The 57,671-nt window shown below is 42.4% G+C and carries 54 protein-coding genes and 5 tRNA genes (1 of these 59 running past the window's edge); 50 read left to right on the top strand and 9 right to left on the bottom strand.

Translation table 11 applies throughout. The annotated features are described in order from the left end of the window. From EJP82_RS10430 to EJP82_RS10405, 6 genes are all read left to right on the top strand, one after another. Positions 1-204 carry the 3' portion of a GbsR/MarR family transcriptional regulator gene (locus EJP82_RS10430; RefSeq protein WP_127191996.1) on the top strand. 345 nt of this gene lie to the left of the window's left edge, so the window shows 204 of its 549 coding nt (coding positions 346-549); the start codon falls outside the window, past its left edge; its stop codon occupies positions 202-204. 295 nt (positions 205-499) lie between these two features. Further along, positions 500-2,302 (top strand): cache domain-containing sensor histidine kinase, encoded by a 1,803-nt coding sequence (locus tag EJP82_RS10425; protein ID WP_127191995.1) that lies wholly within the window; start codon positions 500-502, stop codon positions 2,300-2,302. 54 nt (positions 2,303-2,356) lie between these two features. Next, positions 2,357-4,015, top strand: a complete 1,659-nt coding sequence (locus tag EJP82_RS10420) for a response regulator transcription factor (protein ID WP_127191994.1) — start codon at positions 2,357-2,359, stop codon at positions 4,013-4,015. 114 nt (positions 4,016-4,129) lie between these two features. Then, a complete protein-coding gene (locus tag EJP82_RS10415; RefSeq protein ID WP_127191993.1) occupies positions 4,130-5,440 on the top strand; it encodes an ABC transporter substrate-binding protein in 1,311 nt (436 codons plus the stop codon). Between the two features lie 76 nt (positions 5,441-5,516). Next, positions 5,517-6,392 (top strand): carbohydrate ABC transporter permease, encoded by an 876-nt coding sequence (locus EJP82_RS10410; RefSeq protein ID WP_127191992.1) that lies wholly within the window; start codon positions 5,517-5,519, stop codon positions 6,390-6,392. A 2-nt stretch (positions 6,393-6,394) separates the two neighbouring features. Next, positions 6,395-7,258 (top strand): carbohydrate ABC transporter permease, encoded by an 864-nt coding sequence (locus EJP82_RS10405; RefSeq protein WP_127191991.1) that lies wholly within the window; start codon positions 6,395-6,397, stop codon positions 7,256-7,258. A 61-nt stretch (positions 7,259-7,319) separates the two neighbouring features. Here the strand turns inward: EJP82_RS10405 and EJP82_RS10400 are convergent, their stop codons facing one another. Next, positions 7,320-9,569 carry a poly(ethylene terephthalate) hydrolase family protein gene (locus EJP82_RS10400; RefSeq protein ID WP_127191990.1) on the bottom strand — a complete coding sequence of 750 codons (2,250 nt, stop codon included), beginning with the start codon at positions 9,567-9,569 and terminating at the stop codon, positions 7,320-7,322. 68 nt (positions 9,570-9,637) lie between these two features. Further along, positions 9,638-10,984: an amino acid permease gene (locus EJP82_RS10395; RefSeq protein WP_127191989.1), complete on the bottom strand. Its 1,347-nt coding sequence runs from the start codon at positions 10,982-10,984 to the stop codon at positions 9,638-9,640. A 236-nt stretch (positions 10,985-11,220) separates the two neighbouring features. Here EJP82_RS10395 and EJP82_RS10390 point away from each other — a divergent pair, with 236 nt between their 5' ends. The 13 genes from EJP82_RS10390 (at position 11,221) to EJP82_RS10330 (ending at position 23,954) form a co-directional block, all read left to right on the top strand. Beyond that, complete coding sequence (locus EJP82_RS10390; protein WP_127191988.1) at positions 11,221-12,234, top strand: hypothetical protein; 1,014 nt, start codon at positions 11,221-11,223, stop codon at positions 12,232-12,234. A 43-nt stretch (positions 12,235-12,277) separates the two neighbouring features. Then, positions 12,278-13,501 (top strand): MDR family MFS transporter, encoded by a 1,224-nt coding sequence (locus EJP82_RS10385; protein ID WP_127191987.1) that lies wholly within the window; start codon positions 12,278-12,280, stop codon positions 13,499-13,501. Positions 13,502-13,773: 272 nt separating this feature from the next. Then, entirely contained in the window at positions 13,774-14,040 is a 267-nt protein-coding gene (locus tag EJP82_RS10380) for a CD3324 family protein (protein ID WP_127191986.1), read from the top strand. 153 nt (positions 14,041-14,193) lie between these two features. Further along, entirely contained in the window at positions 14,194-15,069 is an 876-nt protein-coding gene (locus tag EJP82_RS10375; protein WP_127191985.1) for a TrmH family RNA methyltransferase, read from the top strand. Beyond that, positions 15,053-15,958 (top strand): GNAT family N-acetyltransferase, encoded by a 906-nt coding sequence (locus tag EJP82_RS28355; RefSeq protein ID WP_246054038.1) that lies wholly within the window; start codon positions 15,053-15,055, stop codon positions 15,956-15,958. Before EJP82_RS10375 ends, EJP82_RS28355 begins: the two co-directional genes overlap by 17 nt. A gap of 83 nt (positions 15,959-16,041) precedes the next feature. Beyond that, on the top strand, positions 16,042-16,308 hold the full coding sequence (locus EJP82_RS10365) for a hypothetical protein (protein WP_127191983.1): 267 nt from the start codon (positions 16,042-16,044) through the stop codon (positions 16,306-16,308). Positions 16,309-16,411: 103 nt separating this feature from the next. Beyond that, a complete protein-coding gene (locus EJP82_RS10360) occupies positions 16,412-17,443 on the top strand; it encodes a serine hydrolase domain-containing protein (protein WP_127191982.1) in 1,032 nt (343 codons plus the stop codon). Between the two features lie 223 nt (positions 17,444-17,666). Continuing rightward, the gene (locus EJP82_RS10355; protein WP_246054037.1) at positions 17,667-18,773 is read left to right on the top strand and encodes a DUF4367 domain-containing protein; all 1,107 of its coding nucleotides are present in this window, start codon (positions 17,667-17,669) and stop codon (positions 18,771-18,773) included. Between the two features lie 178 nt (positions 18,774-18,951). After that, positions 18,952-20,136: an alanine racemase gene (alr, locus tag EJP82_RS10350; RefSeq protein WP_127191980.1), complete on the top strand. Its 1,185-nt coding sequence runs from the start codon at positions 18,952-18,954 to the stop codon at positions 20,134-20,136. Between the two features lie 245 nt (positions 20,137-20,381). Further along, on the top strand, positions 20,382-20,663 hold the full coding sequence (locus EJP82_RS10345) for a CopG family ribbon-helix-helix protein (protein WP_127191979.1): 282 nt from the start codon (positions 20,382-20,384) through the stop codon (positions 20,661-20,663). A gap of 3 nt (positions 20,664-20,666) precedes the next feature. Beyond that, positions 20,667-21,017 (top strand): type II toxin-antitoxin system PemK/MazF family toxin, encoded by a 351-nt coding sequence (locus tag EJP82_RS10340; RefSeq protein ID WP_127191978.1) that lies wholly within the window; start codon positions 20,667-20,669, stop codon positions 21,015-21,017. Between the two features lie 228 nt (positions 21,018-21,245). Continuing rightward, a complete protein-coding gene (locus tag EJP82_RS10335; protein ID WP_127191977.1) occupies positions 21,246-21,602 on the top strand; it encodes a DUF4190 domain-containing protein in 357 nt (118 codons plus the stop codon). Between the two features lie 153 nt (positions 21,603-21,755). Then, the gene (locus tag EJP82_RS10330) at positions 21,756-23,954 is read left to right on the top strand and encodes a Tex family protein (RefSeq protein ID WP_425464335.1); all 2,199 of its coding nucleotides are present in this window, start codon (positions 21,756-21,758) and stop codon (positions 23,952-23,954) included. A gap of 86 nt (positions 23,955-24,040) precedes the next feature. Here the strand turns inward: EJP82_RS10330 and cmpA are convergent, their stop codons facing one another. Next, positions 24,041-24,184: a cortex morphogenetic protein CmpA gene (gene cmpA, locus EJP82_RS10325; protein WP_127191975.1), complete on the bottom strand. Its 144-nt coding sequence runs from the start codon at positions 24,182-24,184 to the stop codon at positions 24,041-24,043. Between the two features lie 119 nt (positions 24,185-24,303). Next, a complete protein-coding gene (locus EJP82_RS10320) occupies positions 24,304-24,657 on the bottom strand; it encodes a hydrolase/acyltransferase (protein ID WP_127191974.1) in 354 nt (117 codons plus the stop codon). A 128-nt stretch (positions 24,658-24,785) separates the two neighbouring features. Here EJP82_RS10320 and EJP82_RS10315 point away from each other — a divergent pair, with 128 nt between their 5' ends. The 11 genes from EJP82_RS10315 to EJP82_RS10265 all read left to right on the top strand — a co-directional run bounded on the left by EJP82_RS10315 (position 24,786) and on the right by EJP82_RS10265 (position 33,492). Next, positions 24,786-25,247, top strand: coding sequence for a SprT family protein (locus EJP82_RS10315; protein ID WP_127191973.1), 462 nt, complete (start codon positions 24,786-24,788; stop codon positions 25,245-25,247). Positions 25,248-25,327: 80 nt separating this feature from the next. Next, positions 25,328-25,564 carry a hypothetical protein gene (locus EJP82_RS10310; RefSeq protein ID WP_127191972.1) on the top strand — a complete coding sequence of 79 codons (237 nt, stop codon included), beginning with the start codon at positions 25,328-25,330 and terminating at the stop codon, positions 25,562-25,564. Between the two features lie 52 nt (positions 25,565-25,616). Continuing rightward, positions 25,617-25,692, top strand: a tRNA-Asn gene (locus EJP82_RS10305). Positions 25,693-25,698: 6 nt separating this feature from the next. Then, positions 25,699-25,787: transfer RNA gene (locus EJP82_RS10300), tRNA-Ser, on the top strand. 157 nt (positions 25,788-25,944) lie between these two features. Next, a tRNA-Glu gene (locus tag EJP82_RS10295) sits at positions 25,945-26,019 on the top strand. A gap of 31 nt (positions 26,020-26,050) precedes the next feature. Next, positions 26,051-26,133 (top strand) — tRNA-Leu (locus EJP82_RS10290). 310 nt (positions 26,134-26,443) lie between these two features. Then, positions 26,444-27,382, top strand: a complete 939-nt coding sequence (locus EJP82_RS10285) for an ABC transporter permease (protein WP_246054049.1) — start codon at positions 26,444-26,446, stop codon at positions 27,380-27,382. A 33-nt stretch (positions 27,383-27,415) separates the two neighbouring features. Beyond that, positions 27,416-28,303 carry a carbohydrate ABC transporter permease gene (locus tag EJP82_RS10280; RefSeq protein ID WP_127192139.1) on the top strand — a complete coding sequence of 296 codons (888 nt, stop codon included), beginning with the start codon at positions 27,416-27,418 and terminating at the stop codon, positions 28,301-28,303. Between the two features lie 77 nt (positions 28,304-28,380). Next, positions 28,381-30,096: an extracellular solute-binding protein gene (locus EJP82_RS10275; protein WP_127191970.1), complete on the top strand. Its 1,716-nt coding sequence runs from the start codon at positions 28,381-28,383 to the stop codon at positions 30,094-30,096. Positions 30,097-30,172: 76 nt separating this feature from the next. Further along, positions 30,173-31,744 carry a response regulator transcription factor gene (locus EJP82_RS10270; RefSeq protein WP_127191969.1) on the top strand — a complete coding sequence of 524 codons (1,572 nt, stop codon included), beginning with the start codon at positions 30,173-30,175 and terminating at the stop codon, positions 31,742-31,744. 5 nt (positions 31,745-31,749) lie between these two features. After that, positions 31,750-33,492 carry a sensor histidine kinase gene (locus EJP82_RS10265; protein ID WP_127191968.1) on the top strand — a complete coding sequence of 581 codons (1,743 nt, stop codon included), beginning with the start codon at positions 31,750-31,752 and terminating at the stop codon, positions 33,490-33,492. A 139-nt stretch (positions 33,493-33,631) separates the two neighbouring features. Here EJP82_RS10265 and EJP82_RS10260 read toward each other — a convergent pair whose 3' ends face one another. Further along, entirely contained in the window at positions 33,632-34,312 is a 681-nt protein-coding gene (locus EJP82_RS10260) for a PAS domain-containing protein (protein WP_127192138.1), read from the bottom strand. Between the two features lie 247 nt (positions 34,313-34,559). Here EJP82_RS10260 and EJP82_RS10255 point away from each other — a divergent pair, with 247 nt between their 5' ends. From EJP82_RS10255 to EJP82_RS28350, 6 genes are all read left to right on the top strand, one after another. After that, positions 34,560-34,862, top strand: a complete 303-nt coding sequence (locus tag EJP82_RS10255; protein ID WP_425464333.1) for a helix-turn-helix domain-containing protein — start codon at positions 34,560-34,562, stop codon at positions 34,860-34,862. Between the two features lie 62 nt (positions 34,863-34,924). Further along, positions 34,925-35,007, top strand: a tRNA-Leu gene (locus tag EJP82_RS10250). 191 nt (positions 35,008-35,198) lie between these two features. After that, complete coding sequence (locus tag EJP82_RS10245; protein WP_127191966.1) at positions 35,199-36,917, top strand: alkaline phosphatase; 1,719 nt, start codon at positions 35,199-35,201, stop codon at positions 36,915-36,917. A gap of 91 nt (positions 36,918-37,008) precedes the next feature. Then, positions 37,009-37,716, top strand: coding sequence for an ABC transporter ATP-binding protein (locus tag EJP82_RS10240; protein ID WP_127191965.1), 708 nt, complete (start codon positions 37,009-37,011; stop codon positions 37,714-37,716). Further along, positions 37,688-38,911, top strand: coding sequence for an ABC transporter permease (locus tag EJP82_RS10235; protein ID WP_127191964.1), 1,224 nt, complete (start codon positions 37,688-37,690; stop codon positions 38,909-38,911). The genes EJP82_RS10240 and EJP82_RS10235 overlap by 29 nt, the downstream gene beginning before the upstream one ends. Positions 38,912-38,924: 13 nt before the next feature. Beyond that, positions 38,925-39,785: a hypothetical protein gene (locus EJP82_RS28350; RefSeq protein ID WP_246054036.1), complete on the top strand. Its 861-nt coding sequence runs from the start codon at positions 38,925-38,927 to the stop codon at positions 39,783-39,785. A 66-nt stretch (positions 39,786-39,851) separates the two neighbouring features. Here EJP82_RS28350 and EJP82_RS10225 read toward each other — a convergent pair whose 3' ends face one another. Then, entirely contained in the window at positions 39,852-41,201 is a 1,350-nt protein-coding gene (locus tag EJP82_RS10225) for an Nramp family divalent metal transporter (RefSeq protein WP_127191963.1), read from the bottom strand. Positions 41,202-41,427: 226 nt separating this feature from the next. Between EJP82_RS10225 and EJP82_RS10220 the strand changes: the two genes are divergently transcribed. The 12 genes from EJP82_RS10220 to EJP82_RS10165 all read left to right on the top strand — a co-directional run bounded on the left by EJP82_RS10220 (position 41,428) and on the right by EJP82_RS10165 (position 52,987). Then, positions 41,428-41,706 carry a hypothetical protein gene (locus tag EJP82_RS10220; RefSeq protein WP_127191962.1) on the top strand — a complete coding sequence of 93 codons (279 nt, stop codon included), beginning with the start codon at positions 41,428-41,430 and terminating at the stop codon, positions 41,704-41,706. Positions 41,707-41,818: 112 nt separating this feature from the next. Next, positions 41,819-42,241 (top strand): thiol-disulfide oxidoreductase DCC family protein, encoded by a 423-nt coding sequence (locus tag EJP82_RS10215; RefSeq protein ID WP_127191961.1) that lies wholly within the window; start codon positions 41,819-41,821, stop codon positions 42,239-42,241. A 162-nt stretch (positions 42,242-42,403) separates the two neighbouring features. Continuing rightward, positions 42,404-43,558, top strand: a complete 1,155-nt coding sequence (locus tag EJP82_RS10210; protein WP_127191960.1) for an AAA family ATPase — start codon at positions 42,404-42,406, stop codon at positions 43,556-43,558. Further along, entirely contained in the window at positions 43,548-44,774 is a 1,227-nt protein-coding gene (locus EJP82_RS10205; protein WP_127191959.1) for a TadA family conjugal transfer-associated ATPase, read from the top strand. The genes EJP82_RS10210 and EJP82_RS10205 overlap by 11 nt, the downstream gene beginning before the upstream one ends. A 10-nt stretch (positions 44,775-44,784) precedes the next feature. After that, on the top strand, positions 44,785-45,585 hold the full coding sequence (locus tag EJP82_RS10200; RefSeq protein ID WP_127191958.1) for a type II secretion system F family protein: 801 nt from the start codon (positions 44,785-44,787) through the stop codon (positions 45,583-45,585). A gap of 15 nt (positions 45,586-45,600) precedes the next feature. Continuing rightward, positions 45,601-46,476, top strand: coding sequence for a type II secretion system F family protein (locus tag EJP82_RS10195; protein WP_127191957.1), 876 nt, complete (start codon positions 45,601-45,603; stop codon positions 46,474-46,476). Positions 46,477-46,531: 55 nt separating this feature from the next. After that, positions 46,532-46,726 (top strand): Flp1 family type IVb pilin, encoded by a 195-nt coding sequence (locus tag EJP82_RS10190; protein ID WP_127191956.1) that lies wholly within the window; start codon positions 46,532-46,534, stop codon positions 46,724-46,726. After that, positions 46,727-47,380, top strand: coding sequence for a pilus assembly protein (locus EJP82_RS10185; protein WP_127191955.1), 654 nt, complete (start codon positions 46,727-46,729; stop codon positions 47,378-47,380). 45 nt (positions 47,381-47,425) lie between these two features. Continuing rightward, a complete protein-coding gene (locus EJP82_RS10180) occupies positions 47,426-49,651 on the top strand; it encodes a Tad domain-containing protein (protein ID WP_127191954.1) in 2,226 nt (741 codons plus the stop codon). Then, entirely contained in the window at positions 49,620-50,594 is a 975-nt protein-coding gene (locus EJP82_RS10175; protein WP_127191953.1) for a pilus assembly protein, read from the top strand. The genes EJP82_RS10180 and EJP82_RS10175 overlap by 32 nt, the downstream gene beginning before the upstream one ends. Positions 50,595-50,702: 108 nt before the next feature. Continuing rightward, positions 50,703-51,209: an A24 family peptidase gene (locus EJP82_RS10170; protein WP_246054035.1), complete on the top strand. Its 507-nt coding sequence runs from the start codon at positions 50,703-50,705 to the stop codon at positions 51,207-51,209. 17 nt (positions 51,210-51,226) lie between these two features. Next, entirely contained in the window at positions 51,227-52,987 is a 1,761-nt protein-coding gene (locus tag EJP82_RS10165; protein WP_246054034.1) for a DUF6382 and FHA domain-containing protein, read from the top strand. A 43-nt stretch (positions 52,988-53,030) separates the two neighbouring features. On the opposite strand, the gene EJP82_RS10160 is transcribed toward EJP82_RS10165, so the two are convergent. Both EJP82_RS10160 and EJP82_RS10155 read right to left on the bottom strand, forming a co-directional pair. After that, positions 53,031-53,948, bottom strand: coding sequence for a TIGR01777 family oxidoreductase (locus tag EJP82_RS10160; RefSeq protein WP_425464332.1), 918 nt, complete (start codon positions 53,946-53,948; stop codon positions 53,031-53,033). Positions 53,949-54,047: 99 nt separating this feature from the next. Next, a complete protein-coding gene (locus EJP82_RS10155; protein ID WP_127191951.1) occupies positions 54,048-54,515 on the bottom strand; it encodes a DUF2621 domain-containing protein in 468 nt (155 codons plus the stop codon). A gap of 885 nt (positions 54,516-55,400) precedes the next feature. Between EJP82_RS10155 and EJP82_RS10150 the strand changes: the two genes are divergently transcribed. Together EJP82_RS10150 and purU are read left to right on the top strand one after the other, a co-directional pair. Then, on the top strand, positions 55,401-56,513 hold the full coding sequence (locus EJP82_RS10150) for a deoxyribonuclease IV (RefSeq protein ID WP_127191950.1): 1,113 nt from the start codon (positions 55,401-55,403) through the stop codon (positions 56,511-56,513). Positions 56,514-56,562: 49 nt separating this feature from the next. Further along, positions 56,563-57,462 carry a formyltetrahydrofolate deformylase gene (gene purU, locus EJP82_RS10145; RefSeq protein WP_127191949.1) on the top strand — a complete coding sequence of 300 codons (900 nt, stop codon included), beginning with the start codon at positions 56,563-56,565 and terminating at the stop codon, positions 57,460-57,462. 90 nt (positions 57,463-57,552) lie between these two features. Here purU and EJP82_RS10140 read toward each other — a convergent pair. Beyond that, positions 57,553-57,671: IS3 family transposase (locus EJP82_RS10140; RefSeq protein ID WP_148125749.1), on the bottom strand; the 119-nt coding region annotated here is incomplete at its 5' end.

Genomic DNA, 57,671 nt, shown 5'->3' with positions numbered 1-57,671 from the left:
GTTGAAAGTAATATTCTTGTGTTCCGCCGATCCATCGAGGAGTTGAACAATCAACTTCAATCTCAACCAGAGGGTCCTATACATGAGATTCTTTTGGAGGATCAGCGGAAGATGAGTGAAGCTGTTCGATATTATGAATGGTTGGACAAGCTGATTGATGCAATGGAAAGTGGCGAAATTTACAAGATGATTCCTAAATCTTAATAACCCTTCTAAATTAAAAAATGGCAAGTCTCCGGTTTATAGGAGGCTTGCCATTTGACGTTTTCGGCCCATTGTTGCTTTATGCTCGAAGTAGCGTAGAGACCACAGCGATTGTAGGAACGGTCCGTTCGCGGAGCGTCCTCCTGGGATACGCCATTCTAGTGCAAGATTGAATAAGAAAATAACAAATATACGTCAATACAAGCGCTTTCAAATATAATAGACTAGAATAAGATAGGAATTTCTATCTTCGATACACCTCCTAACAATACATACGGGCAAAGGCGGGCATATCATGGCACTTTTCAAGCAGTTTGCTCCAAGGCGGAGATGGAGAATCGCTCAGATTTTAAATATATCTTTTTTCTTAATGATTTCATTGCCACTGTTTCTTGTTACTTTGTATTCTGTGAGGTCATTTAATTCGATATTGGTGAAAAACACGACATCTCAAGCCTTACAGACGTTGGAACAGGTGTCCTACACCTTCCAATCTGAAGCTCAGATGATTATGAATACGCTCTCAACGATGGGCAACGATGATGAATTAATTGCCACGGCTTCAGCAGTAAGTAGCGCTGAGAATTCACAGGAACACTTACAAATGAGTAAGAAGCTTGATACGCAGGTAGGGAGTTATTTTCATTATACGGGTGACGTGGCTAGCGTTCTGTTTTTCTTTAAAGATCAGAAGATGTATGAATATAAGCGAAGTTTAGGACAGAACGCTTCATTTTATCATAATCAAGAATGGTATAAGTCGGTGTCTGCCTCCAAGAACAGGGTGGAACTAATGGGGATCGAGCACAGTACACCTTCTGTACCAGAAGATGGGATGTACATTACTGCGGCAATATCTCCAAAATATAGTCCGATATTCTATGATGTGGATATGATTTATCTTGTATTTCGGGCGAGCAAATTTATCCAGTTATTGGAGACGAAAAATTCCGGCGCAGGGGATATTTATGTAGTTGGAGAGGGAGGCGATTTAATTGCTTCCACGAATAATGATGCTTTGAGGGAAGGAATGGAGGGGGTACAGTACTCTTTTCTAGATGCTGCTAAGCAAGGAACTCATGGTAGTTATGTTCATCAAGTAGATGGAAAGGAGTCTTATATTGTATATACAGAAGGTGATCTTGGATGGAAGTTTATCCAAGTTGTTCCGTATGAAGGGATCATGGCACAGGTTACAAGTGTATTTCATCGTACGATACTGGTTTCTGCGATTGGACTCATTATTTTCCTGCTGATGTCTTATTTCTTTGTACGAAGTATAGTGAAGCCTATTGTTGCTTTGTTCCGGCAGATGGCGCAAGTGAAATCGGGCAATCTTAGCGTCAGTATCACACCTTCGGGCCCCCTTGAAATTTTTGTGCTTGGCAATGCATTTAATGAAATGATGTCGAATATGGAAGGGTTATTACATGAGGTAAAAGAAAAGGAGCGACAGAAACGAATCGCAGAAATAACGGCGCTACAGTCGCAAATCAATCCTCATTTTTTGCTCAATACTTTAAATACAATCAAGCTGATGGCATCGATCTCCAAGGTTAGTAATATACAGCGAATGACAGAGGCATTAACCAAACTGTTGTCTTCAGCTTTTAACCAAGGGGGTATGTATTCAACGATTGGTGAGGAAATGGTGCTTCTAGATTATTATGTACAGATCATGAAGATTCGTTATGGGGATTTATTCGATATGGAATGTGTCATCGACCCCGCTCTGGAGCAGGCATTAATCCCTAAATTAATGTTGCAGCCTATTGTGGAAAATGCAATTATACATGGCATGCACGAGAAAGAGAGTCGAGGCAAAATTGTTATTACCGGGGGAATTGTAGATAAAGAAGCATGCTTATTTACGATCCATGATGATGGAGTTGGAATGTCATTAGAGGCACTTTCTGAGCTCCGTGAAGGACATGAAACGAATCGAGAAAGATTCAACGGAATTGGTTTAAGAAATGTTCAAGACCGTATTTCGCTTAATTATGGGTCTAATTACGGGATGGTTATTGAAAGCAATCAGGAGCAGGGCACTACAGTAACACTTCGTATTCCATTGATGTACCATACAGATTCGAAATAAGCCGAGATTAAGGGTTTGAGATTATTCAGCTTTAAGAGGAGAGGAGGGCGATTTATGTTAAAAGTACTGATCGTGGACGATGAGCCGATTGTGAGAATTGCACTTCGTGAGATCATCTTGTGGGATAGCTATGGGTGTGAAATTGCCGGGGAAGCGTCGAATGGTCGAGAAGCGCTGCGAATGATCCGGAGCAGCAATATTGATTTGGTATTGGTAGATATGCAGATGCCTATCATGACCGGAATTGAATTCATCAAAGAGCTACGCGACTTACCAGAAGGCGCTAAGACAGGAGTCATCGTGCTCAGTGCTTACCGTAATTATGAATATGTGCGTGAATCCTTTTTGTATGGTGTCTATGACTATATTATTAAGGATGATTTGGAGGAAGAGAAAGTAGGAAAAGTTATAGATAAGGCAGTAAACTTGCTACGTGAAAGAATGAATGAAAGTGAACGTAAAGAGAGTGAAGCCCGCTCCGTGCTACAACAATTAAAGGATCAATGGTTCATGGGGATTTTAAGACCACAATTAGGTGACTTGAGGAATGTACAGCTATCATCTCATGGGGAACATGGATTGGAATCTTGGTCAAAGGGGTTATCAGGATATCGCCATATTATCGGGTCGCTGTTAATTGATCGAAGTTATAAGGATACGTTGGAGGATCAAGGGCAGAAGCAACGATTTGTGATGCATACGGTAAGACAAGTCATTGAAGGATATGGCTATGAAATTGTGATGAGTAGGATAGGGCCATTGGAATATGCCTTACTTGTCTTAATTCCCCGGCATGTTAGCGGGCTAGCTGAAAGGGAATTGCTGCATGAGATCATAACCAAGGCGATGAGTCACTTGGAGCTATATGTGAATGTGCGTGGAGGCATCGGGATCGCTGAACCCTGTGATGATAAGGGGTTATGGAGAACACGATATGAGCAAGCGGTATATTTAGCACAATATCGTTTTTTCAGCGGAAGTGGAATGGTATATTTCCCGGAGGATGCTGTGTTACCTAGTCAGGAGGGGCGTTATCAGCAAGCTGCGGATTCTAGGAGCATGTCGGAGTTTATTCAAGCGCTTGCTCGTGATGATGATCATTGGCGCAAAGAACTGAGTGTCCTGCTGGGTCAATTCTCCCTTAGCCGTAGAGCAACAATTGATCAGATGCTGGATCCGTACCGTTCGCTGCTTCAGGAGATGAATACCATGCTTTACAGCAAGGGAATCGCTTGGTCTAGTGTCAAGGGTGTGGAATTATCAGCATCACAGTTGCTAAGCAAGATCGATTCACTTCAAGAAGTGAACCAGCAAATGATAGAGATCGCTGAAAGGGCAGCTGCAACGGTTTTCTCTGCAAAATATGCTCTAGATACAGTAGAACGACCGGTGGAGAAGGTAAGAAGATGGATCCAGGTTCATTATCATGAGCCGATTTCCTTAACATTAGCAAGTGAGGAAGCGGGAATTAGTGAGACTTATCTCAGTAAACTATTTTCCAAAGAGATGGGTGAAACCTTTGTTGAGTATGTTACTCGTATCCGAATTGAGAAGGCGATCGGGATGATGCATAGTGGGATGAAGTTGTATGAGATCGGGGAAAAGGTGGGTTATCCCAATCAGGGACATTTCACCAAAGTGTTCAAGAAGGTGACGGGCATTGCCCCAGCAGAATACCGGGAACAGTTACAACAAGAAATTGAAGAGGGATGAGAAGATTGTGAACCTGTGCAAAAAGAGAGAAGAAAACAACAAAAATGTACATATGAAAGCGTATTCAGTGACCTTACAATTAATTTATAACAAGCACATAGAGGAGGTCATTGTATGAGAAAAGGAAAACTTGGAATTTGGATTGCTGTGACAGCGTTACTGATATCTGTTCTAAGCGGTTGTGCATCTGGAGGAAGTAATAAGGTGGATAATACGTCAGGAAGTGAGAGCAAACCAGATAGTTCAGCTAAGGCTGTAACACTCAAAATGGTGATGTGGGATTCAAATAATGACTTTATCACATTTTTAAATGACAAGGTTAAGGAATACAGCAAAGTGAAATCAAACGTGACGATTGAGCTAGAGTCCTTCAAAAGCGATTCTGATTACTTGCAGGCAGTGAAGGTACGTGCAGGTGGTAATGCATTACCAGACATCATCGAGTTAAAGCCAAACTGGCTGAGTGATTTCAAAGAACAACTAATGCCACTTGATGGACTGGGTTTTGTAAGCAGTAATAAATACGCAGATAAATACAAAGTAGATGGGAAAGTCTTAGCTGTTCCTTCCGTCTCATTCCCAGAACTTGTGTATTATCATCCTAGCGTGTTCAAAGAGTTGAACCTTGAAGTACCAACAACTTGGCCGCAGTTCCTGGATGTGCTGAACAAAATCAAGGAGAATGGCACTTATATACCATATGCCATGGGCGGTAAAGATGCATGGCCAGATTATCCGTTTAACGAATTCTTGCCACATATTCTTTCAGATGATGAGAATTATTTAAGCGCAATGGCTGAAGAAGATGCACCTTTTGCACAAGGTACAGCTTTCTATGAAGGGTTCAGTCAGATCGCACAGTTGTATGACGCTAAAGTAATGGGTCCGGATCCACTTGGCGTGGGCTGGGATCAGGCGACAGACCTGTTTGTATCCAAACAGGCAGCTGTAGTAGCATCAGGTCTTTGGTTCGTACCGACTTATGCCTCGAAGACAGGAAGTACCGATGATTTGGCGGCGTTCCCAATGCCTTATCGTCAGAACGAAGATACTCCATTGAAACTTATGACATTTACAGATCATTTCTATGGCATTAGTGCATCCACTAAATATGCTGATGAAGCAAAGGCGTTCATGGAATGGTTCTATTCACCTGAAGTATATCAGGATTATATCGACCACGCGCAGCTTGGTTCTGCTTATGAGGGAATTGAAGCTAACGTACCGTTCCTACAAGATTTTTATAATAACAATAAGAATGAACCGTTCCTCTACATCCCAGGTAACGCAGCTTATACAGATTTGGCGAATGCCATTCAATTGGATGTAAAGGCGCTAGGTCAAGAGATGATGGCTGGTAAGACAGTGGATGAGATTAGCAAGGATTTGGATGGAAAATGGTCTAAGGCTCGAAGCGCTAAATAGTACAACATAGAAATAGGGTTGATAGGTCGTCCGGATCAGGGCGACCTAGACAGACCCATTCGGAGGAGGTTCGTGGATGAGATATACTGTCCAGAAGCGGCTTGTTATTTTCTCATTTCTTTGTATTCCTGTGGGATTACTTGTTTTATTTCTACTCTATCCAACAGTTAAGCTATTTCAATTTAGCTTCACGAATTGGAACGGTATTTCTGAAAGCTTTGAATATACAGGGTTAAAGAATTATATTACAGCCTTTCAAACACCAGAGGTATGGACTGCATTAGGCAATAACTTTCTATATTTCATTCTTCATGTCATCTTTATTCCGCTTGAAATAATGGTGGCTGTATTCCTTAACAATAAAATCAAAGGCAGTAACTTTTTTCGGTCGATCGTGTTTATGCCGTATATTCTCAATGGCGTAGCGGTAGCTTACATTTTCAGCTATTTATACAATCCGATTAATGGTCCGTTAAATGCACTGCTAGGAGATATGAATCTTGAATTTCTAATTCGCAACTGGCTCAGTGATTCGAGCGTGGTCAACTATTCTTTGGTCGCCGTGTCACTTTGGAGATTTAGTGGATTTCACGTTATTTTGTTCTTGGCGGGTCTACAATCTGTCCCTGCTGATTTGTATGAAGCAGCGACCATTGATGGAGCTAGTGGGTTTCAAAAATTCCGTTATATTACTGCGCCAGGTATTAGCCGGGTTATAGAGATTGTGCTCTTCCTCAACGTCCGAGGGGCACTACAAGTCTTTGATATTCCATTCCTCATGACACAAGGTGGACCGGGTACGGCAAGTACAACTTTTACGGTGTATACCATTCAGACTGCATTTAAATATAACAATTACGGTTTGGCTTCAACTTTAGCTGTTATCCTGATGACAATCATCATTGTATTCAGTATGCTACAGAGCAGATTGTTTAAGGGGAGGGAGGAATAACAATGAAAGTCAACTTACCGAACTCCCTAGTAAGCTATCGAACACGTCAGCGTTTGAATTCATTCCTGCTCTATCTATTGTTTGTCATAATTGGTCTGATTGTAATGTTCCCGGTACTAATAAACATCTTTACAGCGTTTAAGACGGGCCCGGAGCTAATGAAGAATTCTCCCCTGGCACTTCCGGATTCGTGGCAATTCACGAATATTAAGACGGCGTTCAACATGGGGAACATGCTCGTCGGGTTTAAAAACACAGCGATTCTTGTCGTGGTCAGCGTCTTACTTAACACCGTATTAGGCTCTATGACGGCTTATACGCTGAACCGGTTTCAATTTGGAGCTAAGAAAATCATTATGGCGATGTTCACGGTTGCGATGGTGATTCCGTTCTATACAACTGAGGTATCCAGATTTCAGATTATTAAATCGCTTGGGCTGTACGATAGCATGTCTGCTCCTCTATTAATCTATGCTGGAACGGATTTGCTGCAAATTTTCATTTACCTGCAGTTTATAGAGAAAATTTCGAATCAGCTTGATGAAAGTGCAATGATTGATGGAGCCTCTTACTTTAAAATATTCTTCCGCATTATCTTCCCACTGCTGATTCCAGCTTCGGCAACTTTAGCTATTATTAAGGCAGTAGATATTATGAATGATATGTATATTCCATATTTATATATGCCGTCCAAAGAACTACATACCCTCTCGACAGCATTAATGACCTTTGTGGGTCAGAGGGCCTCGGATTATGGATTATTATCGGCAGCTATTCTGATCGTATTGCTCCCGACGATTATCATCTATCTTTTGCTCCAAAAGTTTATTTTCTCCGGGATCACCGAAGGAGCTATTAAAGGGTAAGAGACAATTTATCATTAGCAAAAAGGGGAGCCCCCGGGCTCCCCCGGGCTTCCCTTTTTGCTTAATATACTCCGATATCATCTAGCATAATTTTCCCGCGTCCCTCACCCATATGGAAAGTTAATCTTTGGATGCTAGTAGGGTCCAGCTCGGGATCGACCGCAGTATACTCACTTAACGGTAACTGGAACGTTTGAAATACCGTCTCTGTTGGGTGTTTGTACTTACCGTCAGAAAGACGCTGATCTAACCAAGGATGCAGGGTGAAGTTCGTCTCAGGTAATGAAGGTACAGCCATGAAGGAGGACAAAGGAAGACGTACAGAGACACCACTTGTATCCTGAATCTCTACTTCGATCTCGAACGACCTCATTAGCGATTCCTCGGATGTTTCCTCTACTGTTAGTTCGAAGCTACGGTTGCTGAGCGAGAAGGCGAGTATTGAAGCTTCTCCTGATCGTGGAGCTTTAGCCCCCTGTTCCCAACTTAGACTATACGAAGGCTCTGTTGATTCCTTACTCTCCCAACTCAGGACGATTCCACGAGTACCTTTGTTAGAGTTATGTCGGTTCTTATATTCTTCTTCCAGCCATATCAAATCTGTACCTGTTGCCTTACCGGCACCGGGTAGACTTACTCGGTTCATATCCTCATCAAACGAGGCCCAAGAGGTAAACTCCCCGCTCTCGAAGCGGTTATAGTATGAGGTTTCTGGAAGCCACCTAAGACCATTTCGGTAATCACGGAATAGAGGAATATATTGCTGCTCCCCATGGAGGGTGGCCTCTAAGAAAGCGCAAATATATACCTTGGAGATCGACCGCTGTTCGGGAGCGCTCAACATATCTTTTTTACTTAACAAAATCCCCAGAGGGTAAGCGATATCCCGATCACCCCATCCACTGTTGAATTGGCTATGGTTAGCATTTGAAATGTATAGGGTTGATTTGAAATTCGTAGACCCAGATGAGAAGGTGGTTCGGGCATATTGCCGTTCTCCGTCAAAATCGCTGACATCACCGTCTTGTGCTCCCTGAAGGGTTAAGTAACTAATATCGTGTAATTTGGCTTGTTTTTCATCAACTTTTTTATCTGTAGGTGCTATAGCTGCGACCGCTTGAATCTGAAACTTTCTGAAATCGCCTAAGGTATCATCAGTGCTAAACCATTGATCGGCATCAGCAGCCATAGCTACGGCCTGCCCACCTCGAGAGTGTCCTATAAGTGCAACTTGTTCATAATCAATCTTTTCATAGAATGGATTATCTGGTGAACTAGCAAATTGATCAATTTGCTCTAAATGTTTGAGTAGAACCCAGGCCCTTACCTTCATATCATTGTTCGGTATACCAGTCCAAATGGAGTAATTCAGGAAATTCTCGTCAACTGATACAGTAATGAACCCTCGGCTTGCGAGTAATTTTCCCAGATAGGCGTAACCGTCATCCGAATAATCCTCCATTAAATGATTACCATGAACAATCAAGACAATTGGAAAAGGACCTGAACCTTGAGGCATCCATACACGGCCGTTAAGGGGCAGTGATTTTTCATCATACCCCCAGAATAGTGTTCTTAACTTGGACCACTTTGTTATATATTGTGATGCGTCCACGGACTCAGATAGAAGATCGACATGATGGCCAAATTCTGTCTGACGTGGATCTTCTCCACTACCATAAGTAAAGTAATCAACGGAATAAGATCCCGGTTCAGCTGGACTTACCGTATTAATGGGCGTTACAGAGGAGGTCAACTGATGTTCACTTTGAGATGCTGATTGATCCTGCAGCCATAAGGCCGTACTGAGGCATAGAACAGCGAGCAGCGCGACTAGACCTAACTTAATTCGTGAGCTGATACCACGGCTGGAGAGCAACCCGATGACAAGTCCTGTGAGAATGCCGCCGAGTGTCACTATAACCGAGACAATAGCTGCAATAACAAGTTCAACATCATCTAAATAAAAGATAAAGAATACCGCAATGAGATCGAACAATACCGTACCGATAAAAAGTCGGGGAATCCGTAATCCTATCAACGCTAGTAGAATGGCTACTATATTTCCCAGAACAAAGAAAGAGAAGGTTCCCGCAGTGGTAAATAACAGTATATCGAAGAAGGTACCCGATCCTGTAGGGACACCAAGTGCGAGTAGGACAAATGCGAAAAGGCCAGCCCCCCAGGGGCCGGCGATCGCTATCCGCCAAAAGGCGGTATCATATTGGTATGTGTGTTTGATGCGATTTACTAGTCTAGAAATAAGAGGGGGCTTCTGTAAGACATATTCTGTTTGCACTTGAAGTTGCATAGCTTCCCCCACCTTGGATTTTCTCAATATATTGTATCATGCCAAGTGCAATGGGGGAATGAGTAGAATTATGGAATGCGGCTTGATTTGAACCGGAATATTGACCATACGGCGAGCAGGATCATGACACCAATACATACACCAATACTAATCCGATTCGCTGCATCAAATAAGAAAGTCACGGCAATTATGGATAGACACAGGGTCGTGATGATGGTGAGGTAAGGATATCCCCATACCTTGAAAGTTGGCTGTACAGGATAAGATTTGCGGAGCTTTAACTGAGCTAGGCATATCGCAATCCAAACGATCACAACTACGAATCCAGGCACTGCCATCAATAGAGTAAAGACTCTTTCTTGGGCAAAGTAGGCGATCATTGAACCAAGAAATAGAATAACAGCACAAAGCTTTAGACTATTCACAGGAACACCTTTAGCGGAAATGCGAGCGAGCGATTGAGGTGCTTCTCCGTCCTTGGCTAGAGAATGAAGCATCCGTGTAGCACCGTAAATTCCTGAGTTCGCCGCAGATAACACGGCTGTAATCAGGATGAAATTCATTAGATGGGCCGCGCCTTGCATTCCGGTCGAAGTCAGGACCTGAACAAAGGGACTGGTATGCTCATCTAGTTGATTCCATGGAATAAGCCCACAGATGATCAGAATAGGCAGGGAATAGAAGAGAATGACCCGCAGAATGAAACCCTTCACCACTTTAGGAAGTACCTTTTCTGCATCCTGTGCTTCCGTCAAGGTTAGTCCGATGAGTTCTGAGCCCCCATAAGAGAACATGACGATCAGTAGCGCTGAGAAGATAGAGGTCCAACCATTCGGGACAAATCCACCGTACTCTGTAAAATTATGCAGGAAAGGGGCTTCTGCTCCTGGTAACAACCCAAATAGGAGGCTTCCGCCGAGTACAATGAACACAACGATCATAGCGATTTTGATCCCGGCCAACCAAAATTCAAACTCACCGTAACCACTGACGCTCATTGAGTTCACACCAATTATGAAGGCTGCGCTTGCGAGACTGAGAATCCACAAGGGAACATCTGGTATCCAGAATTGCAGAAAACTTCCGGCAGCAATAACTTCAATTACGCAAACGGCTAACCACATGAAACAGTACAACCAACCAACTATAAATGAAACCCGCTCTCCAAGAGCTTTGCGGATGAATTCTTTCATATTCATGTTGGGATAGACGGTAGCCATTTCAGCGATGGCTCCCATAACGACAAGGAGTAGGAGTCCTGCGAATACATAGGAGAAAATAACTCCAGGTCCAGCAATGCTTACAGTTTCCGCGCTACCTTTAAAGATACCCGTGCCGATGACCCCGCCCATCGCCATAAAACTGATATGCCTCGGTAGTAATTTTTTTTGTAAAGGGGATTGATTAGATTTCACAGTAGAATGCCTCCTGATGAGATGAAATTCGTGATTTAAGATAAACACTGCTCTATATTACAATAAATTTAATCTCTAAGATATGAATGCATAATGAAAGTGTCCAGGAATGTGACTATTGTTTGAATAGTCGAAGATTCGATTCCGTCTGACAATTTTTTCATTTTGTGATAATGTGTGAATACTATAGTTTGAAGCACGAGGGCGAGAGTTAAAGAGAGAAGGGGGATGGGGCATTGAATTATTTGTTTTGGGGCATTCCATTCATGTTTGATTTCAAACTTTATGGAAAAGACTTCATACCGGATATCTTGGGAATTATCATAATCTGCACAGGGCTGTATTCACTTAAGCAGAGAAATTCTTTCTTCCATACAGGATTTTATACATCACTCATTATGCTAGGTTGGGTGTTGTTCAAGTACATATTTAATATCTCGGTTTTTCAAAAAGATATGGTTTCGAGTTCTTCCATACAAAACGATCCGTTTGATTTTAACACCATCGTACCTTTTATTGATCTAGTGACGATCGCCTTCCAGGTAATCCTTGTATATGTGGTTGGACGTGGAATTATTGGGATGGTGAGTGACAAGAAGCCAGAACTAGTTAAGAAGGTCAGAATGCTGGGGTTCGGATATTTCTTGTTCGCACTGATTTCTGTGTGCTACCGGGTGTTCAATCTACTGCAGAATCGTTATGTAGGTTGGATGGAGCTGGCTTTATTTGTTTTCTCTATGATCAGTGTGGTTACAATGATGGTTTATATTAGTAGAGTTCATAGACTATCCTCAAACCTAGATATTTCTACGGATCTGGCATCCCATCAGGATTCCAATGAAGTTGAAGTTGAAGTTGATAATGAATCTAATTCCACTGAGTCTCGTACGAAAGAGGTACCTCCAACAAAAGCACCGGCGATCATCAGTTTGATCTGTGGTGTAATTGCTAATCTTCCCTTAGGGATTTATTTACTGTTATTTATGTTTGCACGTACGTTGAGTAATCCAGATGACCCTAGCGCTGGAGCGGGGGTCGGTTATCTAATGGCCTTTGCGTTTATATTTCTATCCATTGTTTCCGTTCTGTTTGGTATTATAGGTGGTTTAATTGTGTTAGCCTCATCCAAAGTGCATCGATCTTTAAATAAAGCCGGACTATTAAGCTCCGTCATTGGAGGGCTACAACCTATCATCATACTCATGATGGTTAGTCCTGCAGGAGCGATGTTTATTTGGCCAGGTCCGTGATAATTCATTTAGTACGAGTTTACTTTAGCAAAGAAGGCGACATATGAAAACAAACTTAAAACAAATTCATCCTTTATCTTGGACTATTATTATAGGCACGATTTTTGGCCGGATGGCAACAACCATGAGTATTCCGTTTCTCTCTATCTATTTAATCAAATCGATGGGGGCCTCTCCGTCGCAAACTGGTTTTGTTGTAGCGGTTAGTTCTCTAATCGGGGTATTTGCTAGTTTCTATGGAGGATATATTTCCGACGTCATTGGACGTAAAAAGGTCATGCTAATCTCCATTTTTGGTTGGAGTCTTGTATTTGTTGGTTTTGCTCTGGCGGACCGGATATGGATCTTTTTTTTAATGAACGCATTAAATGGATTATGTCGTTCTATGTTCGAACCAACTTCACGGGCATTGCTTGCCGACATTACACCGAAGGAGAGCAAACTTCTGGTATTTAATCTCCGATATGCAGCAATCAATCTGGGAGCTGTGGTGGGCCCTTTATTGGGACTGCAAATGGGAGTAGCAAATTCTAATGGAGTTTTCTACATTGCCGGTCTGGTCTATTTCTGTTACGGGCTAGTGTTGATCGTACAATTCCTGAATAATAAGGAAATTGGGACGGCGACTAAACATCTAGGTAACCGACTGACGTTAATGGGTGCTCTAAGAGTGACAGGTAAGGATCGGATCTTTATATCAGTCTTGCTTGGTATGATATTTTGCGTACTTGGGTATGGACATTTCGGTTCTACAGTGGGGCAATTTATGGAGATAAATCCAAGGATCCAGGACGGAGTCAAATGGTTTAGTTATATGTTGACTCTAAATGCGCTTGTTGTATTAATTGTACAATTTCCTGTTGTGAAATTCGCAAGTCGTTTTTCACCAATTATTCCGTTGATTGTGGGGAGTGCATTTGTATCATGCAGCTTGCTGATATTTGGTCTTTTTGAATCGGTGGTAGCATTCATGCTTAGCGTTATATTGTTTACGATCGGAGAGGTTCTGATGTTTACGATGACAGATGTGCTTGTCGACAAAATTGCTAAGCCTGAACTACGTGGTACATACTTCGGTATGTTTGGGTTCAACAACTTGGGTAATGTCATCGCCCCCTTGCTAGGTGGATTTCTGCTAGATGCAATAGGTGTACAATCTCCACTTCTTATCTTTTCCATCATAGCTGTAAGTTCAGCTTGTGGTATTCCTTTCTTGCTATCAGCACATCGGCACCTGTCTGCAGCAGAAGCACACAGAATCGTTTGAATTTTAGTCGTAGAGGAACTATTGACTTCTTATCACTGTGAGGGGATAATACCCTCAAAATGAAATTACTGGATTACATAAAGGAGGGATACTATGTATTGGGTTATCGATTTCGTATTGGGTTCGCTCCATGCAAAGTCTGCAAGATCAACGCGGCGATTCTTTGCATGGAGCTAAATAATAATCGCCTTCTTTCATCCTAAGGGGTGAGAAGTGGTTACGCAGGCTTTGCTACCTTAAAATGCCAAATGATTTTAAGGAGCGAAGAGCGAATGAAATATATACAAGCAAATGTAATTTTTCCGGAAAATTTATTGAAAGAAATACAGAAATATGTGCAGGGGGAAATGATTTATATTCCCAAACCTGAAGGGATTCGCAAAAGATGGGGTGAAAACTCCGGAAATCGTGAACAATTGGATCATCGTAACACTAAGATTTGTGATCAATTTCTCGAAGGGGCTACGATAGATCAACTGGTTGACACCTTCAGTCTGTCCTATGACAGCATCAAGAAAATAGTGTATAGCAAAAAATAACTGATATTCATTCAAACCCGTGGGAGAAACCAACTCTTACGGGTTTTTAATTTGTGTAAAGAACGATTAGGAATTGTTTTTGATATATTTTGGAGGAGCTCATTTCTTTATAATTTAAATATAAAGCCAAGGTAGAAATGGGATCCGAATACAATGAATACTCTTAAACTAAATCAATTGCTGGAAAAGTATCAGTGGAAAATAAAAAGGTTAGGTCCACAAAATGAGAAGGTAGTTGAGATCAGATCTATCTTACATAATACCCTTAACTCAGTTGAGAGACGCTTTGTAACTGAAGGGATGTGGGCACATCACAAGCTACGGATGACCGATATCCATATCGAATACTGCTTGTTTTGCCCTGAAATGATGTATAGCAATGAAGCAATAGAGCTTGTGGAAGCGTTTATGAACAGTACCGATGATATTTATGTAGTATCTCCAAAAACATTTCAAAGACTTAGTGATCGTGATGACCCAGATGGATTCATATCAGTCGGTATATTACCTGTCTATCACAAAGAGGACCTTGGAATACGGGATGATGCCGTAATTGTGATATTGGATGGGCTGGAAAGCCCAGGAAATATCGGGACGATCTTGCGCTCTTGTGACGGAGCTGGGGTTGATGCGGTAATCATCTGTAACCCTAAAGCGCGCGTTAACAACCCCAAACTGATCAAAGCCAGTATGGGAGCTGTATTTACAGTGCCTATTGTGTACTTTGAACATCCTTCAGAATGTATTACATGGTTGAAAAATCACCGTTTCCACATTTATTTGGCTGATTCGGAGGCTAGGTCATTCTATGGTAACCGTGTCTATGGAGGAAATACGGCCTTGGTTCTAGGAAGCGAACGATATGGGATATCGCAGGAATGGTATAACCATCCCGTACAAACTTTAACGATTCCGATGTCAGGTTCCTGTGATTCATTAAACGTAGGTGTTGCCGCTTCAATTCTTACCTATGAAATATGTTTGAGGAAAAAGGCACTGGGAGGTGATGAATATGAAAACAAACTTTAGGCCCTATATGACGAATGATTTTTTGAAAGTGCGTGATTTTTTAATTCAAACATATTCCAAATTAGGGCGACCAAATAGTTGGGGAATAGACCGCTGGGAGTTTCTTGAATTTTTCCAGGAAGCAAGAAACAGTCATCTCAAACGGCGCTGGCAGGACCGCATTGGCTTATGGGAATACAGTAACGGTGATTTGGCAGCAGTAGCATGTGATGATGGAGATGTTTACTTTTTACTAGATACATTTGAACCGAGTGATGAATTGATAGATGAATTGTTTCAGTATGCAGAGGAGTATCTGTTGACCTATGAAAATGGAGTAAGTACCAATCATCTTGCAATTACTGAGGGCATGGCAGGGATGGAAAGAGTGGCAAAGAACAGAGGATACATTAGCATGGAATGGGACGATATCATGATATCTATTTACCTTGAGAGGGATTTTAAAATGGGAATTCCTGAGGGATTCAAGCTTAAGGCTGGATCGGAAGTAGGTGATCTAAGTAAGGCACAGGGACATATTATGGCTTTTGATTATGAAGGATCACCTCATGCTGAGCTAACTAGGAAGTACTACGGTAATATTAAGAACGCTCCCGACTACAGGCCAGAGCTTGATTTATTCATATTGAATAAGGCTGATGAAGTAGTTTCATTTTGCGGAATCTGGCTGGATGAAGTCAACAAAGTTGCAATTCTGGAACCTGTGGGAACACACAAAGATTACAGGCGAAGAGGGTTAGGAAAGGCTGTAATTTATGAGGGCTTCAATCGTCTTAAAGGGATGGGAGTTGGTAAGGTGTACGTGGGTGCAGATCAACCATTTTATCGTAGCATCGGTTTTGAACCTGATTTCAAAATACATCCATGGAAAAAGGTTAAGAACACATAGTACGACACATTATTCCTTTACTGCCCACACCTCATTAGAACGTGTCGCGTATATTGTGGCATGATTATCAGGAGGTGGACCTTTTGGCAACTATTTCACGGTTTAAGCAGGCAAAAAGCTATTTGAACAAACCAGTTAAAATCAGAACGAAAACAGGTGCAGTTCTATACGGAACCATCGTCAAAGTCAGCGGTAAAAAACTGTATCTTAAAGTATCTGCTGCCCACAGCAAAGGTAGCGGAGCTCATGCCACATTTGTACCGTTTATTATACCGCTTGTTCTGTTTGATTTGCTCGCGATTATATTGCTGCAAAGAAGACGGAGAATAATACGTAGAAGAGTTTTTTAAGATCAGTTTATTCAAAGATCCACTTACAAAGGCTGCTGGCATTTGTCCATCGGCCTTTGTACTAGTCAATAGTATGGACAAGCAACGAAAGGATGTTATGACAATGAATCTTACTCTAAAAATAGAAGAAGCAATGAATCAACACAACCAAGATCTACCTTTTTCAGGTGCAGTATTTGTAGAAGGGGAAGAGAAAATATTTGAACGTGGATATGGGTACGCAAATCGAAGCGAAAAAATAGCTAATACTATTAGCACTAGGTTTGCTATCGCATCAGGAAGTAAAATTTTAACGGCGGTAGCCATTTGCCAACTGGTACAAGAAGGCGTAGTTACATTTGATACGTATCTAAAAGATTGCTTGAATTTTCCTTTTCCACATTTTAATCCAGATATCACAATACATCATTTATTAACTCATAGTTCAGGTGTTCCGGATTACTTTGATGAAGAATTCATGAGCGATTTCGCAGACTTGTGGAAGGATCTACCCGTCTATAACATGAATGCTCCACAAGATTTTTTGCCGTTATTTCAGAATGGGGAGATGAAGTTTGCTCCAGGAGATAGATTCTCTTACAACAATGCTGGATACATACTTTTAGGTCTTATTGTTGAACAATTGTCGGGTTTGAGTTTTCCGGCGTATATTGAGAAGAACATATTTCAACCTTGTGGGATGATGGACTCAAGTTATTTTCGAATGGATCAATTATCGGAGAGAACTGCTGTTGGTTACATAGATCATAAATTAGGTTGGAAAACCAATATATACTCAGTTCCTATTGTAGGTGGTCCTGATGGAGGTTCCTATACAACCGTTCACGATTTAGTGAAGTTTTGGAATGCATTATTTGACAATAGATTATTGTCTAAAGAGTATACTGATATTTTGCTGACCCCGCACGCAAGTGAGAATGAAGAATTACATTATGGGTATGGCGTCTGGATATTGATGAAAGAGAACGAGATTTTCAAGTATTTTGTAATGGGCAGTGATCCTGGAGTAATCATGCAATCATCGGTATATGCGAAAGACAATACACATGCTCATATTCTAGGAAATATTAATAAAGGTGCTGGTATGATTGCGCTCAAAATTGATGAGATAATCCACAATGAGTTTCGCGGATAATTCGAAATTATCAGTAATGTAAAGCCTCCTCTAGAAGATCTGTAAAGATCAAAGAGGAGACTTTTTTTTGCCGAAACCCACTCCTGACGCGGCATTTCACCATTAATAATCCACCCTATAGTATCCAAGCCCCCCAGCTTGTCAAACCAGTCCGCATAAATGGCCAAGTTCCCTCATAGATATGTATCAGTTTAGGAAATCAAACTGCAGAGGGGATGATCTCATGCGTCGACGGATCACATGGGTGCTAACCATCGTGATAGTGTTAAGCGTCATGTTGGCTGGTTGCGGGAAGAAGGACGCCGCCGGTGTTGTCAAAGATTTGGATAAAGTCGTTACAAAGTTGGAGAGTTATCAAGGTTCTGGAACGATGACGTTGTATACGGGTGACAATCCACAGGAATACAAAGTGGAAGTATGGTACCAAAATCCGTCATATTACCGGATTGCGCTTACAAATGCGCAGAAGAACATTACTCAGATCGTACTTCGTAATGATCAAGGGGTATATGTTCTCACACCAAGCTTAAACAAGAGTTTCCGGTTCCAAAGTGATTGGCCAGAGAATCAAGGTCAGGTGTATTTGTATCAAACTCTGGTAAGAAGTATTGTAAGTGATAACTCACGGCAGTTCGTAAGCGATAAGGATAGTTATGTATTCGAAGTAGCTGCGAACTATAACACCCATTCGCTAGTACGGCAGAAGATTTGGCTCAATAAGGGTGACTATGCACCGAAACAGGTGCAGGTATCGGATGCAGAGGCAAAGGTTGTTGTAGAGGTGAAGTTTGATAAATTCGCCTTCGGAACGAAGTTTGATAAAAATTCTTTTGATATGCAACACAATCTGGATGCTGCTGCTCCAGGTGCACAAGGAACGTTGCTCGAAGTTGATGAGTCTGGTGTACTCGTTGAAAAGCCAGATCCATCTGATGTGGCCGTAGATGGTACCGATATTTCTGGGGCAGAGATATCCACTCCAGCATTGTCAGAACCATTTGGAGTAATCATCCCAACGTATCTACCTAGTGGGGTAGAATATAGTGATGATAAGATTGTGGAGGATAGTGAGCGAAGCACAGTGCTTCTACGATATGACGGTACATATCAGTTCACGTTGACAGAGTCCCGTTCGCCAGATCGAACTGCCTCACTTGTATCAGGTGAAGTGATCGATTTAGGTTTTACAGCGGGTCTGCTTACAGGAGATTCTCTTCAAACGTTAACATGGACGATAGACGGTCTTGAATTCCGAATTACTAGCGGTGATTTACCCGTAAATGAAATGGTAAAAATCGCCGGTTCTATGCAGGACCAAACGGGTAAATAATACAAGAGGGGCGGATTGCGACTGTTATGATTGGATACAATATCCAATCATAGCACTCCGTCCGCCTCTTCTTGTATAAATCCTTTATCTTGCTGAATTGACAGTGGCCTTCAGGAATATTACCATTAGTGTATCGTAGAAGGATATACTCACAATCAGTGGAGAAGGTGACCTACAAGTGCAAGTGAAGTATCGACCTACTCAAGCGGAAATCGATATCGATGCGCTACATTCCAATTATTTAGCGTTTCGAACAAGACTACCGAAAGATATGAAGCTACTCGCATGCGTAAAGGCTAATGCATATGGACATGGTGCTGTACCTGTAGCAAGAGAGTTGGAGCAGTTTGGAGCGGATTATCTCAGTGTAGCTTTTTTGGAAGAAGCCTTGGAACTGCGCCAATCTGGCATTACAATGCCGATACTTGTACTGGGATATACACCGGAACATGGCATACGCACTGCATGGGAACACAACATTACCTTGACTGTGTTCAGCGGGGAAACTTTGGGGGCGATTGAATCCCTCGATCCTTCGGAATTTCCGCATAAGTTAAAGGTCCACATCAAGATCGACTCCGGTATGGGACGTATTGGCCTATTACCAGGGGAAGAGGTAGTTGATTTTGTTCAAAGAGCATTGCAAATTCCGCAGGTGGAAGTGGAAGGGTTATTTACTCACTACGCCACAGCGGATGAAGAAAACAAGAGCTATACATTGGAGCAGTACCGACGGTTTCAGGGTGTGGTGGACGCGCTACGGGAGAATGGAATAAATATCCCGATTATACATACTGGTAACAGCGCTATCGCCATTGATATACCGGGAATTTCCTGCCATATGGTGCGGATCGGCATTTCGTTATACGGTCTGTATCCCTCTGATGAGGTTTCATTTGAACAGGTTAAATTAACTCCGGTTCTGTCACTTAAGACGGAAGTGGTATTTGTAAAGTCACTGCCACCTCATTCCTCAATTAGTTATGGGGCGAGATATGTGACGGACCAAGAGGAAATAATCGCCACATTACCAATCGGTTATGCGGACGGATACTCCAGATTACTTGGTGGTAAGGCGCAAGTACTAATACGCGGTCGTCGCGTTCCTGTCGTCGGAACAATCTGTATGGACCAATGTATGGTTTCGCTACAAGCTTTAGCTGAAGAGGCTGAAGAAATTAAAGTCGGCGAGGAAGTTGTGCTCATCGGCCAGCAGTCAGGCGGGGTTATCTCTGCAGGCGAACTGGCATCCGAAATGGGAACCATCCACTATGAATTGATATGTATGTTGGCTCATCGTGTGTCCCGGGTATATAAACGTACCGGTGCGCCTGATATCCTGATAAGCCCACTGTTGTCTTAATTACAACAATTGACAAAAAACTACAAAACTTTTTCCCCTGTATGAAGGAATTCCTGTCTGGTTATCGAATGGTAATAGACATGGAAATGATCAGGTATGTACGGCAATGTCATTTTTGTTTATAATGAAATGCAGCATACTTGATATACTGGCAGCATATATTTCCTTTGTATATATTTCCTTGAATAATGATATACTGATTCAAAGGGACAGGGTTCGACAAGGTTTTGGGGGTGGATGTAAGGATGGCCAATATGCATAGCACCAAAAGGATTATGATCAGTTTGCCGGATCATCTTTTGCAAGAAGTGGATGGAATTGTTGCGATGGAGAACTCCAACCGTAGCGAGTTGATTAGACAGGCTATGAAGTTGTATTTGAATGAACGGAAGAAACGCTTTATCCGTGATTCGATGCAACGTGGTTATATGGAGATGGCAAAGATCAACTTAACCATGGCCTCAGAAGCATTCCATGCGGAGGAAGATGCAGACATCACTCTGGACCGCCTAGTGAGCGGGGTGTAAACATTGATTGTCAAGCGCGGAGACGTATTTTTTGCAGACCTTTCTCCTGTAGTAGGTTCTGAACAGGGAGGGGTAAGACCTGTACTTATCATCCAGAACGATATTGGTAACCGATTTAGCCCTACCGCTATAGTTGCTGCTATAACGGCTCAAATTCAAAAAGCCAAACTTCCAACTCACGTAGAGATTGAAGCGGCTACACATGGCTTTGATCGTGACTCTGTTATTTTACTTGAACAGATTCGTACGATTGATAAGCAAAGGCTAACTGATAAAATAACGCATTTGGATGATGAGACGATGAAGAAGGTAAACGACTCGCTGCTTATCAGTCTTGGTTTGATAGACTTTTAGAATAACCTAACCGGACTCGAAGGTCCGTTTTATTGACGCTCCAAGTATTTTGGGGTGTCTTTCTTTTTTTGAGTGATACGGATATAGTAAGGAGGCCACCCTCGTAAAGCCAACTATAATTGATTTACACACTTCCATAAATCGGAATTAATTTAATAAATATAATTAGATTTAGGCCTGTTATCTGCTATAATTGAATTAATACATACCTTAGGAGGACCTTTTTTAATGAATCAGAATTCAACTGAACAATCTTATCAATATAGTACGCTTAATGATTATCCGCCGAATTACCCACCTGCTCCAGCGAAGACAAATGGCAAATCCATTGCTGCGCTTGTATTGGGCATCCTTTCAGTTATGATTCCTTACGTTGGTTTTCTTATGGGAATTATAGCGATTGTATTCTCTAGCCTGTCTTTTAAGGAAATCAAGAGAACAAATGAACAAGGTAAAGGATTGTCTATCGCAGGGCTCGTATGTGGAATCGTTGGTACTGTGCTATGGGGAATCATTATTTTAATTGTTGTTTTGGCCGTTCTCGCTTTTTCATCCGTGGATAGTTATAATTATTCTAATTTTTAAATTAAGCTTCACAGAACACCGTTGCCTTTCCGGCGCGGTGTTTTGTCATTTCAATAGAACGTATCACATTTCACCTGCTGGAAAAGATGATCAAAGTTTGTGATAATAGGGATAGCGAATTTATCGAATGAAAGAGGGATATCATTGTCACAATTGGATGAGAACGTAGAGACAACAGGCCAGGGGAAACTCACGGCAGAAGTGCTTGAACGGATTACTGTACAAATTTCCAAGGAGCTTGGACTGTCTTTGAAGCAAGTAAGAACGACTGTTGGATTGCTGGATGAAGGGAACACCATTCCGTTTATCGCTCGTTATCGTAAAGAAATGACTGGGGAGTTGGATGAGAATCAACTTCGTGATATCGAGGAACGGGTGCATTATCTTCGTAATTTGGAAGAGCGTAAACGGGAAGTTATTCGTATTATTGCGGAACAAGACAAGTTGACCGTAGAATTAGAGACTGCTATTACTAAAGCGGTGAAGCTTCAAGAGGTCGAAGATTTATACCGGCCTTATCGTCAGAAACGTAAGACACGGGCAAGTGTGGCGAAGGAAAAAGGTTTAGAGCCATTAGCTGAATGGGTGTTGTCACAGCCGAAGCAAGGAGATCCGCTGACCGAAGCCGCTAAGTATGTAAATGCGGAGAAAGCTGTGGAGACGGCAGAGGAAGCTCTGCAGGGGGCAATGGACATTATAGCTGAGCAGGTAGCAGATGAAGCTCCTACCCGGGCATGGGTACGACGGTATACGATGGACCAAGGGATACTAGTCTCTGAGGCGAAATCGCCGGAGGAAGAATCTGTGTATGAAATGTATTACAATTACCGTGAACCTACTAAGAAAATTCCTCCTCACCGTATTCTCGCAATGAACCGGGGGGAACGAGAGAATATTCTCAAGGTAACGTTAGAGGTAGAAGTCGATCCCATACATCGATATATTGCGGGTAGGTTAATCAAAGGTTCCTCTTCAGTTGAAGTTATCTTGCAAACGGTCATCGCTGATGCGTACAAAAGATTAATTGCTCCTTCAATAGAACGGGAAGTCCGGGGGGAATTGACAGAGAAGGCTGAAAATCAGGCGATTTCTATCTTTGCGGGGAATTTACGTAGTCTTTTGTTGCAACCACCTGTGAGGGGGAAAAATGTACTTGGTGTTGACCCGGCGTATCGGACAGGCTGTAAGCTTGCCGTCGTTGATGATACAGGTAAACTGCTAGAGGTAGCTGTTACTTATCCAACCCCACCTCATAATAAGAAGCAAGAAGCTGCAGCCAAGTTTCACGAACTTATTGATAAATATGCAGTAGGACTTATTGTTATCGGTAACGGAACGGCCTCCCGTGAGAGTGAGCAGTTTGTCGCTGAGATAATCGCAGAACGACAAGACAAGGATCTGGCATACCTGATCGTGAATGAAGCTGGGGCGAGTGTATATTCAGCTTCCAAACTGGCACAGGAAGAATTCCCGGATCTCGACGTTGCAGAGCGCAGTGCCGTATCCATTGCACGTAGAATACAGGATCCTTTGGCAGAACTCGTTAAAATTGAACCAAAAGCGATTGGTGTAGGACAATATCAGCATGATGTAACTCAGAAGAACTTAGATGAGAGTTTGAAAACGGTAGTAGAATCGGCTGTTAACCATGTTGGTGTTGACGTTAATACTGCATCTCCTGCACTATTGTCGTACGTATCTGGTGTGAATGCTACTACGGCTAAGAACATTGTGAAATTCCGGGAGGAGAACGGTAAATTTAAGAGCCGGAAGCAATTACAGAAGGTCCCGCGTTTAGGGGCTAAGACATTTGAACAATGTATTGGATTCCTGCGTATTAGTGAGGGGGATTTCCCGCTGGATCGCACGCCAATTCACCCGGAATCATATGACGTGGTAAATCGTCTATTTAAGGAACTGCGAGTGGAGCTGACCCAGCTTGGTACCAAGGAGCTTGCCGCGCAGTTGGCGGCGTTAGAGCCAGAGGAGCTAGCTGTGGAACTCGGGGTCGGCGTACCGACGTTACGTGACATTCTGGACAGCTTACAGCGTCCAGGCCGTGATCCGCGCGAGGAGTTACCACTGCCGATTTTCCGTACGGATGTACTGAAGTTAGAGGATTTGACACCGGGTATGGAGTTACAAGGCACCGTGCGCAATGTAATCGACTTCGGAGCATTTGTTGATATTGGGATTAAGAATGATGGTCTAGTGCATATTTCCCAGCTCAGTAATGGTTTTGTAAAGCATCCGATGGATGTTGTATCGGTTGGAGACAATGTTACTGTGTGGGTGCTGAATGTGGACACAAATAAAGGACGAGTAGGACTGACCATGCGTCAGCCGAAATAGAATCAGTAAAGAAGCCGAACAGCGATTAGCTGCTCGGCTTCTTTGTTTGGTCCAATTACAAGCATAATAAAAACACGAACCCCACCTTAAAGTGGAGTTCGTGTTATGGATTCGGGGTTTATGTCACGGCGGCTATAATAAAAGAACCAACAATCATTAAGCAATCGAATTTGTCGAGAGTCCCGCTTATGGAAGGCGTTCATAATTTGATTGCTAAGCCATTTAGGCAAGAAAGATCTCCTCCTCTGGCATCCCATTTGTACGTTAGCATATGGGCAGAGGCCGTGAAAAGTGCAAGTCTTACACTAAAAGGTGGCTCAAAAAGTTATCTACCTGAGCACGAAGTAAATCAGATAACTCCTTCTTCCTCGTACCATTGTTCCAGCTGAGCCTGTAATGCACGAATTTCCGTTAATAATGAGACGAGTGGGTAATTCTCTTCCTGGATCGCTGAGAATGAAGCCTCAAGTTCATTGATATAATCAAGTCCTCCGGTGATCCGAAGCGTTTCCTGTAACAGGTCAAGTTTATCGCATTCGGCAATTGCGAGGGGTAACGTCGGAATTTGATCAGCCGTTAGTTTCAGAATCTCCTTATTTAGACGAAGATTTAGGGCACTTAATTGATAAGCATAGTCGCTTGGCATCTCTACAAATTGCAAATCCTGATTTTGCTGTAAAATAACATATCTCATTAAAGGCATGGGACAACAGTCTCCTTTTCTATCATTCCTACTTGACAGTGTAGCGTAATGATAAGTTAAAATTCAAGTACATGAGTGAAGGAATTTGGTATGAAAAGCCACAAAGACAACGAGAAGGAGGAATATAAATGGACAATGACGAGCTTCAGGCCTGGGTAGAAGAGATTTCGCTTACTCACTTTGGCATCCCTTTTCGCCATTGTGCCAAGTTTAACTCTCGTTTGCGAACAACAGGTGGGCGGTACTTTATGAAATCACATGATATAGACATCAATCCGCATCAGCTTACGGCCTTTGGTAAGGAGGAAGTGGAGAAGATCATCAAGCATGAACTATGCCATTATCATCTTCACTTAGCGGGGAAAGGCCATCGACATCGGGATCAAGATTTTAAAGTATTGTTAAAAAGAGTGAAGGGGAGCCGTTATTGTCAGTCTATACCGGGTAGTACGGCAAGACGTACGCTTCCTTACCGCTATAAGTTAATCTGCACTAGTTGTGGAATGGAATATCTCCGTAAGCGCCAGATGGACCCTAAACGTTACCGCTGTGGAAAATGTGCGGGGAGTTTGAAGCTGATCAACCTTTAGCCTATTATCTAGTTGTTATGCAGCATTAGATAAATCATCATGTTATACTGATCATGAAGAACATTAAAGGAGTGATTGAATTGGCCACAACCAAAGCTAAGAAACTGCGCCAGAAATTAGCTAGAGAAGGGAAACGAAATCCTGAGTTAAGTCGCAGCCCGTTTGCTACTACTGACATGAGAACTAGGAGAACTAAAACGAAGCTTGAGCAGCTAAGTTGCATCAAACATAGGAACCATGACTCTATTTATGGAGACGATGGTTCTTTTTTATTTTCCGGATCGGGAAGCCCTTTCATTAGTGTGCAGATTTCTTGACTTTGCTATATAAACATGATAAATTAATTTGTATTCTGGTTGTTATTTATATTCCCTGATAGCTCAGTTGGTAGAGCACTCGACTGTTAATCGAGTTGTCACAGGTTCGAGTCCTGTTCGGGGAGCCATATGTTGGAGAGATACCCAAGTGGCTATAAGGGGACCCTCTGCTAAGGGGTTAGACTGCGTAAGCGGTGCGAGGGTTCGAATCCCTCTCTCTCCGTTGAATATTGTAATGAAGCAAGTCGGGTGCAGAAATGCTCCCGACTTGTTTTATTTTTCCACAAAAAAATTAATTCGAAGGTATTGCCATGTCCAACTGTTTTTGCTATACTAATTCTTGCCGTCACAAATAAAAAGACGTAAATAAACACTAATGAGGCCCGTTGGTCAAGCGGTTAAGACACCTCCCTTTCACGGAGGTAACAGGGGTTCGATTCCCCTACGGGTCACCAATTTTATTTCCTCGTAGTTTTAATTTTATGTGCGGTCGTGGTGGAATGGCAGACACGCTACCTTGAGGGGGTAGTGGGTGTATACCCGTGGAGGTTCGAGTCCTCTCGACCGCATCACAAGTGTCAATTCTGGAGCCCTTGCTAAGCAAGGGCTCTTTTATTTTCCATTGAATGATAAAAAGGTCCTAACGTGATTATTTGAGAGAAGCTTATCAATAGTAGAGTATCTTCTGCTGCTGGCAAGCTTCTTTTTTTAGTTATTTTCCAAACTTAAGATGTTCGTTGATTTAGTAAAACAATCGTTAATCACTTGCGTAGAAACCGCATTCAATTTCCTTTAGCATAAAGTTACAAACAATGTGAAGGTGGTGATGAAATGAAAAGTGACGCAACTTCAATGCTGAACGATAAAGGATTAGCTCCTATGCAAAAGTCTAAGAATAACGGGGTATGGGCGCGCTTCTTTCGACAGTGGGATTACCAACTTATGATTCTCCCGTCTATCGCGTTCATTATCGTATTCAGTTACATACCGATGTGGGGTGTCATGATTTCTTTCAAAGATTACAACCTATTTACTGGGTTCAGTGCGAGCCCTTGGGTAGGATTTACGCATTTTAAGATGTTCTTCGAATCTCCTGAGTTCTGGACCATCATGCGCAACACATTAGCCATTAGCTTGCTAAAGCTAGCTTTCGCCTTCCCGGCGCCGATCATTCTGGCATTAATGCTGAATGAGATTCGAAATATGGCATTTAAGAGAGTAGTACAGACCGTAACCTACATCCCACATTTTATTTCCTGGGTTGTTGTCTCGGGTTTAGTATTCTCGATGTTAGCTGCGGATAATGGTCCGGTCAATGATGTTCTTCTACAATTCAATCTAATTAAGGAACCCATCAACTGGCTCTCCATTCCAGAGTACTTCTGGGGAATTCTCGTTTCGGTAGGGGTTTGGAAAGAGATAGGTTTCGGTTCTATCGTTTATTTAGCAGCTATTGCAGGGATCGATCCGGCATTGTATGAAGCAGCAGCAATGGACGGAGCCAATAGAATCAAACAAATCTTTCTCATTACGATTCCTAGCATAACTCCTGTAATTATTATTTTCCTAATCTTAGGTATTGGTAATATCTTAAATGCGGGTTTCGAAGATATCCTCTTAATGACGAAAAACCTGACTAATGGAATCGTCATGCCTTATGCGGAAGTCATCGATACCTATGTATATCAAATGGGAATTATGAACCAGAGGTTCTCATACGCGACGGCGGCAGGACTGTTCAAGTCTATTATCAGTGTAACGTTGTTGTTTATTGCAAACGGCATTGCCCGTAAATTAGGGAAAGCAAGTCTCTGGTAATGTAATCCCATCTCTTAGAATGGAAGCGATATGATGAAACTAAATTTCTCTGACAAGGTGTTACAGGTAATTATTTATTTCGTGCTAATCCTATTGTCTTTTATAACGTTCTATCCATTTTGGAATTCGTTAGTTATGTCCTTTAACGTAGGAAGTGATACGTCACTCGGTGGGGTAACCTTCTGGCCAAGAGCATTTACGCTGGAAAACTATCAGATTGTGTTTAAGGAGAAGCAAATTTTCACTGCATATGGAGTAACAATTGCCCGTACGCTTATCGGAACATTTGTGTCCATGTTCTTCACTTCCTTATTCGCCTACGCTTTATCAAAGAAAGGTATCGTGTTTAAAAAGGGTTACATGATTATATGTATCGTAACCATGTATTTCAGCGGTGGACTCATTCCGTACTTCATACTCGTGTATAATCTTCATCTTTATAATACATTTACGTTCTTGATAATTCACGGTATGGTCAACGTCTACAACATGATTATCTTTAGAACTTTCTTCGCAGAGCTCCCAGATGGGTTGGAAGAATCAGCGCGGATTGATGGATGCTCGAACTTTGGGGTTTTCTTCAAGATTGTACTACCGATCTCTGGTCCAGTTGTAGCTACATTGGGACTTTTTACCGCAGTTGGCTTATGGAACGATTGGTTTACACCGGCGGTATTTATCAGTGATCAGAATCTAATCCCGTTGCAGACGCTTCTGGTACAGATTGTTAACGCTGGTACAACGGCGAGTCTAATTCAGAATTTGAATACCTATGCACAGAGTGCGGTACAGAATTCTGTAACCGTCAAGGCGCTACAAATGGCGACGATGATGGTCGCTACATTACCGATTCTCTTTATTTACCCATTTCTGCAAAAATATTTCGTTAAAGGTGCATTGGTTGGGTCTTTGAAAGAGTAGATTGTGGTTATTCGCGGGGTCAGCATGCGACTTCCGCTGATGACATATATAATGTATTTGAAGAGAGGGGAAAAGACATGAATATGAAGAAAAGTTCGAGCCTGCTAGTGGTTAGTTTACTTACCCTTAGCTTGGTGCTCTCGGCTTGCTCTAACAGTAATAACAATAGTCCAACTGCCTCCCCAGCGGCAAACGCTACAAATGACGCGGCAGCGACCACTGCTCCGGATAACGCTCCGGACCCAGCTGTAGCAGAGGGCGATACCCAAGCGAAGGTAAAACCTGTGGATTTCTCCTTGTTTGTTAACTATGATTGGTATACGGCACCAACTTGGCTTGAACGCCCACATGGCAAATGGATTACTGATAACTTGAAAGTAACTCTGAATCCGATTCAATCTAATGGAGCAGCAACGCAAAAGTTGAACACAATGATTGTATCTAATCAACTACCAGATGTAATTGTAAGTGATAGAGGAAAAGATGTAGACCGTCTTCAAGAGGCTGGCAAACTAGTTGCACTTGATCCTTATCTTGAGAAATATCCAGAATTCGTGAAGACGGTTGGAGAACAAACAATAAATATGCTTCGCAGTAGCGACGGCAAACTCTACCAAATGCCAAACTGGTTCATCAATGGCGAGAATGGTAACGGAAATGCGGCTTATCTCGTAGAGAAGAAGATTTACAAAGCGCTAGGTTCTCCTGCACTTGAAACATGGGATGACCTAGAAGCATATCTGAAATTGGTTAAAGAGAAATATCCGGATATCGTTCCGCTTGATTTCGGCGAGGTTCGTGACGGTGACATTCAAATGCTAGGCATGCTTTTTAGTGGTGCAGCTGATGATATGACACCAGGTTTCATCTCTCCAGCAGCCATGTTTGGTGTTCCGAGTGGTGATTCCTTGGAATCTATCTATAAGAATCAAAGCTTTAAGGACGCAGCAATGTATAGTAGTAAGTTGTTCCGCCAAGGGCTGACATCTAGCGATATGTTCACTCAGACCCGTGATCAAATTCTTGAAAAATTAAAAACAGGTAAAATTGCTGTCTTCGGCGCTTATGATGCGGTAGTTGAGGGAATTGGACGCGAAGCTAACAACTTATTGTCAGCTAAGGATCCAGAAGATGGATATGATGTTATCTGGCCTGTACACAAAGCTGGTGTAGATAAGAACAAAGTATACCCATCAGGATTTAATACACTAGGTTGGAATGTAAACGTGATTACGACCAATGCTAAAGATCCAGAAGCGATTTTCTCGTATATGAACTGGGCATCCAGTCCGCAAGGTCAACAAGTATTGTTCTTTGGGCCTGAAGGTCTCTTCTACGATAAAGTAGAGGACGGCGTACCAATCCCGAACGATGCGTACATTAATCGTGATCTTAAGAAATATGATGAGCTCAAAATTGGTGAATTCAACTGGAATGGTAATACTGCTTATGTTGATGGCACCAAAGCTAAACGCGAATTGTTGCTTCCACAAGAGGCTCAAGATTGGACGACAGTAGGGCAGGCTAATGTCTCGTTCAAAACTTCGAAGGATATTACAGAGTTCTCCAATTTGGAACCATCTCCAACATCGGAAGAAGGTATTATCGTTCAACGTTTGAAAGATCAATATAAGAAACTTATTCCGAAGCTTTTCTTCGCGAAGAGTGATGAAGAAGTTCTTAGTTTGATAGAACAAGCTGACAAAGAGGCAACTAAGTTTGGTTATGACAAGGTGCTGACATGGAAAACGAGTGTGTGGCAAGCGAATCTCCAAAAGCTGAAGGGTCAGTAAAAAAATATATTAAGTGAGTTGTAAGAGAGGGTATACTTAGTGTACCTTCTCTTTCCACATAAAGGAGCGCATGTCTATGTATAGAGCTGTATTGGTAGATGACGAAAAGTATGATCTGGAAGGCTTGCGTCAACTTATTCCATGGAATGATCTGCAGATTGAAGTGGTTTGTAGTGAAAGCAGACCTTTTGCAGCCTTAAGCTATATTGATAATCACTCGATAGACATTCTTGTAACCGATATCAAAATGCCAGTTCTTACAGGTTTGGAGCTGTCAAGAAAGGCACTAGAGAGGAATCCACATCTGAAGACTATCTTCATTAGTGGTTACCAGGACTTTGAATATGCTAAAGAGGCACTCCACCTCAAGGCAGACGGATATCTCTTAAAACCGGTCGATGATGATGAAATTGTGGAACTGCTCAAAAAAGTAGTAAAAGAAATTGAGTTGGAACGAAAAAGTATTCAGGAGCAGTCTCAATTCACGGAAACCTTTGCTTTTATAAAAAAAGATTTTGTGCAGCATTTGCTAGAAGGTAGCATCAATCATGAGACGTTGCCGACCTTCTTGGAACGTTATCCATTGGCATCTCCAACTGGCTTCGCGAGTGCAGTGATCATTGAGTTGGATGATGTATTATGGAAGAACAAACAAGCACCAGATGCTTGGCAAGAGCAATTACGTACAGCTTCAGATTTGATTATTTCCTATATAGAAGAACAAAAGCTAGGTGCGTGGTGCGAGCTATCCACTTCACAGTTTGCTTTTATTTATCAGGACACTCCTGAGCGGTTGGAGGATGCTTTAGCTGATCTGAATCAGCATATACATAGAAATACACAGTTTACCATAACCGCAAGCTATGGGGACCCTGTAGCATTTCCTGAGGAGATTTCCCAATCTTTTATACAAGCCAAAGAACTGATAGGTAACAAAATGTTTCTTGGCAAGAATAGGGTAATTCCCCCTCGACTAGCCAAGCTTCAGATCGTCAAGGATGCCAAAGATTTGAATAGTATTTTAGATGCGATGTTTGTAGCTATTGCGGGATATGATCTCGTTAAAATTTGCGATTGTATGGATGACTTATTTGATAATGTGAGAGGTTTCGAGCATCCAGTGAAAGTATATAGTTTCTCCATTCATATTGCTACCAAACTGGAGGCGCATCTTAGTACGGTCAATGAAACATTCGAAAGCTTACTTGGGTGGGGCTTTGAGCATTTAGACGTTATCCGCGAATTCGAAACGGTAGATGATATTAAATCATGGCTTCGCAAGACATCGTTTGAAATTTCCGAGCGTTTGTTCATGAAAAAACAGAGCAAGAGTCGGCGTCTAATTGAACCCATTGAACAATATATCCATAGCCGACTTGCTGAAGATATCACCTTGAGAGAAATCGCCAATAAGTTCTCTTATTCTCCAAATCATATGGGGTATTTATTTAAGGAGCAGACCGGTGAGAGCTTTAATGAATATTTGGTACGTAATCGGATGGAAAAAGCAAAGGAACTTCTGCTAGAGCCGAAGTATAAAATCTACGAGGTGGCAGATCAGGTCGGTTATAAGAGCTTGGCATATTTCAGTAGGTTATTTCGGGAGCACTATGGGTTTACTCCGGGAGACTATCGAAAGCAGGGTTGATAGTAATGCCAATGAAGAAATCAAATAGCTATATCCCCCTGAGCTATAAATTGTTTATATCTTATTTGTTGATGGTCATGACGCCTGTTATCGTGATTGGGAGCTTCGCTTATGTGTCTTCGGTGAATTCAAGTGAGCAGCATACTCGTAGTAACCTTGAAATTGCTGTCAAACAGATTGGTAACAATGTAGATTATCGTTTGGCGGACGTTATTCGTGGTTCGGAGGATATATATGCGGATCAACCATTATCGGGTATTTTATCAGGATATTATTTGGATTATGAAAAATATACGATCACTTCACAATATATTTTGCCAAAGATAGAATCGGCGGCGAATTTACCGAACATCGATGTTAAGTTATCAGTCTATTTGAGCAATACGAATATAAGTGAGTTTTATTATCTTGATCGGGTTGTTAACCCCGGCGATAGCCGCCAGTATTCGATTTTTCATTTAGATAGAATTTCTAACTCCAAGTGGTATAAAGATATGAATGAGTATATGAATTATGAAACTATAGAGTGGAAGCAAATTGATAGTGACGCTACCAACGCCAGAATTTCGTTATTACGACCTATCATCAATTATCATACGTTATCTCCAATTGGGTTAATGAATTTTAACGTTAAGCTTCAAGATATATTCTACGATGTTGACTTCACCAAACTAGGCAAAGATAGCTTGTTATTTGTCGTGGACGGAAATAATCATCTGTTATATACAAGCTCGCGAAGTGATTCGAAACTTCTACCATTTGCACAAGGCAGTTCAGTTAACCAGCCGGAAGGCTACATGCAAATCAAACAACCCATTTCGAATATGAATGCAAGTATTATCGCCTGGATTCCTAATTCCTCATTTCAGGAGAACTCCCAGAAGGTGCGCAATATTACAATTCTCATCTGCTTAGCAAGTTTGCTTGTACTTACCTTGATCAGTTGGACGATATCGCGATATTTCTCCAAACGGATATTGAAGTTGATTCGATCTCTGAAGACATTTAAGGAAGGGAATTTCCAAAAGCGGATGCCCGTGCAGGGGAAAGATGAATTCTCGCAGATTGGCGAGGCGTTTAACGACATGGCTTCTAATATGGAGAAGCTAATTGACGAGGTTTATTTAAGCAAGCTAGAGAAAAAGGATGTTGAGCTTCAGGTACTTCATTCGCAGATGAATCCTCATTTCCTCTACAATACGTTTTCTTCTATAAGTCGGATGGCGCAGCTGGGAGAAATCGAAAAGATGCATGAGATGGTGCGTGAACTGGCCAAATTCTATCGGCTTTCCTTGAATAAAGGTGAGATGATTATCTCCATTGAAAAAGAACTGCAAATTATTCAATCCTACGTCGATATTCAGAGAATAAAATTCGCGGATAGAGTTATCGTTAATTATGAAGTTTGCGAAGAGACTTTGAAATACGAGACAGTGAAATTTATCCTTCAACCATTTGTGGAAAATATATTGGAGCATGCCTGGTATGATGATGAAATTCATGTGGTCATTCGCTTATTCTTTGAAGGTGATGAGATTTGCATGGAGGTGCAAGACAACGGTATTGGCATGAAAGAAGAATTGATCGAGCAAATATTGACCCTTTCGGAGAAAGGGGTCGGCTATGGAATTCGCAACGTCGATCAGAGGATTAAACTCCAGTTTGGCAAAGCGTATGGGGTGTCCATAACAAGTTCAGTTGGGGAGGGGACAACTGTACGAATCCGTTTCCCTAAATTCAATCGATAATGATTCAATGAAGTAAGCCCCTGTCGGTGACAGGGGCTTACTTGTGCTGCTGCTTGAAAAATGAGCTAAGAAGCATAGAATATTTACAGTATTTCATTGATAAATATGTTACAATCTATCGAGCTCGTACTGAAGAAATTTATGGATTATTTGGATGATCAGGATGTTCGTGACAGAGACAGGTTTTATGGGGATTCTGTTCTGAATTATTTGGGTGGTCAAGGATTGATGAGTACTTAGGATATAGCAAACGGATGCAATCGGGACAAATATCGTGAGTAAACTCAACGCAGGTATGTTGGTTTAAATAATTTTCGATGGGGTTCCATACATTATGATCGTCTTTAATTTTTTTGCAGACGGCACAAATGGGGAGAAGTCCTTCTAGAGTGGATATTTTGGAAATAACTTCTTTTAGCTGTAATTCACTGTTCTTAAATTCTGTGATATCGGAGCATGTAAGAGTGATACCTCTGATCTGTGTCGATCCCTGTTTAGTAAAGGGAATAACTTCAGCTAGAAACCAGGATTTCCCTTGAGGTAAGTCCAAGTAGAATTCTGTTTTGAAGTAAGGATGATCTCCATGCAATATGTTATTAAAGTTTTGTAGGAGATGTTGTAAGAGAGGGTTTGAATTGTGCCTATTGGCAGCGAAGACATGAAGCAGGTTGATCCCTGGTCGATCCCAATCAGGAGACAAACCGTGTTTGGATGCTTGAGTTGCCCAACTCTGATTGACGAGTTGTAGGGTGCCGTCTGGAGCAATGATAGCTATGCTCTGGTTTAATGAATGGACGGCGTCATGCCATACAGAAGACATCTCGATCACGATTAGCGCACTCCTATAGTATAAGATTATAATTGGAAAAAATTATGATATAATATGTATATATAACACGCAAGGTCATAAATTTTATTATATACGTAAGTGCGTTACCTTACAACAGTAGAACAACTTAAATGCGTATTTTCTTGTGCGTTGAAGAAAGGTCGGAATTTCGTTGTCCATTTATGATAGAATCGAAATCTTAATTAAAAACAAGAAAATAACCAAAAAGAAGTTTTGTATGGATCTTGGAATAAGTACGGGGAATTTAGGAGATTGGAAACGTGGGAAATCGACTCCGGGTAGTAATAAACTAATCGATATCGCCATGTATTTTGATGTGAGCTTAGATTGGCTTATGACTGGACATGAACGACAAGTAGAGAAAATCCACGAGCGCCTTGAAGTTTATTTGGTAGATGTTTCATCCATAGATTGGACGGTTAAATTATCTGCCCATGAAAAAGCATTTATTCGTGAGTATATTCATTTTACTCAACATCGAAAAATGTTGAGGAGGAAGAAAGCGGAGAAAGAAAAATAGTTTTTCTTTACATTTGGATTCGCCGTAGGTATAATGTTAAATGTTCGCTTTAGAAACACTACGCGGTCGTGGTGGAATGGCAGACACGCTACCTTGAGGGGGTAGTGGGGGCAACCCCGTGGAGGTTCGAGTCCTCTCGACCGCATCAAATGAACAGCGTCACCGAGAAAATCTCTTGCTATTGCAAGGGATTTTTTTGTTATTTTAATGTAGACTTTTGTAAATGAGAAACTTGACGAATAGTAAAATTTTACCTATAAATAATAATCTGTTAACATCTACCAAATATTCTCCCTCTAAGCTTATCTTAGTTCTTATACAATTGGAGGGAAATAGATGAAGAAGTTATGGAAGGGCTTAGCGGTTAGCGGTCTGGCACTGACAGTCGTGACGGCGGGATCCTTTGCAACATCCAAAGATACGGTCTCGGCAAAAGAAACAAAGAAATCCCAACCGCAAAACTTGATTGTTCTAATCGGTGATGGCATGGGACCAGCTCAGGTATCAGCTACACGTTATTTCCAACAATATGAGAAAAACATTACGCATTTGAACCTGGATCCTTATTATGTTGGTCAAGCGACAACCTTTGCAGATCGCGGAGAAGACGGTGGCACGGTTGTTTCAGGTGTTGTCACTGACTCGGCATCAGCAGGTACCGCTTTTGCTACAGGGCATAAAACTTATAATGCCGGTATCAGTGTATCTAATGAAGATGTCTCGAAACCTTTTGCATCTATAATCGAAGCTGCTGAAGCCAGTGGGAAAGCTACGGGTTTAGTCACAACAGCGCGTATTACCCATGCTACTCCAGCTGTATACGCCTCTCATGTCCGTAGTAGAGACAACGAGAGTGCCATTGCCTCCCAGTACCTGACAAGTGGAGTGGATGTATTGTTCGGTGGTGGAGAATCTTTCTTTGTTACGAAGGAAGAAAAGGGGAAGAGAACAGATAAAAACCTGCTGCCTGAATTTGAAGCTAAAGGTTATACCGTAGTTAAAACGGCGCAGAGTTTAAAAGCTCTATCGTCTAAAAATACGAAGGCGCTCGGTTTATTCGGTAGTTCACATGTTGCTTATGTACCGGATCGGACTGCTGAGACGCCAAGTTTGGCTCAGATGACTTCTAAAGCTCTAGAAATCTTGTCCGCTGACAAGAATGGATTTGTCATGATGATCGAAGGCGGCCGAATTGACCATGCTGGGCATGCTAACGATCTGCCAACGATGGTTCAAGAAACACTTGATTTCGATGCAGCATTTAAGACGGCCATTGATTTCGCTAAGAAGCAAGGAAATACGTCTGTTATTGTTACAGCGGATCATGAGACCGGGGGTCTTTCCCTATCACGGGACAATATTTATGAAATGAACATTGATCTGTGGGATAAACAGAAGCATTCTTCTGAATACCTCATCGGATCTTTAAATGATGCTAAAACATTAGCAGATGTGAAAAAGATCGTTGCTGACAACACGGGAATTAATGATTTAAGCGATGAAGAAGCTCAACTTATTCTAGATGGGGACGGCTCATCCTACAATCGCGAGGGCGGATATAACGCTGTAGTGTCTAAGCGCTTGTTGGTCGGTTGGTCCGGACATGGTCACTCTGCAGTTGATGTTGGGGTTTGGGCATATGGCCCCATTGCTGACAAAGTGAAGGGACAAATCGATAATACGCAGATTGCGAAGGCTGCTGCTGCGGTGATTGGAGTCGATTTAGACAAAGTAACGGCGGCTATGCAAGCAAAATATGTATATCCTAAATTCAAAATCAATCGTGATAAGGAAGTCTTATATCCGGCTAAAGCCTTAACACTAGCACTTAATGGTAAATATCAAGCTAGTAGTAGCATAGCAACGCTTAGTGGTAAAGGAGCAACTATTACCGTAGACCTCGGCGCAAGCACTGCTAAGGTAAATGGTAAGGCGGCATCTTTCACTGTGGAACTGGATAATGGGACATTGTATCTTCCACTGGCTGCCTTCAATCAATTGACGGGTACAACGTTGGAATGGGATTCGTTATCTGAACGTATCCAATTGAAATAAGCTAAGTAAGCCACGATAGGTGGGAGAATAAACAGGAGAAGTCGCTTCTCCTGTTTTTCTGCATTTTGGTTCGCAAAGGAGTGTGGATACTATGTTACATATTCAAGGATTGAAGAAAGGCTTTCAAGTGGCAGGAAAGGACGTTCCAATCCTAAATATCCCGGAATGGACAGTCAGTCAAGGTGAGAAACTCGCAATGATCGGACCGAGTGGTTCGGGGAAAAGCACCTTACTTCATTTGATCAGTGGCATTCTCTCGCCAGATAAAGGTGAAATCATAATGATGGAAATGGCCCTCCATCAAATGAGTGAGTCTGTCAGGGATCGCTTTCGTGCGGAGAATATCGGATATATTTTACAGGACTTTCATCTGATTCCTTCCCTAATGGCTAGGCAGAATGTTGAAATTGTAATGTCAGGTAATCGAAGTAAGACAGAACGGCGGGAACTTATCGACTTCTGGTTTGAGAAGGTTGGTCTGAGTGATCGGAGTCGTCATCTACCATCACAACTGTCCAGGGGGCAGCAGCAGCGTGTAGCAATGATTAGGGCGTTAATTAATGAACCGAAGCTAGTATTGGCTGATGAGCCTACAGGAAGCCTAGATTGGGAGACGGCGGATGAAGTTACGGGGCTACTGCTCGATTTGTGTGCAAGCAAAGATCATACGTTAATCGTGGTCACTCATGATCTCAATATGGCAGATCGTTTTGAAAAATGTGTTCATATTCACGAAATTAACGAATTAAGAAGTGCGAGGAGTCGGTCATATGAGCCTGTTCCATTTATTAGTTCGTAATATTCTTCATCGTAAATTTCTATCTTTGCTGACGTTACTTTCTGTAACAGCGACAGTAGCATTTATCATCATACTCTCGTTATCTAAAGCCAGCGTAGAACAAGGAACAGAGAAGGGTTATGGTCCATTTGATGTCGTGATTGGAGCTGAAGGCAGCGAGACTACACTTGTACTGAATACTTTCTATCACGTTGGATCTCCTACCGGGAATATTCCCGAGGAGACTCTTGAAGTGGTCCTGCAAGATAAAGGTGTGGAGCAGGCCTATGCGATGACAACAGGTGATAACTACAATGGCTATCCTATCGTGGGTATTAATCCGCAGTATTTCATGACTAGGTATGGCGACCGAAAACTAAGTGCAGGAACGCTATATGGACACACTGGTGAAGTGGTCGTTGGGTCGTATGCAGCACGATTACTCCATCTTCAAGTAGGAGACACTTTTTCCGGTGCACATGGATTGGTTAAGGACGCCCTTGATGTAGAACTGGGAGATGATACTGAAGGAGCAGAACACGACGAGCATAATGCTCATCAGAGTTTTCTCTATACAGTCAAGGGGATCCTTCCCGAGCTGAACACCCCAGATGATCGCGCTATGTTTACAACGCTCGACTATGCATGGTTTGTTCATGGTGAGTTGAATGCAGATCGAGAGATTACAGCAATTCTTGTGAAGCCAAAGACCTTACTGGGCGCACATGAGTTACAGAGTAAGCTTGATCAGATGAATAAAATTCAGGCTGTTTATACGAGTAAGGTCGTTGCGGATGTTGTTAATCTCGTAGATCGGGGATCAGAGATTATTGAAATCGTTACTCTGTTATGCGTCATTTTAGCGGCAATATCTATCCTCTTATCCCTTGTTGCAGCTGCGAATGAACGAACTAAAGATGTTGGATTGCTGCGTCTGCTTGGTAAATCAAAGATCTATGTATGGATGACATTGATAGGCGAGGGATTGATCATTACGGTCTCAGGGCTGTTGATAGGTTTACTTGTTGGTCATGTCGGAAGTTATTTTTTGAAAGATCTACTATTCACCTACGGGGGGATTCAAATCAATCCGTTCCTTTGGACTCAAGATCATTTTTATATAGCGGGTGGGACGATTCTGATCGGGTTCGTCGCTTCAATGGGACCGGCATTTAGGGTATATAGAATGGATCCATTAACCCTATTTAAGGCATAAGGAGGTAGTTCTTTTGAATAGGAAAAATGTAGTGTTGTCCATTTTGATGTTTGCAGTACTCCTGCTTCTTCAAGCATGTGGGCAAAATGATATGAAACAAAATGAGGCAGGCTCATTTGGCTTTGCTGCTCAGTCGATCGAGTCCCCTGATACAGACCAGAATAAGCTAAACACTTTAGAAGAGAAGAAGTTGATTGTTGTAGCTGATATGAAGGAAGAGAGTGGAGATAAGGAACAATCACTGCAGAATGAGCAGGAAAAGGTAGATGAGAAAGCAACGGTAGAAGAGAAAGTAACGTTAGTAGAAAAAGTGGAGGTAGAAGGGAAGGGAAATATAGGAAAAACAGCTGACGAAAATATAAAAAAGGATCCGAATAAAAAAAATGACACAAAATCTACAAAAAATGAATTAGTAGCAGATCAGGAGCTCATCGTTAAAGAGGACAATAAACCAGTTATAGTAGAGAGAAAAGTAGCTGAGAAGACTCCTGATGTAGTAAAAAGTGGAATTGAATCTATCGGTTGGTCGCAATTTTTTGATGGGGAGGATCAGACCACTCCTTCAGATCAATTCTGGGACTTGGATGATTCCACAGTAACGATCAAAGGGTTTATGGGGGAGGTGCTATCCTTCGAGAAACATTGGTTCCTATTGATACCACAGCCTGGAGCGGAATGTCCGTTTGATAACGGGGATGAGACCTATTGGAACAAAATAATGATGGTTTTCGTACCGGATGACGTAAAGCTTAGATATAAATCAGAGCCATTACAAATAACAGGACGTCTAGATGTGGGTATTAAAATAGATGAATCAGGCTACAAAACAATGTTCCGGTTATACGATGCTTCTTTTAAAGAAATTAAAGAATAGAAGAATACCCCGATAACAGTTGGTTAGGCTGATAACGGGGTTATTGTAGCGGAGCAATAAAATGATTTATGAAGTTATGGTTTGTACTAGCAGATAGATGTTTAGGATTACGATGACTCCGGCGATGAACCATGCCAAAATGTTCAACCAAGTTTTATTGGCGAATTCTCCCATCTTCGCCTTACTGGATGTAAATTTGACCAAAGGGATGACTGCAAAGGGAAGTTGTAGTGAGAGGATAACCTGGCTGAAAATCAGTAGATCTTGCGTACCACGCTCGCCGTAGATGGCTGTAACGATGACTGCAGGGATGATCGCAATTAATCGGGTAATCAACCGTCTGAGCCATGGTGTAAGCCTGATATTAACAAAGCCTTCCATTACAATCTGACCTGCAAGCGTACCTGTTAGTGTGGAGTTTTGCCCAGAAGCGAGTAAGGCTACGGCAAACAATACGCTAGCAAGTGTAGTTCCGACAATCGGTGTAAGTAAATGATACGCATCCGAGATATCCGCTACTTGCGTTAACCCTGTCTTGTGAAATGCCGCTGCCGAGAGGATCAGAATCGCCGAGTTGATAAATAGGGCAAAGGTTAGCGCAATACTGGAATCCCATGTCGCGTACTTGATCGCCTGCCGCTTCCCAGTAGGGCTCAAATCAAATTGTCTAGTTTGGACGATGGAAGAGTGCAGATATAGATTATGAGGCATAACAGTAGCCCCTAGAATACCAATAGCGATGTAGAGCATTTGCGGATTACTTAAAATTTGTGCACTTGGAATATATCCCAAGGCTACACTGCCGAGATCAGGTTTGGTGAGAAATAAATCAATACCGAAGCAAATGCCAATCGTAGCAATGAGCACTACAACAAAAATCTCCAGCGAACGAAATCCCTTATTTTGTAATAGTAGAATGAGTAATACATCAACGGCGGTAATCATAACCCCATATATGATCGGGAGACCAAATAGTAAATTTAAGGCTATTGCTGCGCCAATGACTTCCGCAAGGTCAGTTGCGGCAATGGCCAATTCGCAGAGTAACCATAGTGCAATGACGGTTGGTTTGGAATAATTGTCTCGACAAGCCTGTGCCAAATCTTTTCCGGTTACGATCCCAAGTTTACCTGAGAGTGCCTGTAGTACAACTGCCATAAGGTTGGATATTAGAACGACAGATAATAAAGTATAGCCGAAGCGTGATCCACCTTCTATATCAGTAGCCCAGTTACCAGGATCCATATAACCGACCGCTACCATATAACCAGGACCGGCAAACGCGAGAAATTTTCTGAACCATGAACCGTTGGTAGGGATCCGCATTGAACGGTGAGCTTCCGGTAGGGAGGGTTGCTCGCCATTCATTCTCCACCCTTTTTGAGGAGTTTCAGTAGTATCTTGATTGTTTTTCATACTATCACCCTTATTCGAAGAAGAATAAAATTTGATTTAATTTATATTGTACACCCGCAAGATTCTTTGTCTAGGGAAACTTTTTCGTGAAAACGAGTGCTTTAATGTTAGAAAGTTATGATTTTTATGAATTGTCATGTGCTTCCAAGTTGACATAGGACTGAAAATTAATTAATATGTCTAAGTACTAAAACACGATTGAAATTTGATAATACGGGTGATGACCATGTCTTACAGACCAAGTGTTGAGAACGTGACCAAAGCCGGAAGCAACGAGAAAGACGGATTGTACGAGTTTGTCGTTAAAATGGTTGATGGCACGGCATGCCGTGTATTCTACAGCCGTTATCCGGAATGGCGGCTTACCAACATTAGCCGTCTGCAACAGTCTCCTTGTCCTATCTGCCGCAAAGATTTTATCTGCAAATGCATGGACAATTTTTCGGGAGTAATCGCTAGCCAAATGCATGAGGGACAATGGTTCGACAAAGCATTGGCCGAATAAGCAGGGCAATGAATACTGATAGGCACGGGGAATATTCCTCGTGCTTTTTTCATTTCACATTTTATTGACTTATAGAGTTCGTTATAATGGTTATGTGGAGGTGTTATCGTCAATGGATATGGAACGTTCGGAGCCGGATGCTGTTATATTGTTTGACGGTGTTTGCCACCTATGTCAAGGTGTAGTCAAATTCTTGATTAAGCGCGATCCTACGGGCCGTTTCCATTTTGCATCCCTACAATCTGAGGCCGGGCGTCGGCTGTTGGAGGAGAAGGGTGTGCATGTGGAACATTTGGGTACCATCATAGTATTAGAAAAAGACAACTACTATATTCGCTCGACTGGAGCGCTGCGTATAGCGAAGAGACTACGTTTTCCATGGCCGCTGTTATATGGATTGATCATCGTACCACGTTTTATTCGGGATGCGGTGTACCGCTTAGTTGCTGCAAACCGTTATAGGTTTTTTGGTAAGGATGAGACTTGCCTTGTTCCCACGAAGGAGCTCAGTAAACGTTTTTTGAAGGATGGCTAAAGCATAGGTGAAGTAATCCAATAATGGGACTTGCTTGACTGTAATAACTATGTTATTCTAACTGTAAATTTAAGGAATTGAGAGCGGAAGCACCGTTCAAGAACCGATATTCGGTTTTTGAGCGGTGCTTTTTTTGCATGTTCTCGAAAGGATAGTGATGGCATGGTTCCAATCAGACTCGTATTGGCTGTTCGAGATGAACAGTACATTGAGCCCTTCCTGCATTATGTTCTTTGTAGTGATTTTCAAAGGAGATTGGTTGTAACAGCGTTCAGCAGACAAGATGCTTTTTTACGCTACATGGAAGAGTCCGGTGATCTTGTGCATGTTGTATTGGCTGAGCCTTACTTCATAGGAGATAAATCTAGTCAGGATGCCCGTCAGATTCCTTGGATTTGTCTTGGAGAAGAAGGAGTAGAGAAACATTTCATAGGAAAGTTACCGAAGTATCAGCCACTACACTCGTTGTTGTCGTCCGTTCTAGATTTATACAGAGGAGGAGGACAAGCGAGAATACCTACTGAAGGAAATTGTCCTGTTATAGGAGTATATTCTACCCTCGGTGGTTCGGGGAAGACAACGGTCGCATTGAATATGGCAAAACAGTTGGCAATGCAAGGAAAGCGAATGTTTTATTTGAATTTAGAGACGGTGAATGCCGGACTCCTATTTCAGGGAGAGACTCGCGCTGGGAGTCAGCGTGCTGGACTCGCTCGACTTCTATATGACCTTAAGGGAGATGAACAGAGGCAGCAGACAGTTATGCCTTCGGTTTCAACCTATGCGCTCAAACATTCAATTTTGCAAAGTGATACATTTGGCCCAGTAGATAATCTAAATGAAATTCTTGAGATGGAAGAGCAAGATACGATCAAGTTGATGGATTACATTGCTGATAGTGGTCTCTATGATGCTGTAATCGTGGATACCGATTCATCTCCAAACAGTAGGAGTAGGGCGGTGATGAAAAGGTCAGACAAATTAGTGTGGCTACTAACGGATGATTGGAGTGGTATGCAGAAGACGGAACTTTGGTTGGCCCATCTGGAGCGGTCTAATTCAACATTATTCAACTCGATTATGGGTAAAACATTTTTTGCTGTAAATCGATATTCTGGGGAGATGTCAGCTGCTTTGCCAAGAAAAGGGATGACCGTGGAGGCAACTCTTTCTCACATCTCTTCATGGAACCCAGGCATACAGCAGGGAGCTTTACTTCACTCGCCCCTATTTCAACGTGATGTGCTGAGGTTATGCCGTGATGTATTCAACAATAGAGAGTTTGTGGGTCAGGGAGGGCGAGCGGGTGACAGATGACTTGTTTACACACCTGCGGGGCGAGATTCGCTGTGGTCTTGATGTAACCTATTCGTTAAGTGATGATCAATTGCTGGACTACATCGAACGGCGTGTGCTGGAAGAAGACAAGTTGGCTGATTTAACGGCTGCGGATAAACGGAAATGGGTGCGAAGATTATATGATTCATTTCGTGGTTTGGATGCATTGCAGCCACTTGTAGATGATCGATCTGTGACTGAGATTATGATAAATAGCCATGAGGAAATCTTTGTTGAGCGAGATGGAGAGGTCTATCGTCTTCCTACGAAATTTGAATCTAGAGAGAAACTTGAAGACATTATTCAAAGTATCGTTTCAGGAGTGAATAGGGTAGTCAACGAATCATCGCCCATTGTGGATGCGAGACTAAAGAATGGTTCACGGGTCAACATTGTGCTTCCACCTGTTGCACTAAAGGGGCCGACTATGACGATTCGTAAATTTCCAGATCGACCTATGACGATGGAGCAGTTAGTTGCTTGGGATTCACTCAGCACGGAGGCAGCTGCATTTCTTCAGACGCTGGTTCGAAGCAAATACAATATTTTTATAAGCGGTGGTACGGGGTCCGGTAAGACCACATTCCTCAATGCACTCTCCCAATACATACCACCCGATGAACGGATTATTACAATCGAGGACTCAGCAGAGTTACAAATAGTCACCGTTCCTAATCTGGTATCGCTCGAGACACGTAACGCGAATACAGAAGGTACAGGGGAGATTTCCGTAAGGGACTTAATCCGTTCTTCTCTTCGGATGCGGCCTAATCGGATCGTTGTGGGTGAAGTCCGGGGTGGAGAGGCTCTTGACATGCTACAGGCGATGAACACTGGACATGATGGATCCTTATCTACTGGGCATGCAAACGGGACTGCAGACATGATCAGTAGGTTGGAGACGATGGTATTAAGTGGGGCGGAATTGCCGCTGGCGGTTGTTCGTGGACAGATTGCGTCGGCGATCGATATCTTTGTTCATTTATCTAGACTTCGTGATCGTTCTAGACGGGTGACGGAAATCTCTGAAGTAGCTGGTATCCAGGGTGGGGAGGTGATACTTAATCATCTTTATGTTTTCAAAGAGGAAGCGGAGATCGAGGGTAAAATCGTCGGTCGATTGACTGAAACGGGCAATAGACTGCTGCATGACGATAAGCTGCGGATGGCGGGGATGACTTCTGGCAGCATCTGAGGGGAGGAGGATGGGTATGAAGGCATTGTTAAGGCGACAGGGGACAAGCGTAACTAGTTCCCTGGGGAAGCTGCCAGATTATAAAGTTTATGTTCTTTCTGTGAGGCAGAAGTGGGCATGCTTGCTAGCCAGTGGCATAGGGCTCTACTGTATAGGCTACGTTTTTTTTCATTCATTTTGGTTCGCGCTAGTCATGACGGGGGGTGCGGCCTTTATACCAAAATATTGGAGTCAATATTTGCTGAGCCGAAGAAGGGATGCACTCAGTCTGAACTTTAAACAGGCACTCTATTCACTATCTTCTTCACTCGTGGCAGGGCGCTCGGTGGAGAATGGATTCCGGGATGCGATTGAGGATTTAAGGCTTTTGTATCCGGGTGGGGACAACGATTTAATGATGGAACTCGGGATTATTTGTACGAGGTTGGAATACGGCCAACCAATTGAAGTAGCACTACAGGATTTCAGTGACCGAGCGGGGAGTGAGGACATAGGAAATTTTGCAGATGTATTTACAACGTGTAAGCGTTCGGGAGGGGATCTCGTAGAGATCATTAGAAGGACCTCGGCCATTATTAGCGAGAAGCTGGAGATTAGTCAGGAGATCGGCGTCATGATTGCTCAGAAACGATTTGAATCCAAGGTAATGATGGTTTCTCCGTTGTTCTTTCTTGTATTTATGGATATGTCTTCTCCAGATTATATGTCACCGATGCATAGTGGTATAGGATTGGTGATCTCGGCTGTAGCGTTGTTAGTTTTTGCTTTATGTGCCTGGCTAATGATGAAGATTATGGACATCAAAGTGTGAAAGGAGTGGATATAAATGATGTGGTTCACGGGAGGCCTCTTGCTCGTGATGATATCGGGATGGGGACTCTTATTCATACGCTCAATTGGGCAATATGGCGATAGTGCTGGAATGGTTATGGAAGGACTGAGACTTCAAAAATTAGCACCGCCCATGTTGTATTTGCTTATGTTGATCTCTTTGTCACGCAGGTGTCCCATTTTTTTCTACAAAATACAACGATCCGTACAGAAAATCTGCGGAGACCGCCGTAGTGGTGAATTCACACTGCTATTTCTAGCCGAAATGCTCACTTATAGCTGGTTACTGCTAACCTCGGGATGTTTATTCTCTTTGCTCATGGGTGGGGATAATACCGTGCTCATAATGGGAACTGCACTTGCTGTTCTGCTTCCGGCCGCTCTATTGAATGATCTTCATCGAAAAGTAGTTAAAAGAGAGCATGAGGTAATTCTGGAGTTACCGGAACTACTAAATAAAATCATACTGCTAGTCGGGGCTGGATCCACGGTTCAGCAGGCGATCAAACAATGTCTTGAACGAAAACGTGGGGAAGAGAGTCACCCTTTGTACCGTGAACTATTTCAAATGCAACGGGAGTGGGAGAGTGGGGATTCTTTTCAACAAGCATTAGAGGGATTCAGTAAACGTTGCGGGATCCAGGAGGTGTCTGCATTTACTACTTCGGTGTTACTTAATTTTCGTCGTGGGGGTAATGATTTTGCTCTGGCATTACATGAATTGTCCCACACACTATGGGAGAAGCGTAAGGTGGTTAGTCGGACGCTGGGAGAGCAAGCATCTTCGAAGCTTATGTTCCCGATGATGTTACTGTTTTTAGTCATCATTGTATTAGTAGGCGCCCCAGCGTTTATGATCATGGACTTGTAATTTGAGAGAAGAGGGTCACTATTCATTTATTTTATCTATTTAGGAGGGGTATCTAATGTTGGAAATGATTCGTGTAAAGGCCAAGGGATTATGGCGTAATGAAGATGGGCTTGGGATGTTAGAAATGATATTGATTATTGCGGTGATTGTGATCATCGCGGTTATATTCAGAGATCAGTTGAAAGAGATTGTTGAGAATTTACTTGGTAAGGCGTCGAGTAAGACAGATGAATTTATGGACGGGAACTAGATGAATCTATTTCGAAATCGGGAAGGAAGTTTCACGCTGGAAGCCTCACTAGTATTCCCGACTATCTTCACCTCCATATTGATAATGTTGTTCTTCTGTTTGTATTTATATCAGAATGTGCTGCTTGGTCATATGGCAACCGTAGCGGCAGAACGGAGTGCTTACACCTGGGATAACAGTCATCGTAGTCCTCGGACGGGAGCCTTCCAGATTGAAGAACGCGATTCCTTATATTGGCGAATGAGTGATGATGGGATGATGCAGGCGCTATTTGGATGGGGTGGTCAATCTTCACCTTCAATCTTGCAATTACCTAGTGGAGTTAATTCTGATAGTCCATTGCCCCTGCAGAAGTTAAGCCATACGGGTGGCGAAATTCCGCAAGGGGTCAATGGAGTAATGCGATATGACAATAAATTATTATTTCGTAAAATCACGGTCTCCATGAACCGACTTATACCTTTTGCACCCTTGGAGCGAGTGATTGGTGATGTGACGCAGAGAGGCAAGTCCACTTCCTACATTGTTGAAGCGGTAGAGTGGATTCGTATTGTGGACTTGGCACGATATTATGGCGCGAAATTCAAAGGTTCTGGAAAAGATCATGTAGATAAGAACGAGGCAGGTGATGCGCTCGAAATGTTTGGCAAATGATCAAATAAATTTGTGCTGACTTAAGGGAGGGGGAATCTAATCAGAATGTTTATTAGAGACAGGTCAGAGAATGGTGCAGTAACGATTTTTCTAATTGTGACCTTCACAGTCATTTTTGCATTTGTTGCGATCTTCATTGACTTCGCTCGGATGTATGCTCTGCAGACGAAGGCGGAAGCGCTAACTCATGCCGCAGCTCGCTCCCTCCTGTCAGCCTTTGATAAGGAGCTAGTAGAGCAATACGGTCTATTCGCGTATGGAGAGACGGATGAGAATTATATTATGTCTAAAGTGCTGCAGGATAACTTCGATCTTGCGGTTCGAAGCGATGATCTACCCTTACTGAGAGCAAAATTGGACTCATCCTCTGTTGAATTATTACGACCACTCGGGATATATTCTGTTTTTGAATCGCAAATACGAGAGGAAATGAAGTATAAAGCACCTATCGATTTTGCATTAGATATCATAAATCGATTCAAGCCGATGGCACAGGTAATGAAGGAGACGTCTAATACGGTAGATTTACTTGGTAAATTACAGAAGCTGTATGACAAAAGAGAAGCAAAGCTTGATGAGTTGCTAGACAAACAAAAGAAGGCAGCGTTGACTGTGGAATCATTATCGTCATTGTTACCACGCTCTCCTTCTCTTTCTCTATCCGATGAGTCTGTTAGTGGTATACCTCGGACTGCTGCTGATCTGGCATCGCAATATGCTGATTATCAGAGCATGGTTGAAGCAGATCGTGAACGAGAATTGTTGGAACGAGTGCACGGTATGAGTATAGGATTTTATCAACTTGGCGCATCAAATATCTTCAGCGAAGCGGGACGGTCCATAAGGAATGCGCAAGTAAAACATCGGGATTCCTTGGCGAATGCTAGGAATTTGTTGAAGGAAGTTTCGGAAATTAATGAACAGATGAAAGTGATTATCGAGCAATCAGAGCAAAGATCAGCACAAGATGGCTATAATTCTGTATCTGAAGGGCAGAGTACCGGAGGCAAAGAGAATGTTGTTGGAAATCAAGAAATCGCAAAAATACGTGAGCAAAGTCGATCGTTATTACTTCCAGATGATTTAATTGCAGATTTTAAATCTGATATTGATGGACAAGCCTTACAGTTGACTCAACTACAAAGTGAGATGAGTTCTATGCTTGCTGAAGAGAGCTCCGTAATGTCGGCCTCAGCATCGAGTGGCTCGCTGAAGTCGGTTGTAGTGACAGCAAGTCGAGAAGTAGATGTTTTCTTGCAGAAATATGTCGATCATGGATCTAACAATATATTGGAGGAAAATGCAGCAACACTTGAGAGATATCGTTCATATGATAATGAACGCAAACAACTAGAGAATCAAGCCGGAGCTAAATTAAAGGACGCGAGCAACATACTTACCCAACTTAAGGAACTAAAGAATAAATTGAGTCAATATCAGGAGCAATTTGATCAATTGGAATCTTACTTCAGTGAAAATCGAACACTTAATCAAGATGCCTCTTCCGCGGAAGGAACGGAAGGATCTTCATTATCACAGGATCCATATGACGCTGGAGAAGATGCTATGGGAAGTATGGACACCTTTTATGGTGGATTATCCGGTGTTATGAGTGGAATGTCTGATAGTTGTTTTCAGAGTGAATATATCGCTAATTATTTTCAATATTTTGATGTGAGCACACTGGATGAGCTGCTGAAGGGTAGCGGTACTGGGAAGTTGGAAGCTTTAAGTGAACAATTTGCTTATGATAAGCAGGAAGTGGAGTACATACTGTACGGATTCAATAATCCAACTGGAAATATCGCAGCTGCGTATGGGGAGATTTTCACTATGCGCCTAGCTATCAGAACAATGGAAGGTTTTATTAAGAACGTAAATAAAGGAAACCCGCTGCTCATTCTGGTCTCTGCTCTACTATATGGGGTTGAGAAGGCGATAGAGGACATGGTGACTCTTGCCCAGAAGGGGAGTATCCCACTTAGTGATTTTATGAAGATTGAATTAACGTATAAAGATCATTTACGAATCTTTCTATTCTTACATGGAAGGAGCGATAAGAGGTTATCACGTATGCTCTCCATTATTCGTATGGAAACCGGAATTAATCCGGATGAGAGAGCAACGTATGCGAAAGGGGAAGTTACTACAGCAATGACTTTGTGGTTCTTACCTGGTGTCGCCAAAGCCATGGGATCGGTTGGGGCATTGAATGGGAGAGTGGAAGGAAGCCGATATTATGTCGATAAACAAGCGGACTTCTCGTACTAAAGAGATAGTGGGATCAAAGGGGAGTATTGTGCTTGAGGCTGCCCTGGTTATGCCAGTATTTATAATCGTTGTGTTTTTCTTTATCTATATGGTTCAGATGACTCTACTAACAACGCAAATGAATACGGTGGCTTCTAATGCAGTGAAACTCGTCTCTTCACATATTTACCCAGTAGCGTTAGCAGTGGAGGCGCATGCCAAAGAGAATGTGAATGAGAGTGAGAATGCATCTAACCTTAAGATACCCAAGCTATCATTAGTGGACTGGGCCGATCAATATGCAGCTGACTTACCCTCCCCGCTAAATGAATGGATTAGAGAAGCTGCAGTTAAAGGAGACGAACCACTTCAGGATTTGAAGAATAGTGTGCTCGAAAGTGTACTTGATCCGGTGATGAAACCTCTGTTGCACCCTTTTCTTGAAGGAACATTGCTTCATGAAGAGCGACTGCATGTCAGTCGTGTAACCGTTCCTGATTTAAGGACAGGGAGTAATCCCTATTTTGGAATAGAAATTAGTTATGAATTGCCTATCAAAGTACCTTTTACGAACCGGAAATTGGTACTTCAATCGAGAGCCGAGGAGCGTCTGTGGATTGGAGATACCGGAGAACTAAATGAGAATGCCGGAGAAGGGGAGGTAGAGCAAGGACAATATGCCGTAATTCTCTCCAAACCCGATCCAGCCTACGCAGGGCATAAGGCTAATGTCTCTGCAAAAATTGAACCCGGTACAACAGCCAAGCTAACTGTATATTACAAGAGTGGTACCAGTAAGGCTAAATATCTTGGGGAAGCAACCGCAGATGCTAGTGGAATCGTAGATTGGGAGTGGCTGGTCGGTGGGAACACTACGCCTGGAACATGGACGATCGTCATCGAGACACAGGAGGGGTTACGTACAACAGAGGTATTTGATGTAGTCAGTCCAAACAACAAATAGTGTAATCATGGAAGTAACGCTAACAAAACTTAGCGTATGCTTTCGAGGCAGTTTTGTACGAACCGTAATCTTTGAAGTAACGCTACAAAACTTTAAGGGGGATACGATGTGGAATATTGGGCTTGGGGTTGTTTTCTTTTGCTTATTATCGCATTCATAACTGATATCAGGTCAATGAAGATACCAAATGTGATCACGGTGAGCGGTATGATTCTTGGAATCTTAGTTCATACATTGTTGGAAGGAAGTGCGGGAACTGTTTTTGCACTCAAAGGGTTTGGTGTCGGTTTTGGACTGATGATGATCCTTTACTGGGTAGGAGCTGTAGGCGGGGGCGATGTGAAGCTATTCGGTGGGGTTGGCGCATGGTGTGGTATGAGTTTAACTCTGTCCACGATGATGTACTCTATCTTTGCTGCTGGATGTATTGGTTTGATCATTTTGATTTGGAGAAGGGAAATGTTTACTAGGGTACGTGGAGTTCTAAATAGCGTGCTTGGAGCCGTCATTCTGAAGAGCCTATTGCCGATCCAAGCGAATGCCAAAGGGCATCTGCAGTTCCCGTTCATGCTTGCTGTGCTGCCAGGTGCTGTCATGGCGTTCTACTATTTCTAAAGTAAGGGGGAGAGCTAATGATGGGTTTACATGTTGACTATGTCAGGGATGGCGGAACATTTATGATTTTGAGAGCGGAAGGTCATATAGAACCCCAACGGATCAATCTGGTACAGAAGGAGATGCTGATGTCAATTTCTGTACCTGGATTATTGCGGCTGGACATTCGAGAAGTAGATTACAAGGTTAGTCTTCACTATGATATTACGGGCAGAAGAATGTTATCTCAATGTTTGAAGAGCGATAAGATGAGTATGCCGGAGTTTTACAGCCTCCTTCTCCAGATCATTACTGTGTTGGATGATAGTAAAGGATATATGTTATCTCCGGGAAATTACATTTTGGAAGAGGAGTTTATTTTTGTAGAAGAACCCTTAACTAGCGGTATACTCTATCTCACCTATGTTCCATTGAAGGAACCTTTAATTGTAAATCCGGTTCATATCATGCTGTTGGGTTTGATCACAAGACTCATGACAAGTATCTCGCATATGGAGGGTAATGGAATCCAGAAAATATTATCCTTTTGTCGGGATGACTTATTCTCTATTCCGGCATTAAAGAGGATGCTAATTGAGTTACTGGCTGATGATGAACCAACAGTGCGCCATAAATCTAGCCATGAGTTACAGATGCAAAGTAAATATGAGGAATCTAGAGCCGTAATAAAAGAATATTTACCATCGTATTCCCAATCGGCAGTTGCTAGTGAGAGAGTTGGATTAGAGTATAGCTCCCTTAGGAGAAATGAATCTAACGAGTCTCCAATATGGAAGACTCCGCAATTATTTCATTCTGATGATAATGATACACTTGCGGATTCAGATGAAAGTGGTTCGGACTCTCCCAAGCATTTTTATTACATAGTTGGAGCAATACTTATCGATGCATTATGCTGGAAGCTTCTATACTTAGATCACCCTGTAAGCTTGAATTTATATATATGTATGGGACTGACTCTTGTATTTGGTGTTGCCGTTCTGCTCATAAGAGCAGGTAAGCTACAGCTACCAGTGCAAGGAATGGCTACGCAGTTAGCCCAATCTAATTCAACTAATTTCGATGATCAAGATCAGAAGCAGGAGGAGATAACATGGAAGGGCAAGAAGGGCCAGCGGGGCAAGCCGAAGGTAGCAGACTTTGATGAAAAGTGGAGATGGAATGACGTGGGGGACGTCACTTTCCCTAATGCTCCAAGAGAGAATCCACAAAATGCGCATAAACAGCAACCGCAATCACCTCGACTAACTCAGGAAGCCTATTCAACTCAGATTGATTATCCAACTTACGTATCGAATCCTATCCAAGAACCCTATCCAGCTCAGATCCCTTACGCAATCCCGAAGGAGAAATACAATGACTCGGTAGTAGGAATAGAAATAGGGCCCCCTGTTAACCCAGCAACTGTATTACTGAAGAGACCTATGGTTCAGGATCGGGATAGTTATTCTTTGCCTCTGCCAGCGACGCTTAGCTATTTGGAACGTTATGACTCCACAGGAGGAGGAACTCAGCGTATTGCTCTGAAGACGGGAAGTTTTGTGATAGGTCGGTCGGAAGAAATTGTTCAGTATGTGGAGAAAGCAGTAGGTGTATCACGAGCTCATGTTGAGCTGATGATTACGACAAACGGTTGTAGCCTGAAAGATCTGGGTTCTAAAAATGGCACCAAACTAAAAGGAGAACTTATTGCTCCCTATAAAGACTATCCACTAGAGGCGGGAGATGTGTTTTCGATCGCAGATACTTCCTTTAAGTGTTGCAAAGAAGGAATGTAATCAGCCAAACCAATGGATTTTCTGTATGAGATTCTTCAATAGGCTACGATTTCATTTTCAGATCGACTAACGCTTCATGCAATGTAGGATAGGTAAATTCAAAGCCGTAACGCAGTGCGGTATGTGGCATCACTTTCTGGCCTTCTAGTAGGAGCGAGGACATGTCCCCTAACGCAGTTTTTAGAAAAAATTCCGGAAGCGGAAGCCAGTTCGGTCTATGGTATATAGAACTGATAGTATTACCGAATTCATTATTGGTGACGGGATTAGGACTAACCGCGTTAACTGGACCGGCGACATCACGGTGGGAGATACAAAAGTCGATTAAAGAAACCAAATCCGAAAGGTGAATCCACGGAATCCATTGTTTTCCGCTTCCTATTCGGCCTCCGATTCCGATTTTATAGGGAAGAGCCATGAGCGGATAGGCACCGCCGTTATTTCCGAGTACAACACCTGTCCGAAGTTTAACCAGACGAATGTTTTGAAAACCATGATCTGCAGCATTCTCCCACTGTCTAGTCACATTCGCCAAATAATCATGGGAGGAAGTCTTTGAATTCTCGTCAAACTCCTCCTCAAGAGAAGTTCCATAAATCCCTACAGCAGACCCCTGTATAATGACCTCCGGTTTGCAGTCTAAAGATTTAACCCAGCGTGCAACCGACTCTGTGGCTGTCAATCGCGACTTCAAAATGTTCACCTTGGCGCTAGGAGTCCAACGTTGATTGATAGTGGCACCGGCTAGATTAACCACTGCGCTCACGTCGTGTGGGGAATTCACATTATTCTCAAGCTCATTCCATGTTAAGTAGGAAAGTGCAGGTTCTTCTTGAGCAAGCATTCTTTTTGTTTGTTTTCGCGTTACAATGATAACTTCATATCCCTTTTCCAACCAAAATGACATTAATGCACTACCAATAAATCCCGTTCCTCCGAAAATGACGATCTTCAATATCATCTTCCTCCCTTGAGCTAGACCGAATTGTATTAATAATAAAAAAACATCCGTCCACTGACTGAATCAAGAATGTCAGGGCCGGATGGGAAGTTCGGTAATTTATTTGTTCAGCAGATGTTGATAAGGACTATAATCGATTTGATTCTTCTCTAAGAAACGAACGAGAAACTTATTATCTCTCTGAGGTGTCGCAACGATATAACCTTTGATGCAGTGGTCTCGAGTCACTTCTTCCGCGCTATCTTGTAATGCGATTTTGCCGATTTCGGCGGCAATGGAGTGTTTGGCAATATCTCTGAACGCACTCGGAACAGGTGCCACGAGTAATTCGAGGAAGGATTTAGCGTCATCCGTCCATAAATGACGACTTTTCTCTACCCAATGATTCTGCCAATCGAGTTTGGACATACCATCAGCCTTAGGAAGCACCTTTATGAATTTACGAAACATAAAGAATCCGCCAATCGTCATGGCTCCAAGCATGATAAATCCCCAGAACACAATGGAATTCATAAACCAACGATTTGGTCCAGACGTGGTAAGCGTGTACAAAGTAGAGTGCCACATGGTTATTATCACCTCATCTATACTCTTATAACACCTCAATCTGATAAGAAGTATACCTTATTTCAAGATTATTTTCGAGAGTTCATATAGGATGTCAATGACAATTATTACTATACACCCCAGAGGAGATAGTGCAGGAAGAAAAAGTAACTTTATTTGAAACGATTCAAGATAGTGAAACGTAGAACTGGGTATAAGGAGCATCTTGGGAAGCATTGCCTGACCAAAGTTAGGATCTAGTGATGAATGTCATGGGTACAGCTTGATTACAGGCGACGAGGGCAACTTATAGCGCATCTTGAATCGGCCTTACCGTATTCAGCGGGGGTTACGGTTCAAGATGCGAATGTTATAAGAATATAATCAACCCGGAAAAGGGCAGAGATAGTGGAACACGCTTGAATAATCGAGGGTGTTTTTTATTTTTCCAGTGATAAAGTCAGTGAAGCCCTAGTTAACCTGAATAGAAGAACTAAAAAAAGAACGCTCAAATGAGCGTTCGTGCATTTCATTAGCAAGGAAAATTCGGAGTATTCTGAATGGGTTGAATATTTTGAGTGTTCCGATTGTTCCGGTTCCGTTGATTCTTTCGATGTCTACAAATAACAATCGCTTTTTGTCCAGGATGGAGTCTTACTACTATTACTTTTTTTCTCGAAGACATAATGATAACCTCCTTTTTTTATACAATTTATGATCCTCAAACCATCTTTGATTGGACGGGCTAACGGATGTAAATAGATTGAGAGATAAGCCAATAAGAGTAGTGAAAAATTTTTTAGTTGAGGAAAGATACTTTGGACTACATGCCTTCGTTTTTCAACTCACCTAGATTATTTTCGTTATTGAGGATAAAATAAGAGGTGTTTAGAAGGAGGAGATTAAATGTTAAAAATAGGTTCACATGTTTCGTTCTCAGATAAAGGGTTGTTAAGCGCAACAGCAGAGGCTGCTTCTTACGGTTCCAACTCATTCATGATATATACTGGAGCACCGCAGAATACACGGCGTAAACCCATAGAGTCGATGTTTATCGAAGAAGGTAAGACCGCCATGGGGGCTGCAGGAATTGATGAGATCGTCGTTCATGCACCATACATTATCAATCTGGGTTCATATAAGACCAATACCTACGAGCTAGCAGTTGACTTCCTGCAGGAAGAAATCCGTCGTACGCACGCACTTGGTGTCCGCAACATTGTGCTTCATCCCGGTGCATTCACGGACAAAGATGCGGAGTATGGTATCGATAGAATTGCCGCAGGTTTGAATCAAGTGTTAAATGGTACGAATGAAACCGATGTTAACATTGCCTTAGAGACAATGGCTGGCAAAGGTACTGAAATAGGCCGAAGCTTTGAAGAGCTTGCTGCGATTATTAATAAGGTAGAGCATAATGAACGATTGACGGTATGTTTGGATACTTGCCATATTCATGATGCGGGCTATGATATTGTAAATGATCTGGATGGAGTGTTGCGTCATTTTGATGAGACTATTGGACTGAACCGGATCGCCGTAGTGCACATTAATGACAGCAAAAATCCAGTTGGGGCGGGCAAAGACCGCCATACACCAATTGGATCAGGTTGGATAGGTTTCGAAGCTATCCATGCTTTGGTTCATCATGAAGCGCTACAAGGTAGACCTTTCATTCTAGAGACACCTTGGATTGGTAAGAATCCTAAGACTCAACGTCCGATGTATGAAGTGGAAATCGCGCTTCTTAGAGGACAAGTTGCTGAACGACTAGGAGCTACATTCGTGGCAGAAGTTGAACAGCTAAGTGAATTCTTTGCTAAGCGTGATCTTCAGCAACGTGCCTTTGTATTAGATACTTGGGATCTTCTTAAAAACGATGCCAAGGCTAAAAAAGCGGATCCACGTGAACCGTTAGAACGACTATATGATCTTGTGATGGAAGCAAATCTATTCCCAGATCACTCAGAGGAACGAGTGAATCAACTTCTGGTGGCGTGGTTGGCTGCTAGAGTTTAATATTTAACGTAATAGAACTCACAATGATGCAGGGGGAATGGAGAGAAAGATGGATACGCATATAAAGGCAGGCGGAAGACCTGTCAAACCTTATGAAAATAATCGTGCTCGGATGTTAATTTCATGTCCGGATGGACCAGGTATTGTAGCAGCGGTTTCACACTTTCTGCATGAACATGGCGCTAATATTGTACAATCGGATCAGTATACGATGGATCCAGAGGGCGGAATGTTCTTCATGCGGGTGGAATTCGATCTTGATCTGCTGGGGGAGAAGCTTGTCGCATTGGAGAAAGATTTCTCCGTAATTGCAGATAAGTTTCAGATGAAATGGAATATTCATCAGCTAAGTTACAAGAAGAAACTGGCCATCTTTGTCTCCAAGGAAGACCATTGTTTGGTGGAACTACTATGGCAATGGCAAGCAGGTGATCTGGATGCTGAGATTTCGATGGTTATCAGTAATCATCCTGATATGAAGGAATTTGTAGAGTCTTTCGGAATTCCTTATCATCATATCCCGGTAACAGCGAATACGAAGTTAGAAGCGGAGCAAAGACAACTTGATCTCGTTAATGGTAAAGTCGATCTCATCGTACTCGCCAGATATATGCAGATCGTATCCCCGGCGCTAATTGGACCGTATCGCAACCGGATTATCAATATTCATCACTCCTTCCTTCCTGCATTTGTGGGTGGTAAACCGTATGCTCAGGCATATGAACGCGGTGTAAAAATTATTGGCGCAACCGCTCACTATGTGACGGAAGAGCTAGACGGCGGTCCGATTATTGAGCAGGACGTTCAGCGCGTAAGTCACCGTGATGATGTTAGTGAGTTGAAGCGGATTGGTCGAACCATTGAACGTGTTGTATTGGCCCGGGCAGTGAAGTGGCATATTGAGGATCGGATTCTCGTTCATCAGAACAAAACGGTTGTGTTTAATTAGTTAAAATAAGATAGATAAATCTTAGTCAAATACCGCCACAGCAAGGCATCTGTCTTGAAGTGACCCCCTAAAGTTAGACAGGTTATTTTATTAGGCAATTTGTTGGGCATGAGTTCGGTACTGTACCGGACTCATGCCTTTTAGTTTTGCCTTAATTCGCTTGTTGTTGTAATAATGGATGTATTTTGATAGCTCTTGTTTAAAATGTG

Origin of the sequence: Paenibacillus anaericanus (assembly GCF_003994475.1) — a bacterium.
Classification (GTDB): Bacteria; Bacillota; Bacilli; order Paenibacillales; family Paenibacillaceae; genus Fontibacillus; species Fontibacillus anaericanus.
The sequence above is the reverse complement of the archived record's forward strand: the minus strand, read 5'-3'. Positions and strand labels throughout refer to the sequence as shown.

Excerpts from the sequence above, each read along its gene's own strand:
- EJP82_RS10320 (WP_127191974.1), bottom strand. The coding sequence starts at position 24,657 with ATGCCTTTAATGAGATATGTTATTTTACAGCAAAATCAGGATTTGCAA.
- EJP82_RS10185 (WP_127191955.1), top strand. The coding sequence starts at position 46,727 with ATGAATCTATTTCGAAATCGGGAAGGAAGTTTCACGCTGGAAGCCTCA.
- EJP82_RS28355 (WP_246054038.1), top strand. The coding sequence starts at position 15,053 with ATGAAAACAAACTTTAGGCCCTATATGACGAATGATTTTTTGAAAGTG.
- EJP82_RS10190 (WP_127191956.1), top strand. The coding sequence starts at position 46,532 with ATGTTGGAAATGATTCGTGTAAAGGCCAAGGGATTATGGCGTAATGAA.
- EJP82_RS10315 (WP_127191973.1), top strand. The coding sequence starts at position 24,786 with ATGGACAATGACGAGCTTCAGGCCTGGGTAGAAGAGATTTCGCTTACT.
- EJP82_RS10215 (WP_127191961.1), top strand. The coding sequence starts at position 41,819 with ATGGATATGGAACGTTCGGAGCCGGATGCTGTTATATTGTTTGACGGT.
- EJP82_RS10245 (WP_127191966.1), top strand. The coding sequence starts at position 35,199 with ATGAAGAAGTTATGGAAGGGCTTAGCGGTTAGCGGTCTGGCACTGACA.
- EJP82_RS10415 (WP_127191993.1), top strand. The coding sequence starts at position 4,130 with ATGAGAAAAGGAAAACTTGGAATTTGGATTGCTGTGACAGCGTTACTG.
- EJP82_RS10195 (WP_127191957.1), top strand. The coding sequence starts at position 45,601 with ATGATGTGGTTCACGGGAGGCCTCTTGCTCGTGATGATATCGGGATGG.
- EJP82_RS10400 (WP_127191990.1), bottom strand. The coding sequence starts at position 9,569 with ATGCAACTTCAAGTGCAAACAGAATATGTCTTACAGAAGCCCCCTCTT.
- EJP82_RS10345 (WP_127191979.1), top strand. The coding sequence starts at position 20,382 with ATGGCCAATATGCATAGCACCAAAAGGATTATGATCAGTTTGCCGGAT.
- EJP82_RS10375 (WP_127191985.1), top strand. The coding sequence starts at position 14,194 with ATGAATACTCTTAAACTAAATCAATTGCTGGAAAAGTATCAGTGGAAA.
- EJP82_RS10235 (WP_127191964.1), top strand. The coding sequence starts at position 37,688 with ATGAGCCTGTTCCATTTATTAGTTCGTAATATTCTTCATCGTAAATTT.
- EJP82_RS10335 (WP_127191977.1), top strand. The coding sequence starts at position 21,246 with ATGAATCAGAATTCAACTGAACAATCTTATCAATATAGTACGCTTAAT.
- EJP82_RS10270 (WP_127191969.1), top strand. The coding sequence starts at position 30,173 with ATGTATAGAGCTGTATTGGTAGATGACGAAAAGTATGATCTGGAAGGC.
- EJP82_RS10175 (WP_127191953.1), top strand. The coding sequence starts at position 49,620 with ATGTCGATAAACAAGCGGACTTCTCGTACTAAAGAGATAGTGGGATCA.
- EJP82_RS10160 (WP_425464332.1), bottom strand. The coding sequence starts at position 53,948 with ATGATATTGAAGATCGTCATTTTCGGAGGAACGGGATTTATTGGTAGT.
- EJP82_RS10410 (WP_127191992.1), top strand. The coding sequence starts at position 5,517 with ATGAGATATACTGTCCAGAAGCGGCTTGTTATTTTCTCATTTCTTTGT.
- EJP82_RS10355 (WP_246054037.1), top strand. The coding sequence starts at position 17,667 with ATGCGTCGACGGATCACATGGGTGCTAACCATCGTGATAGTGTTAAGC.
- purU (WP_127191949.1), top strand. The coding sequence starts at position 56,563 with ATGGATACGCATATAAAGGCAGGCGGAAGACCTGTCAAACCTTATGAA.
- EJP82_RS10385 (WP_127191987.1), top strand. The coding sequence starts at position 12,278 with ATGAAAACAAACTTAAAACAAATTCATCCTTTATCTTGGACTATTATT.
- EJP82_RS10240 (WP_127191965.1), top strand. The coding sequence starts at position 37,009 with ATGTTACATATTCAAGGATTGAAGAAAGGCTTTCAAGTGGCAGGAAAG.
- EJP82_RS10380 (WP_127191986.1), top strand. The coding sequence starts at position 13,774 with ATGAAATATATACAAGCAAATGTAATTTTTCCGGAAAATTTATTGAAA.
- EJP82_RS10360 (WP_127191982.1), top strand. The coding sequence starts at position 16,412 with ATGAATCTTACTCTAAAAATAGAAGAAGCAATGAATCAACACAACCAA.
- EJP82_RS10150 (WP_127191950.1), top strand. The coding sequence starts at position 55,401 with ATGTTAAAAATAGGTTCACATGTTTCGTTCTCAGATAAAGGGTTGTTA.
- EJP82_RS10275 (WP_127191970.1), top strand. The coding sequence starts at position 28,381 with ATGAATATGAAGAAAAGTTCGAGCCTGCTAGTGGTTAGTTTACTTACC.
- EJP82_RS10210 (WP_127191960.1), top strand. The coding sequence starts at position 42,404 with ATGGTTCCAATCAGACTCGTATTGGCTGTTCGAGATGAACAGTACATT.
- EJP82_RS10425 (WP_127191995.1), top strand. The coding sequence starts at position 500 with ATGGCACTTTTCAAGCAGTTTGCTCCAAGGCGGAGATGGAGAATCGCT.
- EJP82_RS10225 (WP_127191963.1), bottom strand. The coding sequence starts at position 41,201 with ATGAAAAACAATCAAGATACTACTGAAACTCCTCAAAAAGGGTGGAGA.
- EJP82_RS10200 (WP_127191958.1), top strand. The coding sequence starts at position 44,785 with ATGGGTATGAAGGCATTGTTAAGGCGACAGGGGACAAGCGTAACTAGT.
- EJP82_RS10265 (WP_127191968.1), top strand. The coding sequence starts at position 31,750 with ATGCCAATGAAGAAATCAAATAGCTATATCCCCCTGAGCTATAAATTG.
- EJP82_RS10280 (WP_127192139.1), top strand. The coding sequence starts at position 27,416 with ATGAAACTAAATTTCTCTGACAAGGTGTTACAGGTAATTATTTATTTC.
- EJP82_RS10165 (WP_246054034.1), top strand. The coding sequence starts at position 51,227 with ATGATGGGTTTACATGTTGACTATGTCAGGGATGGCGGAACATTTATG.
- EJP82_RS10260 (WP_127192138.1), bottom strand. The coding sequence starts at position 34,312 with ATGTCTTCTGTATGGCATGACGCCGTCCATTCATTAAACCAGAGCATA.
- EJP82_RS10405 (WP_127191991.1), top strand. The coding sequence starts at position 6,395 with ATGAAAGTCAACTTACCGAACTCCCTAGTAAGCTATCGAACACGTCAG.
- EJP82_RS10220 (WP_127191962.1), top strand. The coding sequence starts at position 41,428 with ATGTCTTACAGACCAAGTGTTGAGAACGTGACCAAAGCCGGAAGCAAC.
- EJP82_RS10420 (WP_127191994.1), top strand. The coding sequence starts at position 2,357 with ATGTTAAAAGTACTGATCGTGGACGATGAGCCGATTGTGAGAATTGCA.
- EJP82_RS10285 (WP_246054049.1), top strand. The coding sequence starts at position 26,444 with ATGCAAAAGTCTAAGAATAACGGGGTATGGGCGCGCTTCTTTCGACAG.
- EJP82_RS10255 (WP_425464333.1), top strand. The coding sequence starts at position 34,560 with ATGGATCTTGGAATAAGTACGGGGAATTTAGGAGATTGGAAACGTGGG.
- EJP82_RS10180 (WP_127191954.1), top strand. The coding sequence starts at position 47,426 with ATGTTTATTAGAGACAGGTCAGAGAATGGTGCAGTAACGATTTTTCTA.
- EJP82_RS10155 (WP_127191951.1), bottom strand. The coding sequence starts at position 54,515 with ATGTGGCACTCTACTTTGTACACGCTTACCACGTCTGGACCAAATCGT.